The sequence below is a fragment of the Pedobacter heparinus genome (genome assembly GCF_032678725.1).
Lineage (GTDB): Bacteria > Bacteroidota > Bacteroidia > Sphingobacteriales > Sphingobacteriaceae > Pedobacter > Pedobacter heparinus_A.
This window is the reverse complement of sequence record NZ_JAVTSC010000003.1, coordinates 346,030-403,700: the sequence shown is the minus strand read 5'-3', so window position 1 is coordinate 403,700 and position 57,671 is coordinate 346,030. Positions and strand designations below refer to the sequence as shown.

Annotated in this window: 48 protein-coding genes (1 of these 48 running past the window's edge); 27 read left to right on the top strand and 21 right to left on the bottom strand. The window is 42.7% G+C overall.

The window, feature by feature from the left end:
• Nucleotides 1-665 carry the final stretch of an acyl-CoA dehydrogenase family protein gene (locus R2Q85_RS07085; protein WP_316811058.1) on the top strand. It extends 697 nt beyond the left edge of the window, so the window shows 665 of its 1,362 coding nt (coding positions 698-1,362); its start codon lies beyond the left edge, outside the window; the stop codon is at nucleotides 663-665.
• Between the two features lie 4 nt (nucleotides 666-669).
• Here R2Q85_RS07085 and R2Q85_RS07080 read toward each other — a convergent pair whose 3' ends face one another.
• From R2Q85_RS07080 to R2Q85_RS07065, 4 genes are all read right to left on the bottom strand, one after another.
• The gene (locus tag R2Q85_RS07080; protein WP_316811057.1) at nucleotides 670-1,074 is read right to left on the bottom strand and encodes a hypothetical protein; all 405 of its coding nucleotides are present in this window, start codon (nucleotides 1,072-1,074) and stop codon (nucleotides 670-672) included.
• Nucleotides 1,074-2,405, bottom strand: coding sequence for an L-lysine 6-transaminase (gene lat / locus R2Q85_RS07075; protein WP_316811056.1), 1,332 nt, complete (start codon nucleotides 2,403-2,405; stop codon nucleotides 1,074-1,076). The genes R2Q85_RS07080 and lat overlap by 1 nt, the downstream gene beginning before the upstream one ends.
• Before the next feature lie 86 nt (nucleotides 2,406-2,491).
• A complete protein-coding gene (gene gdhA / locus R2Q85_RS07070; protein ID WP_316811055.1) occupies nucleotides 2,492-3,832 on the bottom strand; it encodes an NADP-specific glutamate dehydrogenase in 1,341 nt (446 codons plus the stop codon).
• A 112-nt stretch (nucleotides 3,833-3,944) separates the two neighbouring features.
• Nucleotides 3,945-5,366 (bottom strand): serine hydrolase domain-containing protein, encoded by a 1,422-nt coding sequence (locus R2Q85_RS07065; protein WP_316811054.1) that lies wholly within the window; start codon nucleotides 5,364-5,366, stop codon nucleotides 3,945-3,947.
• A gap of 178 nt (nucleotides 5,367-5,544) precedes the next feature.
• Here R2Q85_RS07065 and R2Q85_RS07060 point away from each other — a divergent pair, with 178 nt between their 5' ends.
• Genes R2Q85_RS07060 through R2Q85_RS07040 form a run of 5 tightly spaced genes read left to right on the top strand, consistent with a single transcriptional unit; the run spans nucleotide 5,545 to nucleotide 12,718 of the window.
• Complete coding sequence (locus R2Q85_RS07060; protein WP_316811053.1) at nucleotides 5,545-6,966, top strand: C1 family peptidase; 1,422 nt, start codon at nucleotides 5,545-5,547, stop codon at nucleotides 6,964-6,966.
• Nucleotides 6,967-6,992: 26 nt separating this feature from the next.
• Nucleotides 6,993-8,567, top strand: a complete 1,575-nt coding sequence (locus R2Q85_RS07055) for a redoxin domain-containing protein (RefSeq protein WP_316811052.1) — start codon at nucleotides 6,993-6,995, stop codon at nucleotides 8,565-8,567.
• The gene (locus R2Q85_RS07050) at nucleotides 8,564-10,735 is read left to right on the top strand and encodes a tetratricopeptide repeat protein (protein WP_316811051.1); all 2,172 of its coding nucleotides are present in this window, start codon (nucleotides 8,564-8,566) and stop codon (nucleotides 10,733-10,735) included. Before R2Q85_RS07055 ends, R2Q85_RS07050 begins: the two co-directional genes overlap by 4 nt.
• Nucleotides 10,736-10,749: 14 nt before the next feature.
• Nucleotides 10,750-11,928: a CHASE2 domain-containing protein gene (locus R2Q85_RS07045; protein WP_316811050.1), complete on the top strand. Its 1,179-nt coding sequence runs from the start codon at nucleotides 10,750-10,752 to the stop codon at nucleotides 11,926-11,928.
• 1 nt (nucleotide 11,929) lies between these two features.
• Entirely contained in the window at nucleotides 11,930-12,718 is a 789-nt protein-coding gene (locus tag R2Q85_RS07040) for a hypothetical protein (RefSeq protein WP_316811049.1), read from the top strand.
• A 116-nt stretch (nucleotides 12,719-12,834) separates the two neighbouring features.
• On the opposite strand, the gene R2Q85_RS07035 is transcribed toward R2Q85_RS07040, so the two are convergent.
• Both R2Q85_RS07035 and R2Q85_RS07030 read right to left on the bottom strand, forming a co-directional pair.
• On the bottom strand, nucleotides 12,835-13,884 hold the full coding sequence (locus R2Q85_RS07035; RefSeq protein WP_316811048.1) for a hypothetical protein: 1,050 nt from the start codon (nucleotides 13,882-13,884) through the stop codon (nucleotides 12,835-12,837).
• Between the two features lie 177 nt (nucleotides 13,885-14,061).
• Nucleotides 14,062-14,949 carry a DUF2268 domain-containing putative Zn-dependent protease gene (locus tag R2Q85_RS07030; protein ID WP_316811047.1) on the bottom strand — a complete coding sequence of 296 codons (888 nt, stop codon included), beginning with the start codon at nucleotides 14,947-14,949 and terminating at the stop codon, nucleotides 14,062-14,064.
• A gap of 215 nt (nucleotides 14,950-15,164) precedes the next feature.
• Here R2Q85_RS07030 and R2Q85_RS07025 point away from each other — a divergent pair, with 215 nt between their 5' ends.
• Together R2Q85_RS07025 and R2Q85_RS07020 are read left to right on the top strand one after the other, a co-directional pair.
• On the top strand, nucleotides 15,165-15,737 hold the full coding sequence (locus R2Q85_RS07025) for a dihydrofolate reductase family protein (RefSeq protein ID WP_316811046.1): 573 nt from the start codon (nucleotides 15,165-15,167) through the stop codon (nucleotides 15,735-15,737).
• A gap of 91 nt (nucleotides 15,738-15,828) precedes the next feature.
• Nucleotides 15,829-15,951: a hypothetical protein gene (locus tag R2Q85_RS07020; RefSeq protein ID WP_316811045.1), complete on the top strand. Its 123-nt coding sequence runs from the start codon at nucleotides 15,829-15,831 to the stop codon at nucleotides 15,949-15,951.
• 29 nt (nucleotides 15,952-15,980) lie between these two features.
• On the opposite strand, the gene R2Q85_RS07015 is transcribed toward R2Q85_RS07020, so the two are convergent.
• Both R2Q85_RS07015 and R2Q85_RS07010 read right to left on the bottom strand, forming a co-directional pair.
• Nucleotides 15,981-17,111, bottom strand: coding sequence for a PAS domain S-box protein (locus R2Q85_RS07015; RefSeq protein ID WP_316811044.1), 1,131 nt, complete (start codon nucleotides 17,109-17,111; stop codon nucleotides 15,981-15,983).
• 82 nt (nucleotides 17,112-17,193) lie between these two features.
• Nucleotides 17,194-18,066 carry a 1-aminocyclopropane-1-carboxylate deaminase/D-cysteine desulfhydrase gene (locus R2Q85_RS07010; protein ID WP_316811043.1) on the bottom strand — a complete coding sequence of 291 codons (873 nt, stop codon included), beginning with the start codon at nucleotides 18,064-18,066 and terminating at the stop codon, nucleotides 17,194-17,196.
• 307 nt (nucleotides 18,067-18,373) lie between these two features.
• Here R2Q85_RS07010 and R2Q85_RS07005 point away from each other — a divergent pair, with 307 nt between their 5' ends.
• Genes R2Q85_RS07005 through R2Q85_RS06995 form a run of 3 tightly spaced genes read left to right on the top strand, consistent with a single transcriptional unit; the run spans nucleotide 18,374 to nucleotide 21,283 of the window.
• Entirely contained in the window at nucleotides 18,374-19,405 is a 1,032-nt protein-coding gene (locus R2Q85_RS07005) for an RluA family pseudouridine synthase (RefSeq protein WP_316811042.1), read from the top strand.
• A 16-nt stretch (nucleotides 19,406-19,421) separates the two neighbouring features.
• Entirely contained in the window at nucleotides 19,422-20,258 is an 837-nt protein-coding gene (locus R2Q85_RS07000; RefSeq protein WP_316811041.1) for an aminotransferase class IV, read from the top strand.
• 41 nt (nucleotides 20,259-20,299) lie between these two features.
• Nucleotides 20,300-21,283: a 2-hydroxyacid dehydrogenase gene (locus R2Q85_RS06995; RefSeq protein ID WP_316811040.1), complete on the top strand. Its 984-nt coding sequence runs from the start codon at nucleotides 20,300-20,302 to the stop codon at nucleotides 21,281-21,283.
• A 1-nt stretch (nucleotide 21,284) separates the two neighbouring features.
• On the opposite strand, the gene fmt is transcribed toward R2Q85_RS06995, so the two are convergent.
• The gene (gene fmt, locus R2Q85_RS06990) at nucleotides 21,285-22,199 is read right to left on the bottom strand and encodes a methionyl-tRNA formyltransferase (protein ID WP_316811039.1); all 915 of its coding nucleotides are present in this window, start codon (nucleotides 22,197-22,199) and stop codon (nucleotides 21,285-21,287) included.
• Between the two features lie 60 nt (nucleotides 22,200-22,259).
• Between fmt and R2Q85_RS06985 the strand changes: the two genes are divergently transcribed.
• Nucleotides 22,260-23,309, top strand: a complete 1,050-nt coding sequence (locus R2Q85_RS06985) for a DNA topoisomerase IB (protein ID WP_316811038.1) — start codon at nucleotides 22,260-22,262, stop codon at nucleotides 23,307-23,309.
• Between the two features lies 1 nt (nucleotide 23,310).
• On the opposite strand, the gene R2Q85_RS06980 is transcribed toward R2Q85_RS06985, so the two are convergent.
• Nucleotides 23,311-23,523 (bottom strand): hypothetical protein, encoded by a 213-nt coding sequence (locus R2Q85_RS06980; protein WP_316811037.1) that lies wholly within the window; start codon nucleotides 23,521-23,523, stop codon nucleotides 23,311-23,313.
• A 95-nt stretch (nucleotides 23,524-23,618) separates the two neighbouring features.
• Nucleotides 23,619-24,845 (bottom strand): DUF1343 domain-containing protein, encoded by a 1,227-nt coding sequence (locus R2Q85_RS06975; protein WP_316811035.1) that lies wholly within the window; start codon nucleotides 24,843-24,845, stop codon nucleotides 23,619-23,621.
• Between the two features lie 80 nt (nucleotides 24,846-24,925).
• On the opposite strand from R2Q85_RS06975, the gene R2Q85_RS06970 reads away from it, so the two are divergent.
• The gene (locus tag R2Q85_RS06970) at nucleotides 24,926-26,146 is read left to right on the top strand and encodes an ABC transporter permease (protein ID WP_316811034.1); all 1,221 of its coding nucleotides are present in this window, start codon (nucleotides 24,926-24,928) and stop codon (nucleotides 26,144-26,146) included.
• A gap of 11 nt (nucleotides 26,147-26,157) precedes the next feature.
• On the opposite strand, the gene R2Q85_RS06965 is transcribed toward R2Q85_RS06970, so the two are convergent.
• Nucleotides 26,158-28,521 (bottom strand): ATP-binding protein, encoded by a 2,364-nt coding sequence (locus R2Q85_RS06965; RefSeq protein WP_316811033.1) that lies wholly within the window; start codon nucleotides 28,519-28,521, stop codon nucleotides 26,158-26,160.
• A gap of 220 nt (nucleotides 28,522-28,741) precedes the next feature.
• On the opposite strand from R2Q85_RS06965, the gene R2Q85_RS06960 reads away from it, so the two are divergent.
• On the top strand, nucleotides 28,742-30,031 hold the full coding sequence (locus tag R2Q85_RS06960; protein ID WP_316811032.1) for a DEAD/DEAH box helicase: 1,290 nt from the start codon (nucleotides 28,742-28,744) through the stop codon (nucleotides 30,029-30,031).
• Here R2Q85_RS06960 and mazG read toward each other — a convergent pair.
• The 5 genes from mazG to mnmD are packed head-to-tail and all read right to left on the bottom strand — an operon-like array spanning nucleotide 30,028 to nucleotide 33,966.
• Entirely contained in the window at nucleotides 30,028-30,834 is an 807-nt protein-coding gene (gene mazG, locus R2Q85_RS06955) for a nucleoside triphosphate pyrophosphohydrolase (RefSeq protein ID WP_316811031.1), read from the bottom strand. The genes R2Q85_RS06960 and mazG overlap by 4 nt on opposite strands.
• 9 nt (nucleotides 30,835-30,843) lie before the next feature.
• Complete coding sequence (locus R2Q85_RS06950) at nucleotides 30,844-31,140, bottom strand: hypothetical protein (protein WP_316811030.1); 297 nt, start codon at nucleotides 31,138-31,140, stop codon at nucleotides 30,844-30,846.
• 6 nt (nucleotides 31,141-31,146) lie between these two features.
• Nucleotides 31,147-32,259: an AI-2E family transporter gene (locus R2Q85_RS06945; RefSeq protein ID WP_316811028.1), complete on the bottom strand. Its 1,113-nt coding sequence runs from the start codon at nucleotides 32,257-32,259 to the stop codon at nucleotides 31,147-31,149.
• Nucleotides 32,260-32,306: 47 nt separating this feature from the next.
• Complete coding sequence (locus tag R2Q85_RS06940) at nucleotides 32,307-33,260, bottom strand: aldo/keto reductase (RefSeq protein WP_316811027.1); 954 nt, start codon at nucleotides 33,258-33,260, stop codon at nucleotides 32,307-32,309.
• A 37-nt stretch (nucleotides 33,261-33,297) separates the two neighbouring features.
• Entirely contained in the window at nucleotides 33,298-33,966 is a 669-nt protein-coding gene (gene mnmD / locus R2Q85_RS06935) for a tRNA (5-methylaminomethyl-2-thiouridine)(34)-methyltransferase MnmD (protein WP_316811025.1), read from the bottom strand.
• 54 nt (nucleotides 33,967-34,020) lie between these two features.
• Between mnmD and R2Q85_RS06930 the strand changes: the two genes are divergently transcribed.
• Complete coding sequence (locus R2Q85_RS06930) at nucleotides 34,021-34,356, top strand: MmcQ/YjbR family DNA-binding protein (protein ID WP_316811024.1); 336 nt, start codon at nucleotides 34,021-34,023, stop codon at nucleotides 34,354-34,356.
• Here the strand turns inward: R2Q85_RS06930 and R2Q85_RS06925 are convergent.
• Entirely contained in the window at nucleotides 34,349-34,654 is a 306-nt protein-coding gene (locus R2Q85_RS06925; protein WP_316811023.1) for a hypothetical protein, read from the bottom strand. The two genes, R2Q85_RS06930 and R2Q85_RS06925, sit on opposite strands and share 8 nt — an antisense overlap.
• Nucleotides 34,655-34,831: 177 nt before the next feature.
• Here R2Q85_RS06925 and eat point away from each other — a divergent pair, with 177 nt between their 5' ends.
• From eat to R2Q85_RS06900, 5 genes are read left to right on the top strand one after another with little or no spacing between them, the layout of a single operon-like run.
• Nucleotides 34,832-36,148: an ethanolamine permease gene (eat, locus tag R2Q85_RS06920; protein ID WP_316811022.1), complete on the top strand. Its 1,317-nt coding sequence runs from the start codon at nucleotides 34,832-34,834 to the stop codon at nucleotides 36,146-36,148.
• On the top strand, nucleotides 36,145-37,503 hold the full coding sequence (locus R2Q85_RS06915) for a glutamine synthetase family protein (RefSeq protein WP_316811021.1): 1,359 nt from the start codon (nucleotides 36,145-36,147) through the stop codon (nucleotides 37,501-37,503). Before eat ends, R2Q85_RS06915 begins: the two co-directional genes overlap by 4 nt.
• A 29-nt stretch (nucleotides 37,504-37,532) precedes the next feature.
• Entirely contained in the window at nucleotides 37,533-38,681 is a 1,149-nt protein-coding gene (locus tag R2Q85_RS06910) for an iron-containing alcohol dehydrogenase (RefSeq protein ID WP_316811020.1), read from the top strand.
• Between the two features lie 27 nt (nucleotides 38,682-38,708).
• Entirely contained in the window at nucleotides 38,709-39,425 is a 717-nt protein-coding gene (locus R2Q85_RS06905) for a gamma-glutamyl-gamma-aminobutyrate hydrolase family protein (RefSeq protein WP_316811019.1), read from the top strand.
• On the top strand, nucleotides 39,422-40,786 hold the full coding sequence (locus tag R2Q85_RS06900; protein WP_316811018.1) for an aldehyde dehydrogenase family protein: 1,365 nt from the start codon (nucleotides 39,422-39,424) through the stop codon (nucleotides 40,784-40,786). The genes R2Q85_RS06905 and R2Q85_RS06900 overlap by 4 nt, the downstream gene beginning before the upstream one ends.
• Nucleotides 40,787-41,005: 219 nt before the next feature.
• On the opposite strand, the gene R2Q85_RS06895 is transcribed toward R2Q85_RS06900, so the two are convergent.
• Complete coding sequence (locus tag R2Q85_RS06895) at nucleotides 41,006-41,878, bottom strand: DMT family transporter (RefSeq protein ID WP_316811017.1); 873 nt, start codon at nucleotides 41,876-41,878, stop codon at nucleotides 41,006-41,008.
• 75 nt (nucleotides 41,879-41,953) lie between these two features.
• Between R2Q85_RS06895 and R2Q85_RS06890 the strand changes: the two genes are divergently transcribed.
• Nucleotides 41,954-44,110: a S9 family peptidase gene (locus R2Q85_RS06890; RefSeq protein WP_316811016.1), complete on the top strand. Its 2,157-nt coding sequence runs from the start codon at nucleotides 41,954-41,956 to the stop codon at nucleotides 44,108-44,110.
• Here the strand turns inward: R2Q85_RS06890 and R2Q85_RS06885 are convergent.
• On the bottom strand, nucleotides 44,083-44,451 hold the full coding sequence (locus R2Q85_RS06885) for a hypothetical protein (RefSeq protein WP_316811015.1): 369 nt from the start codon (nucleotides 44,449-44,451) through the stop codon (nucleotides 44,083-44,085). The two genes, R2Q85_RS06890 and R2Q85_RS06885, sit on opposite strands and share 28 nt — an antisense overlap.
• Nucleotides 44,452-44,472: 21 nt before the next feature.
• On the opposite strand from R2Q85_RS06885, the gene R2Q85_RS06880 reads away from it, so the two are divergent.
• The 3 genes from R2Q85_RS06880 (at nucleotide 44,473) to R2Q85_RS06870 (ending at nucleotide 51,046) form a co-directional block, all read left to right on the top strand.
• Nucleotides 44,473-47,136 carry a valine--tRNA ligase gene (locus tag R2Q85_RS06880; RefSeq protein ID WP_316811014.1) on the top strand — a complete coding sequence of 888 codons (2,664 nt, stop codon included), beginning with the start codon at nucleotides 44,473-44,475 and terminating at the stop codon, nucleotides 47,134-47,136.
• Between the two features lie 481 nt (nucleotides 47,137-47,617).
• The gene (locus R2Q85_RS06875) at nucleotides 47,618-49,969 is read left to right on the top strand and encodes a TonB-dependent receptor (protein WP_316811013.1); all 2,352 of its coding nucleotides are present in this window, start codon (nucleotides 47,618-47,620) and stop codon (nucleotides 49,967-49,969) included.
• A 3-nt stretch (nucleotides 49,970-49,972) separates the two neighbouring features.
• Nucleotides 49,973-51,046: a PepSY-associated TM helix domain-containing protein gene (locus R2Q85_RS06870; RefSeq protein ID WP_316811012.1), complete on the top strand. Its 1,074-nt coding sequence runs from the start codon at nucleotides 49,973-49,975 to the stop codon at nucleotides 51,044-51,046.
• A 10-nt stretch (nucleotides 51,047-51,056) separates the two neighbouring features.
• Here R2Q85_RS06870 and R2Q85_RS06865 read toward each other — a convergent pair whose 3' ends face one another.
• Complete coding sequence (locus R2Q85_RS06865; RefSeq protein WP_316811011.1) at nucleotides 51,057-51,671, bottom strand: metalloregulator ArsR/SmtB family transcription factor; 615 nt, start codon at nucleotides 51,669-51,671, stop codon at nucleotides 51,057-51,059.
• A 250-nt stretch (nucleotides 51,672-51,921) separates the two neighbouring features.
• Between R2Q85_RS06865 and R2Q85_RS06860 the strand changes: the two genes are divergently transcribed.
• Genes R2Q85_RS06860 through R2Q85_RS06850 form a run of 3 tightly spaced genes read left to right on the top strand, consistent with a single transcriptional unit; the run spans nucleotide 51,922 to nucleotide 57,631 of the window.
• On the top strand, nucleotides 51,922-53,064 hold the full coding sequence (locus R2Q85_RS06860; protein ID WP_316811010.1) for an efflux RND transporter periplasmic adaptor subunit: 1,143 nt from the start codon (nucleotides 51,922-51,924) through the stop codon (nucleotides 53,062-53,064).
• 30 nt (nucleotides 53,065-53,094) lie between these two features.
• Nucleotides 53,095-56,232, top strand: coding sequence for an efflux RND transporter permease subunit (locus R2Q85_RS06855; protein ID WP_316811009.1), 3,138 nt, complete (start codon nucleotides 53,095-53,097; stop codon nucleotides 56,230-56,232).
• Between the two features lie 13 nt (nucleotides 56,233-56,245).
• Complete coding sequence (locus R2Q85_RS06850) at nucleotides 56,246-57,631, top strand: efflux transporter outer membrane subunit (RefSeq protein WP_316811008.1); 1,386 nt, start codon at nucleotides 56,246-56,248, stop codon at nucleotides 57,629-57,631.
• Nucleotides 57,632-57,671: the final 40 nt, after the last annotated feature.

The following is a 57,671-nucleotide window of genomic DNA, read 5'->3' as shown; positions in this document are numbered from 1 at the left end:
CTACCTTTTCAGATATTACTGTCATCTGGGCAAGGGATGTAGACGATAACCAGGTTAAAGGTTTCCTGGTCAGAAAAGACAGCAAAGGCTTTGCCGTAGAAAAGATGCAGGATAAAATGGCCTTGCGCATTGTACAGAATGGCCTGATCACTTTAACAAACTGCGAAGTAGATGAGGAAGACCGCTTACAAAACGCCAACTCCTTTAAAGATACGGCCAAAGTATTAAAAATGACTCGGGCAGGAGTTGCCTGGCAGGCAGTTGGCTGTGCAAGAGGGGCTTATGAAAGTGCTTTAAATTATACCCGTACCCGGAAACAGTTTGGCCGGCCTATCGCCTCGTACCAGCTGATACAAAACCATTTGGTCGAAATGTTATCCAACCTTACGGCCATGCAAACCCTTTGTTTCCGCCTGTCCCAGCTGCAGGACCAGGGCTTGTTAACAGATGAACATGCCTCACTCGCAAAAGTATTCTGTTCTATGCGTACACGTGATGTGGTGAGCAGGGCAAGAGAGGTAATGGGCGGCAATGGTATCCTGCTGGAATATGATGTGGCCCGTTTTGTAGCCGATGCCGAGGCTATTTATTCCTATGAAGGTACCAAAGAGATCAACACCCTTATAGTAGGACGTGCCATTACCGGTTTCTCTGCTTTTGTATAAAATGCTATTGAAAAGGATTTTTTTGAACACTGGCATTGCCCATCGCGGTTTTCTCATAAAGGGCAATACAGTACTGGTCAAAATTGGGGTCAAAATTTACATTTCCGGCATTTAACTGATCCGGAACCGGGTTCCCGGCAGCAAAGAAATAGACTTTGGTATTCCCGCCTTTATGGTGCGGCATAAAATTGCCGTAAGCTTCCAGTTCGGCTATACTGGTATCTTTTACCGTTACAGCAAAAACATGCTGTATAGGTCCGGTATTGTTGTCATTTCTATAATGGGCTATTTCAGTAAAGCCGCCTTTCAGGCTGCTGATACCGGGCTGCATAAAGGTGCCCTTTAACATCCAAACCACTAAAACCAGGATCAGTATCCCTAAAAAAGTATTGAATTTTTTATTCCCCATTACAAAAGGGGCAGTATACGTTCCATAACTTCAATACCTTCGTCAATGTGCTTTTTCTCTATACATAGGGCCGGCCTGAAACGTATGGTCTGGCTGCCGCAACCTAAAAACATCACGTTGTTTTCCATTCCTTTTTGTATAAATGCATCGCGCATCCCTTTACTGGCAAAATCGAAGGCACAAAGCAGGCCCTTCCCACGTACATTGCTCATTTTATCATGTCTGGCAGCAAGCTGTTCCAGCTGTTCCTGTAAATAGCGGCCTACCACAGCTGCATTGTCACATAAATTATCTTCGGCAATGATCTGCAGGATTTGTGAAGAGCGGACCATATCGACCAGGTTACCACCCCAGGTAGAATTGATGCGGGAAGGGACCCTGAATACATTGCCCTCCACCTGGTCTACCTTATGACCAACCAATATCCCGCATACCTGCATCTTTTTGCCAAAGGCGATGATATCCGGGCGTGCTTTCTCCGTAAAATGCTGGTGGCACCAGAATTTACCGGTAAGACCAACGCCGGTTTGCACCTCATCATAGATCAGGAAGGCATCGTTTTGATCAGCCAGCGTTTTCAGCTGGATCAGAAATTCTTCACGAAGGTGATTGTCTCCCCCTTCAGACTGTACCGGCTCCACGATAATGGCGCAAATGTCATCCTTATGAGCTGCAAAAGCCTGCCTGATCTGCGCGATAGAGGTTTCTTCCGTTTCTACTGCAAGTTTCAGGTTTTCACCAGTTAGCGGAAATTTAACCGAGGGTACCGAAACCCTTGGCCAGTCGAATTTCGCAAACCATTTGGTCTTATCAGGAAGCGTATTCGTTAAGCTTAAGGTATATCCCGTACGGCCATGAAAGGCTTTTTCAAAATGCAATACCTTAAATCCTTTTTCTTCCTGATATCCTTTGGCAAAGTTCTTTTGTACTTTCCAGTCCATGGCCACCTTAATCGCATTTTCCACGGCCAGTCCACCACCTGCAATAAAAAAAGCATGCGGCAGATAATCCGGAATGCCATGTTTAGAAAAAGTATCCACAAACTGGGCATACTGCTGTGTATATACATCCGAGTTGGAAGGATTGGCCAGGGCAGCCTGCAGCAGGTTGTTTTTAAAGGCCTCATCATGGATCATTTTCGGATGGTTATAACCCAGGGGCACTGAAGCAAAACAGGTGAAAAAATCCAGCAGGCTACGCTTGTATTTAGCATCGTAAATATAGGCACCCTGGCTTTTTTCCATGTCGTAAGTCAAATCAAAACCATCGGCTAAAATATGTTTGCTTAGCGTTTCGTTTACCTTATCCGGAGCTACAGTGAGTTGATACATAATTTCTTTTCTTGGTATATTCCAAATGTAACTAAAACCACCAAATTAACAAATACAGGGAATTTACCGCATAGGGCAAACCAGGTTTAAACAATGCCCTGTGCAATCATCGCATCGGCCACTTTAACAAAGCCGGCAATGTTGGCCCCTTTGCCATAATTGATATACCCATCCGGTTCTTTACCATACTTCACACAGGCCTGGTGGATCTGTTCAATGATCAGCCTTAACTTATCATCAATTTTTTCACGTCCCCAAGAATAGCGTAAAGAATTCTGAGACATTTCCAGTCCGGAAACAGCCACACCACCAGCGTTTGCAGCTTTGCCAGGCGCATATAAAATCTTAGCCTTTTCAAATACATGGATGGCTGCAGGTGTAGTTGGCATATTAGCGCCTTCAGCTACACAAAAGCAGCCATTTTCCGTCAGTAAAATGGCATCTGCCTCTTCCAGTTCATTCTGCGTGGCATTCGGAAATGCAATGTCACATTTTACACCCCATGGTTTCTGGCCGGGGAAGAATTCACAGTTAAATTGATCCGCATATTCTTTGATACGACCCCTGCGGATATTTTTAAGGTTCATAATGAAGGCAAGTTTTTCTTTATCAATTCCTGCCGGATCATATATATAGCCCTCTGAATCTGAAATGGTAAGCACTTTGGCGCCAACTTCAATGCATTTTTCTACTGTATACTGCGCAACATTTCCTGATCCGGAAATGATTACATTTTTACCTTTCAGCGAATCGCCACGAAGCTTCAGCATTTCTTCCACAAAATAAACTACACCATATCCGGTTGCCTCAGGTCTGATCAAACTGCCGCCCCACTCAGGCCCTTTGCCGGTTAACACTCCTGTAAACTCACCCCTGATGCGTTTGTACTGCCCAAATAGATAGCCGATCTCCCTGGCACCTACACCAATATCTCCGGCTGGAACGTCCATATCAGCGCCTACATATTTATAAAGTTCGGTCATAAAGCTTTGGCAAAACTTCATGATCTCATGATCCGATTTTCCTTTTGGATCAAAGTCAGCTCCGCCTTTTCCGCCGCCCATCGGCAGTCCGGTTAAACTGTTTTTAAAAACCTGTTCAAAAGCCAGGAACTTTAACACGCTCAGGTTTACTGAAGGATGAAAACGCAGCCCCCCTTTATATGGGCCTATGGCACTATTCATCTGTACCCTAAAGCCGCGGTTCACTTCTACTTCGCCTTTATCATTTAACCAGGGCACCCTAAATATGATCACCCGTTCCGGTTCAGCAATGCGTTCTAAAATTTTATGGATCTTGTATTTTTGATTTTCTTCACTAAACGGAATAATTGATTCTGCTACCTCAAATACTGCCTGTAAAAACTCTGGTTCATGTGCATTCCTGAGTTCAAGTTTATCCATGAACTCCTTTATCAAATTATTCATTGCTCGTTTAACTGTTTAGGTTTTTTTATTATTTGTTCGCTAAAAATAGGTTTTTTTAAAAAATAATAGCGTAAAAAAGGAGGTTTTATGATAACCTGAGCGATAGCTCCTGCTATTTTAAGAATCTCTCACCTATACTGGTCACATCCTCTGCCGCATTGGACAGGATGATGATTGCGGTCTGTCTGTCAGGATCGAATCCTATAAAAGACCTGAAACCACCTGTTCCGCCCGAATGGCGCAGATAGGTGTGCTGTCCGATCCGGTTAATTCTCCAGCCCAATCCCATACTTTGTGCTTTGCCGATGAAGGTTGGCCGATGGCTAAGTGCTATCGCTTTATGTAATGGACCTTTTATTGCCATCTGGGCCTGGGCATATTTAACCATATCGTTCAGGGTAGAGCGGATGGCTCCCGAGCCTTTTAACGATGCAAGAGCCCAGGGAGCAGTCGTTTCACCAGTTTCATTGTAACCTTGTGCAAAATTCTTTTGGGCCGTATCATTAAGCGTAAGGCTGGTATGGCTCATCCCTAAAGGCTTGCAGATCCGGCTAAGGACCAGCTGTTCAAAACTGCCATGGAGTTTACGTTCCAGTATGGTGCCCAGCACGCCTGCGCCGTAATTGGAATAGGAGAATACCGTACCCGGCATAACAGACGGATGATAACGCATCAGGAAACTATACAGAGAGTCGGGAAGGTAATGCTTATAGGGATCTTTCGGATCTACTTTGCCATTAAAAATATTGGCAGGCAGCCTTGGAAAACCAGAAGTATGATTAGCCAGATTTTGTAAGGTGATAGGTGTACCCTGGACACTAAGTGCAGGTATCGAATCCGGCAGGTAAAGGTTTATCGGGTCAGTAAGTTTCATCCTGCCTGCTACAACTTCTTCGGCGAGGATCAATGAGGTGAAAGTTTTTGTTATCGAGCCAATCTCAAAAATGGTATACTCCGCATCGGGCAATTGCTTTACCTTTTTATTGACAGAACCGTAACTGTATTTACGCACATGCCCATTATGGATAAGCGCCAGGACCAATCCACAAGTATTTCCCTTCTGGATATAGGGCCTTACAGCATGCTCCACCATAAGGTCAAGAGAATCCTTCAGCGGATTATCGCCGGGCACCTGGCCAATTTTTTCCGGGATCATTATTGGAACAGCTGCAAAATTGAGCCTGTCTATCTTACCCTCTCCGTTTAACTTGATGGAAAATATCTGCCGGGAGTTTGCAAATACCACAAGATAATCCAGTCCTTTTTCATTCTCCTCCTTAAAAACGCTGCTTATCCAGTTTCCTGTTTTTGCATGGAACTTGTTCATCCCAAGTGCAAATTGTTCACCCGGCATTTTTTTCTGAAATATTACCGAGGTTAAAGCATATATTTTTTCCGGTTGATTTAGATTGAAGCTGGCCCGTACCTGTGCAACGATGTTATCGCAGTACGCTGTTCCCTGCCGGGCATAGGTTGCATTAACGCTGAGGAAAGTGAGGCATAGGCTAAGCCTAAAGATCAGGAGTTTGAGCATAAATTTTTTTCTAAGATTCCTAGTGTCAGTACATCAGGTTTGAGCCTGTAAAAGCAGATTTGTTACAGTCCTGTCACCCTAAGCTACAAATGCGTGATTTTTAACAAAAAAAATGGAATAAGAAATACCTATAAGTAGGTATTTCTTCTCAGTTGAATTATCAGTATTTTAGTTGATTATGAAAAAATTACGCCCTATTTGTTTGTTTATCGCAAGCATTTCTGTGATTTCAGTTCAGGCCCAGTATGTTAAGGGGATGGACTTTAATGATGAAGCTTATGCTGCCATTCCGCAAAAAGCAAAACTTACCCGCAGTTTAACAGCTCTGCCTTCATCAGCAAGTATTAAAACCTATGCGCCAACTCCCAGCAGCCAGGGGGCATACGGTACCTGTACTTCATGGGCCGTGGCTTATTGCGGTCGTACCATTGTTGAGGCTGTAAAGAACAATTGGACAGATCAAAAGATGATCACGGAGCATGCATACTCCCCTGCCTTTCTATTCAGAATGTTAAAACCTAATGATCAGGACTGCACAGGCGGATCTGTAATTTCCTACGCGCTTGAAATCATGAAACAGCAGGGAAGTATCCCTCATAAAAGCTTACCGGTAACCTGTACACCTTCGATTAGCGAGGATCAGTTGAGTATGGCTGCTTCTTCAAAGATCAAAGACTATATGAAACTTTTTTATGTTGATGGAACGGCGGAGTTTAAAATACAATCGGTTAAAAAATCAATAGCAGAAAAAAAACCGGTAGTATTTGGTATGCTCTGCCCCAATTCTTTCATGACTGCCAAAGAAGTATGGCAACCTACCGAGGAACCGCTAACCAGTCAGGGCGGGCATGCCATGTGTGTAGTTGGATACGATGATGAAAAGTTTGGGGGAGCTTTTGAAATTCAGAACAGCTGGGGAACAAGATGGGGTAATATGGGCTATATCTGGATTAAATATGCAGATTTCGCCCGCTTTACCCGCTATGCCTACGAATTTGTGGACCTTCCGGAGGTTAAACCCGAAATAGCCGACCTTTCTGGTCAGATAAAACTTACCCTTGCCGATGGAAGTGATATGCAGACAAACCTGCTGGTTTCTACCAGAGGTTTAAAAATAGTGCCTGCTAAAGCAGCCCCGGGCCCTTTAACACTGTATAAAACAGCAAAGCCATATGCTTCGGGTACACGTTTCAGAATATACATTTCGAATAATGAACCTGCTTTTGTTTATGCCATAAGTACAGACCTGAGCAATGAGGTCACCAAAATATTTCCGTATGAAGAAGGTATAAGCGCGGCGCTTACAGATAAAAAGAACGAGGTTCCTATACCTGATGAAGACCACTATATAGAGTTTGATGATAAACCCGGTAAGGATTTTTTATGTGTGCTTTACAGCCGGGAAGCACTGAACCTTAATGACCTGGTTAAAAAAATAGGTGCGGAGCAAGGCTCATTTAGTGAGCGGGTTTTTAAGGTAATAGGAGATAAAACGGTAGATCCTAAAAACATACAGTTTTCTGCAGATAAGATTGCTTTTACAGGTTTTAGCAAGGGGAAAAGTATTGTGCCGATGATGGTTGAACTGGAGCATAAATAACCTGGATTAATAATAATTCATAAAGGATGAAAAAACTTTTCCTGTTACTTACGATTGCTTTGCTGCCCTGGGTGGTGTTAGCTCAAAATCCATTTAATGTTGCGGCACCAATTGGTACAATGGCTGGAGATTTTACCCAAAATGATGTAAATGGCAACCCTGTTAAATTATCAGATTTTAGGGGGAAATTTGTTTTTATTGATTTCTGGGCTTCCTGGTGTGGCCCATGTCGTGCTGAAAGCGCCTATCTGGTAGCTGCCTATAACAAGTTTAAGCATAATAATTTTGCCATTATTAACGTGTCGCTGGATATGCCAGGTAAAAGGGATGATTGGCTTAGGGCCATCGAGGTGGATGGCAGGAACTGGACACAGTTATCAGATTTAAAAGGCTGGAAAAATGAGATTGCGCTACAATATGTGATAACTAGCATTCCGGCAAACTTTTTAATTGATCCTGCGGGAAAAATTGTTGCCACTAACCTGAGGGGGGACGATGTATCCAGTGTGTTGTCTAAATTTGTAAAAGCTGAGGTTAATGCAGATCATACGCCGCCGGTAATTGCCATTACAGAACCAGAGGTTACCCGCGGATTGAAGGTGGTACAAAGCGGGAGCAGGGTCCTGATTTCAGGAACAGCTACAGACGAAAGCGGCATAAAATCAGTTGAAGTAAATGGGATTGCCGCCGCAATCAGCGAAACAGGAAATTTTTTTGCCAGTGTTCCGCTTACCATGGGTGATAACCAGCTTAAGGTAAGGGCCACGGATAGAAAACTCAACTCTGCAGTACACGAATTTGTCATCAACCGCAGTTCCAATAAGCCTGATCCTTCTCCCAATCCTCAGCCGGTACCGGTTGTACCTGTAAATGCTGCTGTAACAAATACTGAGGGCAAATACTATGCGCTGATCATAGGTATTCAGGATTATAATGATGAAAGTATAACGGATCTGGACCAGCCTGTAGCAGATGCCAGGTCATTACAGGATGTTCTGCTTAGCAATTATACATTTGACAAAGAGAATATTTCACTGTTGGCAAACCCGACAAGGTCAGAGATATTCAGGTCATTGGAAACACTTTCCCGGAAAATAAAAAAGGAAGATAATGTGCTGATCTTTTATGCAGGACATGGCGTTTGGGATGCCGGACGGAAACAAGGTTATTGGTTTCCTTCAGATGCCGGCAGGGATGACCGTGCCTCATGGGTTACGAATGCAGATCTTAAAGAATACATTTCTGCCATTCCTTCTAAGCATACATTACTGATCACAGATGCCTGTTTTGCCGGGAGTATTTTTAAAAGCCGGGCCGTTTTAACTGGTGCGCCCAGGGCAATAAAAGAACTCTATGAAATGCCAAGCCGGAAAGCAATGACCAGTGGGACACTTAAAGAGGTCCCGGATAAAAGTGTATTCATCGAATATCTGGTAAAACGGTTGACGCAAAACAGCGCCAAATATTTATCCGCTGAAAGGCTGTACTCCAGCTTCAGGGATGCGGTGATCAATAACAGTTCGAATGGACAGGTACCGCAATATGGTGAGATCAGAGAAGCAGGTGATGAGGGCGGTGATTTTATATTTATTAAGAAATGATAAGAATGAATTGGTTAAAGAAAGCCTGCCTGGCTGCAGGCCTGACGATTTGCAGTATAATGTATACCCTGGCGCAGTCTGAGGGTGATAAGAAGAAAGATATTGCGGCTTATAATAAAGCTTTTGAGTTGGCCTTGAAAGCTGATAAAACCTGGAAATCGGGAGACTACGCAGCTGCAGAAAAGCAGTTCCGGCAGTCGCTGGCTACTTACCCAGTGTTGGCATTGGTAAACCAGCTTCCCTTGTACAAGATGCAGATTGGCGATGCGAATGGTGCTAATGCAGAGTGGAATGCCATATTGAAGGCCATAAATACCTATCCCAGTATCATGGTGAATTATCCGGGACTAACTATTTTTAAATCCATTTACAAATATGAGCCTGTGGATAAATTTCACCTTGAGATTTACAAGGTCCGGGCATCGGCAAATGCACTTAGCGGAGACATGAAGCAAACACTGATTGATTACTTTGCCATGGAAAAGCTGGGGGCATTAGATAAGGATGGTTACGGGGCTTTCGGGATTACCGCTGTTCAGCTTGGCGATTTTGAAACTGCGCGGCGCTGTATAGATACCTTAAATAAAATGTTTGGGGAAAAACGTGCCTTTATGGATAAACAACTGTCGCCAGTATATGTCGGCGCAAATCTGGCGCTGGCAGAAGGAAACTATGAACAGGCCATTGCACTGTGTGACAGGATGGAAAAAGAAGATAAAGGAATGAATACCACCTGGAGAGCCGCCGCCAGGATGATCACTGCCCAGGCCTATGCCAAAAGCGGAAACATTGAACAGGCCAGGGTATTCCTGGATCTGGCTATTAAACACGTAGCGCTATCAAAAACGGATCCTGAAGTTGCTTATACAGCCGGCCTTATAGACCTGGCAGCCAAGGCCTATGAATCTGCCATCGCCCAGTTTAAAGCAGCGTTTGAATATAAGCCCCCGGGCTTCACGGCAAATCCAAAATATTCCTGGGCAAAGTACAGGTACCTGACTGGTAGGGCCGAAGCTTATATGGGGCTCAAAGAATATGATAAAGCCAGGTCAGATTATGAGCTTGCCCTTTTGTATAATTCAGATCACCTGCCTGCAATAAATGGGTTGGCCCATCTGGAGAGTAAACTGATACAAGAAACGAAACTGGACAAAAACCCTCCTGAAATCATCATTACCGAGCCTGCCATCAAGAGAGGCCTTAAAATTACTGCTGCCGGAACAACCGTCATGATTAAAGGAATTGCAAAAGACCCTTCTGGCCTTAAACAGGTAACCATAAATGGCAATAAGGTATACGCACAAAATGGTGGCGATTTCTGGGGAGATGTAAAACTGGCTGACGGAGTTAATAAATTCGCTTTAGTAGCCGAAGATGTGGCAGGCAATAAGGCTGAACTGATCTTTGAAATAGAAAAAGCTGTACAGGTAGCTGGTCATGAAATCAGCCCTGTTGTGACTCAGGAAGGCAAGAATTACTGTTTGCTGATTGCAGCGCAAAATTATGATGACACCAGCATACCTTCTCTTGAAAACCCCATCGCTGATGCCATTAAACTGAAATTGATCCTTAAAAACAGCTATAACTTTGTGGAAAGCAATATTTCAACTTTGTTTAATCCGGCAAATACGGAAATTAAAAAGCATCTGCTTGAGCTTGGCAGTACTTTACAGCCGGAAGACAACCTGCTGATATTTTATGCCGGCCATGGCATTTGGGTAGAAAAAGAAAAAAAGGGATATTGGCTATTAACAGATTCCAAATATAAGGATGTGAACACCTGGTTGCCTAATAAAGATGTTCTGGACCTTATTGCCAAACTCCCCTCAAGGCATACTTTGCTGATTACTGATGCCTGTTTTTCAGGATCTGTATTTAAAACCAGGGGAATTAAAGATGCCCCTCCCGCGATCAGGGAAATGGAAAACAAAATTACCCGTGTAGCCATCACTTCTGGTAACGATACAGAAGTGCCTGATGAAAGTGTTTTTATGAAATACCTGGTAAAGGCATTGAGTGATAATAAGGACAAATACCTGACCGCACAAAAAATGTTCATCAATCAAATTCTGGAAGCCGTGATGACCGAAACCAAAACAGAACCCAGGTACGGGACGCTTGAACTAGCCGGACACGTTGGAGGAGATTTTATATTTAGTAAGAAATAAAGGAGTAGATTAAGTTGAAGACTTCGATCAAATGGCTCATCAGCTTCGCACATGCATTCTTATTACTTGGTTTTACTGCCTGGTGGATGAATACAGGTTTCACGTATGGCGACGAACAGTTGCTGATCAAATGGTCATCTATTTTAAAGCGTGTAGTTTTTCAGATCGATAAAGATCCGCCAAAAAAAGATTTCATTTTTATAAACCTTGCTTATGAAAAGGCACTGATACCCCGAGCAGACGGGCTTGGCAATGAAGTAATTACTGACCGGGAGAAACTTGCGCAGTTTTTTCAGATCGTTAAGCAGCATCAGCAGGAGGTTAAGTTTACTTTCTGTGATGTATTTCTGCAAGGTTACTCAGCAAACGACAGTTTGCTTCAGGCAGCTGTTAATGGTATTGATAAAATTGTATTTCCTACACATTCTGATGGCAACGACCATATCGAAAAACTGGACGTTGATGTACCAAGGGCAATAGCTGACTACCGCATGGCAAGCAGCGGATTTATGAAGTTTAAATTGTTCCAAAGCGATACCCTGCCTACAGTTCCGGTTTTGCTTTATGAAAAAATTAACCAAAGAAAACTTATTTATAATAAAGGCTTCTGGCTGGACCATAACAGGCCAAGCTTAAATTCAATGATCATTGATTACCAGATCCGTGCGCATGAGTTATTTGAGCAGGGTGAATATCCTGTAGTGACCTTATCAGAATTACTGCTGTTGCCTGAGGAGGTTCTGGTAAATGAATTTTTAAAAGACCGCTTTGTTATTTTGGGTGACTTCAATTCGGATGTTCACGAAACTGTATTTGGTTCAACCCCCGGTACACTGATATTAATCAACGTTTACCTGAGCCTAACAGCCGGACAACACCTGATCAGCATTTGGTGGTTATTATTTTTATTAGCCGGATACCTGGTATTTTCGAGGATCATGCTTTTTCCACTGCCTGATGACGAGGAACATCCGTCTTCCTGGTTTGGGCCTTTACTGGGAAGCGCCACTTATCTTGCCGTGTTTTCCATGATATCCTATTTACTCTTTAATCAGCACCTGCAGGTACTGATTATTACCTTGTATATCAATTTACTCCGCTTTGTTATCCAGCAACGCAATTCAAAATGGAGCAAAGGTGATTTTAAAAAATGGTTGCTGGAATTGAGAGAAACTTATTTTAATTTCAAATAGTATGTTCAGAAAATTAACATTCGCCGTATTCATCATGATCAGCCTTGCTTTTGTTCAGGCCGAACGTTATTACGTAACTTTTATCAAAGGAACAGTAATCCTTAAGAAAACAGGTAAACCGCTAAAGATTGGTGACGCACTCCTTTCAACAGATGCCCTGGTATTCAAGGAAAGTTCCGGAAAAGTGTCTTGTATCAGTCCGGGTAAAGGGCGCTTCGATATCAATGCTGCGAAGATCGTTGGGGGAGGTAAAAGCGAACTTCTTGCTGTGCTCAAGAGTAATTTGGTACCTTCAACAAGTACTTATAGATTAAGTACACGATCAATGATGTTTGAGGGAAACGATCCGGTAACATATTTCTCTTCTTTGGAAACGCAGGATCGTATTTTATTAATTGAAAACGAGCCATTTATAGTTAAACCAATTTATAAACTGGATGCATCAAACTTTTTCTTTCTGCAATATCCTGTTAATGGTAATTTAACCACACATAAGATTGAACATACAGACAGGGGGCTTCTTTTTTCAGGGAAACTTTTAGCTACACCATCAGGACCTGTTACATTATGTTATCAGTCTGATACAGATGGGAAGGCAAAATCATCAGCATTGGCCAAATTTTATCCGGTACTGGCCAATAAGGAAGAGATTACCAAACAGATTGAATTAATTAAATCTGCTTACGGTACTACAGATAAGAAGAAACTAAAAACGGAAGTTACCGGCCATTTGTTTGATAATTATGGAAAAATAGGCGGGGAAGAGCTGAGCAGGGTTTTTGGCATTTAACGTGTATCGGGCTGGTTGGAGATTTAGCAAGGCTTTCTCGGGGTTTAACGGGCAAAAGGTAACCTTAACCCCATAAATACCCCGAGAAGGCCCCAAGCAATCCTGGTCATTATGGATTAAGACTTTTTATGATGCTCGTCATACCAGGTTTTTGCTTCGCCCAGCAGGGTGACGGCTTTTAAAATACCTTTCCTGTTTTCTTCGGTAGTTGGCGCCCAGAATGTTTGCAAAAAACCAAATAAATGAGGGTCAGCAATCTTCTCCTCACAAAATTTAACGGTATTAGCTATGTTTTTTTCACCTTCGTCATTTTTTTTATAAAACCCTCCCGTCGGAATCTGGTCATATCCGTAAGCTTCCAGGTCTAAGTATGCTTTTACAGGAGTTAGTTTCTCATCAAAGTTTTCACCATAATACCAGTTGCTCTGTATCACTGATTTAGGCATTTTTTTGAAAAAATCATCAGCATGTTTCCATAAATAGTCAGACCAGATCCATGCACGGGAACCTTGTTGCTCTACCTGCCCTACTAAAAAATTAAAATCATGCCACCAGAGATCGTGTTGTCGTATTACCACATAATTGAGATATCTTTGGTCGTAAGCATTCTCTTCGTCCATGCCCAGATGAAAAAAACGAGGTTTTTCAAAAATATCAGCTACTTCTTTGATCAGCTCACTGCAAACCTCATAATATTTTTGCGTAGAGACCATTCTTGAATATTCTCCTAACCAAACATCATGACCTGCTGAAAAGTTCAGTTTGGGAATTGGCTCCAGGCCCATTTTGCGCAGCCGCACCAATTCCTTTTTTAGCCGTGTTACAGACCATGCATTGTTTACGGCAATTTCAGGATGGCTTTCATATGCAACCCCATCGCCCAAATCTATCACTACCATGTTCATACCGGCTTTGGCCATGGTTTCTGTGGCATCATTCCATAAAGATTCACTCAATTGCAGATAAGGTCGATACCCTCTGTATGGACTTGGGGAACTGTACTCCACCCAAAAATTATAACTTAAATGCAGCAGGCATCCCCATATTTTGCTGTTCACCGAAGGTTTGAAGGTGATTCCGGCTGGTTGCGATAATAAGACCCCTGGAATTGCACTCAGCAATCCCGCTGCCGATATATTTTTGATAAAGTTTCTTCTATTAGTCATATTTGATTTAGCCTGTGACTGGTATGATCACCGTAATCCTGTCATACTCCTGATACACCAGGTAGCAGTGTTTGACCGGCATGATGAGCCATCTTAAATATAAATTTTTCTTTCCAGAAAACAAACTTAACCGTTAATCATAATGTCTATCAGCTCTTTGATAGTAGGTAGAGGTTGTCATTTAAATCTTTCCTCATAAGCACTATCCTTTAGAAATTTGCGGTAGTCTTTGATGTGCAGTATATCGGCTATTGCCTTTTTCTTATCGGTTGATTTCTTGTAGTAAGCTTCAGTTATTTTGTAACCCATCCAGTAGCCCAGATCAGGCGGATATCCGTTTTTAGGTTTATAGCTATAGATCCAATCGTGATTGTTGTCTTTGTCATACATGATGGTCTTAAACTCCGTCCACAGTTTTTTTTCATTGGTATTGCCATAAGCATATGTTTTGGCGTTAGGGCCTCCACCGGAGATCAGTTCAGCTATGAAGTCGGCGCTTCCCTCGGCAATGCATGCTGATAAAAGATTGGTTTCACTTTCCTGTATGTCTTGTTGCTGGTAGTGGATTAATTCATGTGCTACCGTGTAAGGAACATTATTGGGTTCATTCATTTCTGCACCGATAACCAGTCCGTTTTTATGCGAATGCCCGCCAGAATTAAACCTGCCAATTACAAAATATACGGGTGGGAAAACTGCATCAGGATATAAATATTTTAATGCCATATAAGTAGAAATGCATTGTTTTTTATGGTTTAAAAATTGCAAACTGCTTTCCCTCTTCTCCAAATACTTAGTCTTATTGCGACTAACCCTATTGCGCAATGAATCTGCATTTATGATGCGGCTTTTCATAAAAGCAGCTATTCCGGGTGAACCTTTACTGATGTAAAAGTCATTGAAAGGATTTCCTTTGTAGCCAGCTTGAAGGCTGTCAAAGGCTATCCAGAAATTCGGAATATCCTTTGTTACAAATTCTGCTTTAAGCGGATCTGAAACGCTTTGGGCTACAGAAACATAGGGAAGAATTGAAAAATAAAGGACAACAAGCCAGGTTTTGTTCATTGCAAAAAATATATATTTTTTAAATAGACTACAAGAGACCAGCAAATGTTACAAGCCTCAGTATCGGCAAATAGCACAATTTGTCATCCAGAACGAAGTGAAGGATGCGATAAATGTTCAAGATAATGGTGAAGGTGGTAAGTGTTTCAAAAAAAATCAATAATATTGGAAAGCTATCTGGAAAAAATCAATACTATTCACCAAAACATAGAATCATGAGAAAAATAATTTCATTTATGCACCTCTCTCTTGACGGATTTGTGGCAGGACCAAATGGAGAAATGGACTGGATTTCAGTTGATGAGGAAATTTTTGATCATGTCGGCAAACGGATCAGCGAAGGAGATACCGCATTATACGGACGGGTAACCTATCAGATGATGGAAAGTTACTGGCCTACGGCAGCAGACAAGCCAACAGCAAGCAGGCATGACATTGAACATTCAAAGTGGTATAAAAATGTGCACAAGGTTGTTTTATCAACAACAATGAAAGACGCCGGTTTAACCAATACAGAAATTATAACCGGCAGCATCACTGACAAAATAAATGAAATAAAACAGCAGGACGGTGAAGATATTTTGCTTTTTGGTAGCCCCAGGGCAACACATTCACTTATTCGACTGAACCTAATTGATGGCTACTGGCTATTCGTTAATCCAGTTATTCTTGGACAAGGCATTCCATTGTTTGCAGAAATCAAAGACAAAATCAAATTAAAATTATTGACTACCACTCAATTTACTTGTGGCGTAACTGAACTGAGCTACATCGTAGACAAACCATAACATTAATGCGGGGTTATTTGAGTATTTACGGTAATTTAACGTAGGTTTAATAACAGGGCTTTAACTTTGCCGTATAACAAAAACATTACGAATGAAAGTAAATCCTGTTTTAATTGCTTTTGTGGTAATCGCATTATTAGCACCCATAGCTTCTTTGTTTAGAAATAGCCAGATAGAAAGCCGGCCTTCAGAAGAAGAGATGCTTTGGATCTGAGGGGTAAAAGTGCGGTTATAGCAACACACTTAACCCGGCTTAAAATAGATGCTAAAAGCGGTACCTTGATCCAATTCACTTTCAACGGTAACTTTTCCACCCATGGCCTCTATCTGGTTCCTGGTAATAAATAAACCGATACCCCGGGCATCCTTATTGTTATGAAAGGTTTTATACATCCCAAATATTTTATCCCTGTTTAGTTTCAGGTCAATGCCAATCCCATTGTCTTCAATGGTAAGTACAATGAGGTTGTTTTCCAACGCTGAAGATAACCGTATCACCGGTTTGCGCTCTTTAGAATGATATTTGATGGAGTTGGTTAAAAAATTAAGCAGAATGCTGTCCAGGTATGCGGGGATAGCGCTAATATTGATGTCGTCTTCTACTTCGTTGATGCAGTTTATCCCTGCTGCTTTCAGTAAGGCTTCGACATTGCCGATGGCACCATCAATGGCACTGCGCAGATTAACGACAACTAAATTTTGATGAATGACGCTATTCACTGCAACAACTTCATTAAGGTGGCCAATGGTTTCCTGCAGGTTAGTGGCTGCATGGCGAAACATTTTGAATAACTCCTGCCTGCCATTTTCGTCTGTATCGGTTTCTATAAAATTGAGCAGCATGCTGAGGTTGCCCGAGTGGGAGCGGAGGTTATGGGAAACAATATGTGCAAAATTAAGCAGGCGTCTGTTCTGATCGTTTGTTACATCCAGCACTGTTTTTATCTCGTCTTCTGCAGCTTTAACTTTGCTGATATCTGTAATTTGTGAAATGAAATGCAAAGGCTTCCCTTTGTTGTTTCTGATTACAGATACGGCAAGAATAACCCAAACCAAATGGCCACTTTTATGGAAATAACGTTTTTCCATCTGGTACGATTCTCTTTTGCCCCCGATGAGTTCGCTTAGCAGAATGAGGTCTTTGTTGAGGTCTTCCGGATAGGTTACATCCTGGAAGGTAAGCTTCATCAGCTCTGTTGAACTATAGCCCAGCATGTCGGAAAGACTCTTGTTGATCCTCAGCCATTTGCCTGTTGTACTGATAATTGCCATGCCTATGGCCGCGTGCTCAAAGGCGCGCCTAAACCTTTCTTCGCTTATCCTTAACTTTTCGTCAAGGTGTTCGCGTTTCCTGCCGTTTCCTAACGTATCCATAAATTGTGCTATCCCTATGTATTGTTTACTGGCGTAATCAATATGTTACATAAGATACGAATATAAACTTGGTTTTTCTTTTTTAACTGAATTTATCTTTCATGCCCAACAGGCCCAGTAATCCGCCGGTATGCAGCGCTACTATTTTAGCATTGGGTTTAAAATAATGGTTTTGCAGCAGGTCGGCCAGTGCATAAAACATTTTTGCGGTATAAACAGGGTCTATCATCAGGCCAGTATGGGCAACAAACTGTTTTATGAATTCAATTAAAACAGGAGTGGTTTTTGCATAACCGCCAAAATGGTATTCGGTATGCAATGTCAGCTGATCATTATTGCCGGTATACTTTAGAATTTCATCTGCAATAAAATCTCCACCTTTTAGCACAGGTATTACATGGAGTTTTGTTTTTAGCTGATGCGTTTGTATGCCTTTTAGCAGGCCTGCAGCGGTTGTTCCGGTTCCGGCAGCACAAAATAAGTGATCGATATCTGCAGGCAGTTCTGCAATGATTTCTGCGCAGCCTTTAACCGCATGTGCACCTGCTCCGCCTTCGTCCACAAAAAAAGCATCCTGGTTTTGGCCAAAATGCTGATCAAATAATAAGGTTTTGTTTTTATAGCTCAGCCGGTCGGTAAATATCAGCTGCATTCCATACAACCTGCACAGCAGGAGCATTTCGTTTTCTGCCGGTTCTCCGCGTACGAAAGCTGTACTTTTTAAGCCTGTTCTGGAGCAGGCTGCTGCTGCGGCTACTAAATGATTGGAATATGTACCTCCGAAAGTAACCAGATGTGTTTTCTGATTTTGGTTTGCTTCTGCTAAAATGTATTTCAGCTTACGCCATTTGTTCCCTGATATAAAAGGATCAATCAGATCGTCCCTTTTTACCATCACCTGGTGTCCGGAAAAGAAATTTAAGGATTGTAACGGGCTGTGTATAGCTACAAACAATACTTTACTGGATTATTGTTTGAAATAAATCTTTTTAAGCAGGTATGGGAAGAAGTTAAGTATGATCTTAACGTTTTGAGTAAAGTTTTTCATAAGCGTATATTTTTTTGTTTTTCATTTCTTATAAAGCCATTCTACTTAGCTTTATAACCATTTTTTAAAAGGTATGCGCGTAGGGTTCACAAAAAGCAGACCAATTTCTTTTTTAAATATGTAATTGTTAAAGATTAGTTTTGCAACAGGGAATCTGCAAAAGCCAGAAGGCAGCAGTAAGCTCCATTACCTAATAATAAACAAGAGAGAACAGATGGAAAACAGTTATACCGGGCCAGAATTAGAGGAGCAGGATTTATATGAACATTTTAACATTGTTGTTGATAAAGGACAGTCTTTACTGCGTATAGATAAGTTTTTGATGCACCGTATGGAAAATGCATCACGAAATCGTATACAAAATGCCATTGATGCAGGAAATGTGCTGGTAAATCAAAAAACGGTTAAGCCTAGTTATAAGGTTAAACCTGCCGACGAGATTTCTATTGTGTTCCCTCATCCGCCACGTGATACAGAAGTTTATCCGGAAGATATCCCTTTGGATATTGTGTACGAAGACAATGACCTGCTGGTGGTAAACAAACCCGCTGGTATGGTAGTACACCCGGGATTTAACAATTATACAGGTACGCTGGTGAATGCGCTTGCTTTTCACTTTGATCAGTTGCCGCAGTTGCCGGGCAATGAAGGGCGTCCGGGTTTGGTGCACCGTATTGATAAGGATACATCCGGGCTGTTGCTGATCAGTAAGAATGAAATTACGATGACGAAACTGGCCAGGCAGTTTTTTGACCATACCATTACCCGTAAGTACGTGGCATTGGCCTGGGGTGATATTGAGCAGGATGGTACAGTTACGGGCTTTATTGGCCGCAGTGCGAAGAACAGGATTGTGATGGATGTATATGATGATGAAGAAAAAGGTAAATGGTCTGTAACACATTATAGCGTGTTGGAACGTTTAGGTTATGTAACCTTAATCAGCTGCCAGCTGGAAACTGGCCGTACACATCAAATCAGAGCACATATGCAACACATTGGCCACCCTTTATTTAACGATGCCAACTATGGCGGTGATAAAATTTTAAAAGGTACTACTTTTAATAAGTACAAACAGTTTGTTCAAAATTGCTTTCAATTGTTGCCACGTCAGGCACTGCATGCGCAAACTTTAGGGTTTATTCATCCGACCACTAAAAAGTATATGGAATTTGAAGCACCTTTGCCCTCGGATTTCGATTCGGCATTGACTAAGTGGAGAAATTACATCGTACAATCAAATTAATACAGCGGGCAATCAGATGCAGGAATATATTTTACATAATGATGAGTTTGTAGCCATCAGCCAGCCCATCCTTACGGCGAATAACCGGGGCTTTAAATATGGTGATGGCCTCTTCGAGACGATGCGCATGTGTAACGGTAAACTGCAATTTGCCGCGCAGCATGCGGATCGGCTACATGCCGGAATGAAGGCCCTGAAAATAGATGGGAGTACTTTGCTGGATGAATATTTTTTAAAACAGAAAACCGCAGAGCTTTGTAAAAAAAATAAACTGAAAGAGAATGTACGCTTCAGGTTATCGGTTTTTCGTGCTGGTGATGGATTGTATACCCCTAATAGCAATAAATCGGGCTATTTGCTGGAAGCTACGCCTTTGACAGATGACCACTACGAACTGAATAAGCGGGGACTGATCATTGATGTATATGATGAAATTACCAAACCTGTAAATAAGCTTTCTAATTATAAAACCAGCAATGCTTTGCTATATGTAATGGCCGGATTGTACAAAAAACAGAACGGCCTGGATGATGCGTTGCTATTAAATCAAAGTGGTTTTTTGTGTGAGAGCATCAGTTCAAATGTTTTTGTGGTATATGACAAAAAGGTATATACACCAGCATTGTCTGAAGGTTGTGTGGCTGGGGTGATGCGTGGTGTGGTAATGAATATGGCCAGGCTAAACGATATTGATGTGATTGAAGCCCAGATTAGCCCCGAGATTTTAAAAGCCGCGGAAGAGGTATTTGTGACCAATGCCATCAACGGGATCAGTTGGGTAATGGGCTATGGCCGCAAAAGGTATTTTAATGAAATGACAAAGCAATTAAGTGTTAAACTGAATGCGTTGTAATTTAACGTGGCCCTGTTGCAATTTGTATTATATTTAGCCTTATGAAGATTGCCGTATTTAGTACCTGCCAATATGATGAAGAATTTTTAAGCCGTTTCAATACCGGGCATGAATTGTCTTTTTTTACGGTTCCGCTAACCGGGGATACGGCCAGACTGGCCGATGGGTTTGATGCCATCTGCGTTTTTGTTAATGACAGCATCAATGCTGCTGTTTTGAATCATTTGCATGAAAATGGATTGAAGTTAATTGTTTTGCGTTGCGCAGGCTTTAACAATGTGGATATGGCCACTGCAACCCGTTTAGGTATTCCGGTACTCAGGGTGCCTGCTTATTCGCCAGAGGCGGTTGCTGAACATGCGATGGCCCTGATTTTAACGCTAAACAGGAAAACCCATAAAGCTTACAACCGCGTGCGGGAAGGTAATTTTTCTTTAGAGCGGCTAATGGGATTTAATCTTCATGGACGTAAAATTGCTGTAATCGGTACGGGGAATATCGGCGCTGCTTTTTGCAGAATTTTAACCGGATTTGGCTGCCGGATCAGTGCACATGACCTTTATCCATCAGCAGCGCTGAAAGAAACCGGTGTACACTATGGCAGCCTGGAAGATACGCTGGCTGATGCTGACGTAGTTGCGTTGCATTGCCCTTTAACGGAACAGACCAATCATTTGATCAATGCCGAAAGCCTTAAATTGTTTAAGCAGGGGGCTATGCTGATCAACACCAGCAGGGGTGGCCTGATTGACACCAAAGCGGTTATTGAGGCTTTAAAAACCGGACAGCTGGGTGCACTTGGCCTTGATGTGTATGAACAGGAGGGAAAGCTCTTTTTCCACGATCGTTCGGAAGATGTGATACAGGATGATTTGATTACCAGGCTCATTTCTTTTCCCAATGTACTGATCACTTCACACCAGGGCTTTTTTACCAAAGAGGCCATGGAGGAAATTGCCCGGACTACTTTTGGAAACCTGGATGCTTTTGCCAAAGGAGAAGCGCTTATCAATCGTGTAAAGTAATTTACAGGCGCATCCCTCTTAAAAATTCATCAACCTGCATCCGTTTTTTGCCTTCATACTGCAGATAGGTCAGTTTAATGAAGCCATCCTTTGCAGCAAACTTGAGAAAGGTTTTCCCATCTGAGAGGAAGGCCCCGGCTGCCAGCCCTGTTTCTTTTTCTTCGAGTTCTGCTTTAAAAACTTTAAGGGTTTTATCGTTCAGTTTGGTAAAAGCGGTAGGGTATGGGCTTAAGCCGCGGATCAGGTTATAAATGTTTTTTGCAGGCTGATTCCAGTCGATCAAACAATGTTCCTTAAATATCTTAGGTGCATGTTTTAATTCCAGTTGTCCGGCATTTGGCTGTGGCTGTTCGGTGTAGCTGCCTGTTTCAATCGCTTTTACGGTTTTGACCAGCAGGCCGGCACCTACATTCATCAGTTTGTCGTGTAAATCTCCGGCGGTATCCGTAGCTGTAATGTCTACTTTTTCGGAAAAGATCACATCTCCGGTATCAATCTCCTGTTTCAGGAAAAAGGTAGTTACGCCACTCTCATTTTCGCCATTAATGATGGCGTGGTTAATAGGGGCGGCACCCCGGTATTGGGGCAATAATGAAGCATGCAGGTTGATGGTTCCTTTTGGGGGCATATTCCATACCACTTCGGGTAACATCCTGAAGGCAACCACCACTTGTAAGTCGGCATTTAATGCTTTTAGCGCTGCTATAAACAAAGGGTCTTTGAGCTTTAGGGGCTGCAATACTTTTAAGCCATTGGCAACAGCGTATTGTTTTACTGCACTTTCCTGTAGTTTTTGTCCGCGTCCGGCAGGTTTGTCTGCAGCAGTTACTACGCCTACTACCTCGAAACCTGCTTGTACAAGTGCATTTAATGCAGCAACAGCAAAATCGGGGGTACCCATAAAAACTAATCTCATTGTCCTTTGTTTTAGGTAACAAAATAACTAAAAATTTAACGCATATTTTAGACAAACCGTATGACAGGCACCCTTGAGGAAATTAAAGAAAGTGGTTTGGTTTACTTAACAGATAGCCAGCCAGGGATATACAGAAAGGGGAAGCCCGGAAAATTTTATTATGTTGACAGCAACGGGAACCGGATTACGGATGCCGGTAAACTCGACAGGATCAAAGCGCTTGTTTTGCCGCCGGCCTGGACGAATGTATGGATTGCGCCAAAGAAAAATGCGCATTTACAGGCTACTGGTATTGATGTTGCTGGCCGAAAGCAATATAGATACCATACTGACTGGACTTCCCGGAGGTCGGACAGTAAGTATTTTAGGTTACTGGAGTTTGGGAAAGTATTGCCCGTTGCCCGTAAAAGGATTGCTAAAGACTTAAGAAGGAAGGAGCTGGATGAACAGAAAGTGCTGGCCATTTGTTTACAGGTAATGCAAAAAACACTGATCCGAGTAGGCAATGAAGCTTATAAACAATTGTATGGAAGCTACGGATTGAGTACGCTAAAGGATAAGCATGTGCAAATTAATGGCCATGCCATGAAACTTAGTTTTGTTGGAAAAAAAGGGGTAAAGCAGGAAGTACTGCTGAATGATAAAACACTCAGCAGGCTGGTAAAAAAATGCAGAGACATTCCTGGACAGGATCTTTTTCAATATTATACCAATGGCAATGAACATAAACCTGTTGATTCTGGCAGGATTAACAATTACATTAAGGAGATTACAGACAGTGATTTTACCGCTAAAGATTTTCGCACCTGGGGCGGCACGCTGGAGGCGCTAAGGCAACTGGCGAGATGCAATAGTCTAGTTGATGAAAAGCCTAAAAAGAAAGTGATTGTTGAAGTGCTGGATTGTGTAGCCGGAAAGCTGGGTAATACGCGTGCGGTGTGTAAAAGTTCGTATGTATACCCCTTGCTGTTGCAGGCCTTTGAAGATGGCCAGCTGGGAAAATACCTGAATATGATCCATATAGATCAGCCAAATACGATTAAAGTATTAGAAAATGACGAGAAAGTGCTGATGAAATTTTTAAAAGCAGCCCAAAAGAATAAACTGTAGTTTATTCTTTTGGTGCTTTTTTTATGGGATGTACCGGCTGTTCGCTTTCTTCCCTTTTTTTAGCCGGGTTTTTAAAGTGTGCGTTATCCCGGTTATAGTCTTTGTCTTCCGGTTTTTTTACGGCTTTATCGCCGGCAGGAACTTTGTCTTTTGGAATTTCTTCCTGGTAATTGCTGCCCGGACTTTCGTTTTTCTTTTTAGCTGCGTTGTTCATAGTTGTTGTTTTAATAGTAAAGCGGTCGTCAGGGTAGAGCCGTCATCTCTCACTTTGTTCGAGATGACGATCGTATAAGCTTTTTCTTTGTCTTCCTATGGATACAACAAATATTTTTTACGCATTGTTTTGTATTTACTCAGCCCTGGTTCCCAACTGGCCCGGATCTCTTTTTCTGATTTGCCCGCAATGATCTGTTGTCTGAAATCTGCAACGCCAATCAATTTTTCGATCGTACCCATCTGTTTGCTCAGTTTGGAGTTGAAAAAATCGGCCTTATTAGGTGAATTTTTATAGAGTTCTATCATCCAGCCCAGGTTGATCTGTTTGGTTTTCCTGAAGTTATTGGTGTCATAGTTTCTCAGGTCCAGGCCATAACAAACCTGGTTCATGAACAAAGGACTTTCTGACATCCCCTTGATGCTTATTGGTGTAAAGGAAAAACTGTACTTACCTTTTAATGCCGGTGCACCTACTATGGTGAATGGAAACTGGGTTCCACGACCATAGTTTAAATAAGTACCCTCAAATAGACAGGTAGTTGGATACAGTAAAATTGACTGGGCTGTGTTGAGGTTTGGCGACGGGCTTACCGGTAATTCATACGGCGTGTCATGCGTATAATTGGCCACTTTGATGATCTTGATATTGCATTTCAGTTTGTTGTCCAGCCAGTTTTCGCCATTTAACATCTGGGCATATTCGCCAACTGTTAATCCATGTACCGCCGGGATTGGTTTTAAACCAATGCCTGATTTAAATTTCGGGTCCAGTATCGGGCCATCTATGTAAAACCCATTTGGGTTAGGTCTGTCCAGGATCAGAACTTCTTTGTTATTGGCTGCGCAGGCCTCCATTACGTGTTGTAAAGTGTTGATATAGGTGTAAAAACGCACGCCTACGTCTTGAATATCAAATACCATAACATCTATTTTTGCAAGAGATTCTTTAGAGGGGATAGCGTTTTTTCCATATAAGGAAATAACCTTGATCCCGGTTTTTTGGTCAATCTCATCATCTACATGGGTACCATTGCTGGCATTGCCTCTAAATCCATGTTCAGGCCCAAATATATTTACAATGTTTACACCAAGCTTTAGCAGGCTGTCAACTGTGGTTGCTTTGCCAATAATTGAAGTGGGGTTTACCACCATGCCTACCCGTTTACCTTTTAAATAGGGAACGTACAGATGCGTTTGTTCTGCTCCGGTAAGGAGTTTTCCTTTCCCAGGATTAAAAGCTACTGAGGTTGAGGGGCCACATGCCTGAAGTATGAATGAAATCAGGACGATGTTAAGGATGCTTGCTATGGATCGTGTCATTTAAGAACCTTTTTTATTTTATATACTTTAAATCGAAATCAAATAACCATTTTTGCTAAGTTACAATTTATTGCAAAAGATTGAATACAGAATATTTTATAGCAGGGCGGATAGCCATCAAATCGGAGCGTACTTTTTCTAAACTGATTGTTCGCATTGCCATAGCGGGGGTAATGCTCAGTCTGGCTGTGATGATGCTTTCTGTAGCCATTATAAAAGGTTTCAAAACTGAAATACAGGAAAAAGTAAGGGGTTATATTGGTGATGTAAGGGTTTTCAAGTATGATTTAAACAATTCGTTTGAGCTTTCTCCTTTTGTTCCGGCAAAGGAAACCTTAACCCAGTTGAAAAATAATCCGGAGGTGGAGTTTTATCAGCCCTATGCTACTAAGCCAGCTATTATATCAGCCAATAATGAGGTGGAGGGTATTAATTTTAAGGGAATTGACAAAACATTTAACTGGGATTACATCCGCAAGCATCTGGTTAGTGGCGCTGTAATTGATTTTACGGATAGTGTAAAGGCCAGTAAACAGATCCTGATCTCCCAGTTTACGGCAAATCGTTTAAAACTGAAGGTTAGTGACGATTTTATCATGTATTTTGTACAAAACCCTCCGCGCAAACGTCCCTTTAAGATCGTAGGAATCTATGATATCGGTGTGGAAGAGATTGATAAGAATTTTGTAATTGGTGATTTAAACATCATACGCCGGTTAAACAACTGGAAGCCTGAAGAAATAGGTGGGTTGGAGATCAGAATTAAAGATTTCTCTAAGTTGAAAGAGGTATCGGGCCATATTTATGAAAACATGGAACTGAAGCTGAAATCGGAATCAGTTTCTGAATATTTCCCGGCAATTTTTACCTGGCTGTCTTTACTGGATGTCAATACCAAGGTGTTGCTGGTATTAATGATGGTAGTTGGTGTGATCAATATGGTTACTGCTCTGCTGATCATGATATTGGAACGTACCAATATGATTGGCATTATGAAGGCTTTTGGCATGACAGATTACAGTGTAATGAAAATATTTTTGTACAATGCCATGTACCTGGTTGGCTTGGGTTTATTGTTGGGTAATTTGCTGGGTTTAGGCCTGGGCTTTTTGCAAAAATATACGCACATCTACAAACTGGACCAGTCTTCTTATTACCTGTCTTATGTACCGATAGAACTTCATTTTATGGATGTGCTGATCCTGAACCTGGCTACCATGGTGATTTGTGTTATTGTGCTGATCCTTCCTTCTATGCTGGTGAGCAGGATCAGTCCTTTAAAGGCCATCAGGTTTAAATGATCTGGTTTTTACTACAGACTGAAAATATGATGCAGTACCTTTCTGTACAATTCATCGGGCAGAAAAGGTTTGATCACCATATCATCAATGCCGGCTTCCTTTACTCTTAGTGCTATTTCATCAGGAAGATTGGCGGTAAGGGCAACTATAGGTATCTTAATTCCGTTTTCACGCATTTTTGCGGCAGCTATGTAACCATCCATTACCGGCATGTGTAAATCCATTAAAATAAGCCGGTGTTTGTTAACATCCAGTTTCTCTAGTGCTTCCTGTCCGTTTAGTGCAACATCAATTGTTGCTCCCCAGCGCTCCAGGTATTTTTGGGCTACCAGAACATTCATCAGGTTGTCTTCTACCAGTAAAATGGGGATGCCTGTAAGTGGTTTATCATTTTCATTTGGCAATTGTTCTGGATCCAGATGTTTCAGTTTTTTGGTGCTTTTCTCAAAAGTTTGTATAAAATAGAACGTAGAGCCCCTGCCTTCATCGCTAATCAGGCTTAAGGATGAATTTTGCAGTTCCAGGATCCTTTTGCAGATGGAAAGTCCCAGTCCTGTACCACCGAAACCTCTGGATGTGGAAGAATCGCCCTGGGTAAAACGATCGAAAATAACCTTCTGTTTGTCTTTTGAAATGCCGATGCCGGTATCTTTAACCTGGATATTTAAGGTGATGCTGCTTTCTGTTTGTGCGGCAACAATTAGCCTCACCTCTACAGAGCCCTTATTTGTAAATTTTATGGCATTATGTACCAGGTTGGTGATCACCTGGGAGCTGCGTGTGGGATCGCCCATTAATTTGTTTTTTAAAATGGGATCAACGTGCAATGTCAATTCTATGCCTTTATCATTTGCCGAACTTTGGAGCCCTGAAACAATATTTCCGGCGATGGCCGAAATGTCCATCTCAATATGTTCAAAAGAGACTTTACCTGCTTCAATTTTATTGTAATCCAATATGTCGTTTACGATGGAAAGCAGGTTGTTGGCCGAAAAAAGCATGACATCAAGCTGTTCTTTCTGATCCGCTCTTGGCGCATTCTTTAACAGTAGATGGCTCATCCCGATCACTGCATTTAACGGTGTCCTGATCTCATGGCTCATGGTGCTCAGGAATTCACTTTTGGCTTTTAAGCCCTGCTCGGCTTCGGCTCTGGCTGTTTTCTGTTCAAAAGATACCCGGTGTGACAGTATTAAGGATTGAAGGAAAAAGAAACTGATGTAGAAGAGGAAGGAGACCAGCTGAAACGGTGGGATGAACGTCCAGTAGTGGAGTAATGAAATGGCAAAAACGGGCATTAATGCAAAGGCACTCATTAATGTATAAATGGCACCCGGTCGCTTTCTCCTGTAAGCCAGTGTATATACATAAGGTACGTACACGAGGCAAAATATCATAACAATTAAAAAGGGGTTGATCAACTGGGTGAAATACACCGGGGTTAAACAGATCACAGCCAGAGAAAAACCAAAACAAATTACCGAGATGGTGCCTACAATGATGACATTGATTTCATTTGGATATAAGTAACGCGTATATAAGGCAAACAAGCCAATTCCTGAAAATAAGCTTAAATACTCCAGCCGGACGGTAAGATACCAGTTAAGATTGGGTATTATGGTATGCAGTACATAATTGTCTATTCCAATAACCCGGTAGCTGTAAACAATGGAGTATAAGGCGAATAATAAAATTGCTTTATCCCTGTTCCCCATCAGGTAAAGGCCCAGGAAGAAAAGCCCACCCATGATCAGACAGCCGGTTAGCAGCAGGTCAATGGCTTCTGCCTGTTTATTTTTTAAGATGACAGTTGCTTTATTTCCGATAAATAAAGGCTTTTTTATTCCGCCTTTGCTATGGCTGAAATTCGCTATCTGCAGCAAAATGTGCAGTGTATCTGTATGATGGGGGATTTCCAGGATTTTGGTTTCCCAGTAGGGTGTAAAGTCTTTTGCGGTTTTAGCTACCCTGCCGTTAACTGCTATTTCCTGGTTATTGATAAAGAGGCGATAGGCAGAATAAGTTTCTGGCATGGCAAGCCGAAGGGGAGCCGCATTTTTCGGTAACAGTACAGTTAACTGATAGGTAGCGTAGCCAAATGTGGGATAGTTTTTTTTCTCAGTTTCGTCGGTCCACCGAAAAGGGAAGTTAACCAGTTCTCCTATACCCGGACTGCGGTCTCCAGGGCCAATAAGCTGTTGCCAATAAAAGATCCATTCGCCGTTGAGCGCAATTTTGTCATCCAGTGATTGCTCACGAAGATCCATTATGCCACCTCTTGCAGCCGGAGCAGGTGCATCAGTTATTGCAAAACCATAATTTGTCCAGCAGCAAAGCAAAAGCAACGTGCTATAAAAATACTTCCTTACCCTCATTAAGAATTATTATCACGATTAATTAAAAATGTAGTGTTTTTAATTTGCGCGCAAAGATATGGTAATTAAAAAGTTAAAAACCAAGGAAATTTACAAAATTCATCTGACATTCGTCAGGAAATCTCTTTTTAGTAGCGTAATGTGGGTAAAATCAGGCAGCAGAGGTTTATATCAGTTATTTACGTAAATTTGCCAGCTCATTACGTTAATAAAGATTAAAGTGTCGTTAGATAAATTAAAACTCAGTAAGCCGCTGGTAGCAGCAATGAATGATGCAGGATATATCTCTGCAAAGGAAATTCAGGCAAAAACGATGTCCAGAATTATTGGTGGACAGGATATCATTGCCATTGGCCCGGAAGGTTGCGGTAAAACTACTACTTACGTGCTGGGTGTTTTAATGAAGCTAAAGTACAGTACTGATGAAGCTCCAAAAGTGCTGATCCTGGTGCCTGATGGCGAGCGCGTGGAGGCTGTGATTGCTGAGTTTATGCTGCTGAGCAAAAACAGGAACCTGCGGATCATTGGTTTATATGGTACGGGTGGTATGGAAGAGGAGATCAATACGCTTTTAGATGGTATTGACATTGTTGTGGCGACGCCAACAAGGGCCCGCGCAGTTTACCTTAAACTGGGATTAAACTTAAACAGACTTGAGATTTTTATTGTAGATGATGCTGAAGCGATCGTAAAGCAGGGCATGCAATTGCCTGTTGCGGAACTGGCCAGAAGTGCGGGTAAAGTACAACATCTTATATTTACTACAGTGGTTCATGATAAACTGAACCTGATGATTGATCAGTTTATGAATTTTCCTGTGACAATTGAAGTGGAAGAATTGGGGGAAAGTAAAGCAGAAACGCATGAGCTTTTGCTGTACCAGGTGCCGAACTTCAAAACAAAAGTTAATCTGTTGAACTATCTGCTAAGAGATGACGAGGTGTTTGATAAAGTAGTGGTATTTGTGAATACACGCTTAACTGCTCAAAAATTATCCAAGAACCTGCATACTGCCAGGCCAGGTGCCGTATCAGTATTGAATCCTTTGTTTTTTGATGAGGAAGGTTTTGATCATATCGATGATTTTAAAGATACCCCGGATGCACGTGTTTTAATTGTGGCTAATGAAGGTTTTTCTGGCTTCGACCTTTCCGGCATTAATTTCATGTTCCATTTTGAGGTTCCGGAAGAGAAGGAAACGTTCCTGAGCAGAGTGGTGAAAGATGGGGAAGAAGAGGTGATAGCCATTACCTTTGCGACCGACCTGGAACTTGCTGAAGTACGAAAAATTGAACATTCGATGGGTAAAAAGATCGATGTGGTGGATTTGCCTGCAGATTTGGTGATTGATAGATCTGTTAAAGCTGCTGCGGTTAAAGTTAAAAAAGAAGAGCTGAATGCTCCTAAGGGTGGTGGTGCTTTCCATGAAAAGAAAGAAAGCAATTCAAAAACCCATAATTATGGGATAGGGCAGAAGGCAAAGATGACGATGAAGAAGAAGCACGGTTAAACCTTCTTTGCTTCGTTCCAGTATACGTCCATTTCGGCCAGCGTCATATCCTGTAAAGCTTTGCCATTTTCTTTGGCCTTGCTTTCCAGGTACTGGAAACGCTTGATGAATTTCTTATTGGTTTTTTCCAGGGCATTTTCAGGGTTGATATTGATGAAACGCGCATAGTTGATCAAAGAGAAAAGCAGGTCTCCAAATTCTCCCTCTGCTTTTTCCACATCAATAGCCGTATTGTCTGCCACATTAAACTCTGCTTTAAATTCCTGCATTTCTTCTTCTACTTTTTCCCAAACCTGGGATTTATCTTCCCAGTCGAAGCCAACACCACGTGCTTTTTCCTGGATGCGGCTGGCTTTTACCAATGAGGGCAGGCCGGCAGGTACGCCTGCCAAAACCGATTTATTGCCTTCCTTGAGTTTTATCTTTTCCCAATTGCGTTTTACATCATGCTCATCCTGCACCTCCAGGTCACCGTAAATGTGTGGATGACGGTTAATGAGTTTATCGCATACGCCATTCAGCACGTCTACAATCGTGAAATCATTCGTTTCTGAGGCAATGCGTGCATAAAATACGAGGTGCATCATCACATCACCAAGCTCCTTTTTTACTTCCTCCAGATCGCCTTCGATAATGGCGTCAGACAATTCATAGGTTTCCTCAATGGTCAGGTGCCTTAAAGTTTCCATGGTTTGTTTCTTGTCCCATGGGCATTCCCTGCGTAGGGTGTCCAGCACTGTAAGTAATCTTTGAAAAGCTGATGATGAATCTGCTGCAGTTAGGGGGGCGATGTGATTAGGCATTGGGCAATATTAATTTACAATGTTAAAGGTAACCATCATTGTGGTTAAAAAAAGAACAACCAGGCCGGATAAGAATATAAAATCGGCAATTTTTTCCAAACGGTCGTTCACGCCCTTTTCTTTTCGCATAGAGAGGAAGGAAAGAATCGAACTCGTCATAAATAAAATAATGGCCAGGGCTGTGGTTTCATCAATCAGTGTACTGTCCTGCATTTTTGAAACCTTAACTGAAGTCAATACGATAAAGCACAGGCCCAGTAAAGTTGCCGAGGTATTCAGAATGTGGGGCGATTTGCTTTCTGCCATGATATATTATTCTTTTTCTTCCAGTTTGATCTTTTTGGTAATCCGGTAAACCCGTCTTTTCTTCTGTGGTTTCTCTTCTCCTCCCAGTAAAATCCCCCAGGGTTTCAACTGGTCAACTTTATCGAAAATAATTTTAAGCATAGCCAGGTAAGGAATACATAAAAACATACCTGATATGCCCCAGATCATTTCACCTACTACTATGCCGATAAAAGCGAACAAGGCGTTGATCTTTACTTTAGAGCCCACCACCAAAGGCATCAGTACATTGCCATCAAGGGCATGTATACTCACAAAAGCAATGACAACCAATAAAACCTTGGCTGCTCCTGCAGTCGCAAAAGTGATCAGTACACTGATCAGCAGTGCGGTAAATATACCCAGATAGGGCACGATATTGAAAATCCCGGAGATCAATCCAAGCAATACCGCGTACTTTACATTTAATATCCATAGCGTGAATATCATCAGGACGGTAACAATAAGCATCTGCAGGAAAAGGCCTGTAATGTACTTTTTAATGATGTATTGAATTTGTCTTACAATTTCACTCACTTTTTGCTGATGTTTTTCTTCAAAAACCGAGCTCAGAAAATTAAAAAGAATGCCCCGGTAGTTCAGGATGAAAAAGGTGAACAATAAAAGGAAGGACAAAAACAAAAGGGTAGAAGAAACCGTGAGCAAGGTTGCACCCAATACGGTGGCGCTGGTAGCTACAGCACTGCTGGCACTGTCTTTCAGGTAGTCAATCTGTTTTTGTGTATTTACCCCAAATGTTCTGGATATCCATTGCTGAACATCATGAAATGAGGTTTCGGCCTGGTGTTTCAGCAATGGCCAGTCCTTCCATAAGTCGGTTAACTGGTTGGCCAGAAAGTATAATATCGAAGAGATCACCCCAATCATCAACACTACCGATATAATGGAGGCAATGCTTCTTTTAAAGCGCCATTTCTGCTCCAGAAAATTGGCCATTGGTAATAGCAGTAAGGCTAGTAGAAATGAAGTGAGCAATGGTGCCAGAATGGTTTGCCCTAAAATGGCCAGGTAACCTGCGCAAATAATAGAAAACAGCACCATGGCCAGTTTGGTATAAAAGGGTAGAGATACTTGTGTCATGAGCAGCTGGATTAATTAAAGATGTAAATTACCAAAAAATTTAATTTTTATTGCCAATCGCTGGCTTCGTCAAGTATGGCGATGTCTTCTGTATTTAATTTTAATGAAGCGGCTTTAACCAGCTCATCCAGCTGTGTCAGGTCGGTTACGCTGGCAATAGGAGCAGTAACGGAGGGTTTTGCGATCAGCCATGCCAATGCTATGCTGGCCTGGTTTGCGTTGTACTGCTCCGAAACCTGGTCTAATGCCTTTAATATTTTAAACCCACGCTCATTCAGGTATTTTTTTATGCCCCCGCCACGCTGACTTTTATTCAGATCGGCTTCCGAACGATATTTTCCTGTTAAAAAACCGCTGGCCAGTGCATAATAGTTCATCATACCCAGCTGATGGTCAATTACTACCTGCTCCAGTTCTTTCTCATAAGCTTCGCGCTGGTATAAATTGTATTCGGGCTGCAGGGTTTGATACCTGGGCAGTTTTAATTTTTCAGCGGTTTCCAATGCTGCGGTAAGACGTGCTGCCGAAAAGTTGGATGCGCCTATCCAGCGTACTTTGCCTGCCCTGATCAGCTGATCATACACTTCAAGGGTGTCTTCTATTGGTGTTTCCGGATCATCATAATGGGATTGGTACAAGTCTATGTAATCGGTTTTTAGTCGTTTTAAAGATCCCTCTACGGATTTAATAAGGTGATCTTTAGCCAGGCTTTTTTTTGTTGAACCGGGAATAGATCCAACCTTTGTCGCAATGATCATCTGCTGACGGTTTTTTCTTTGCTCCATCCAGTTGCCTATAATGGTTTCAGATTCTCCGCCTTTATTTCCAGGTGCCCAGTGTGAATACGAATCGGCAGTATCTATAAAGTTAAAACCGGCATCAGTAAATCCGTCCAGTATTCCGAACGAGGTTTGTTCATCTATGGTCCATCCAAATACATTTCCGCCAAAGGTGATGGGATAAACCTCCAGATCTGACTGGCCTAATTGTCTTTTATTCATGAACTTGAATTTATTTGTTATCAGTTTAACAATTGAACTATCCTTTTGTTGCTCTTAGCATCTCTCTTTTTCCAGGGGCACCGGGTAACTTTTCCAGGATAAAACCGATAGCTTTCAGGGCGCGTTTCAGTTTGCCGGTAATGGCATAGGTTACAAAAACACCTCCTGGTTTTAAATAACTGCAGGCATGGGCAATGATTTCTTCTGTCCACATTTCAGGCTGATGTTGTACGGAAAAGGCATCGTAGTAGATCAGGTCAAACTGCAGGCTCGTTTCATACCGGTGCAGGTAAGTGTGTACAATTTTAAGCTGCTGATCAGGAAGAACGTTTACAGCTTGTTGCAGTGCCTTACCATAGTTGCTGATCATTCCGTTCCATATGGCTTCTGGTACGTAGTTATGGTAACCGGTCGATTCCAGTTCTTCTACTTGTAGCGGAAAAGCTTCCAGTGCCGTGTACTTCAGCAGAACCTGGTTTTCGGCGCAGTGGGCAGCGCTCAGCAAGAAGTTAAGTCCGGTGCCAAAACCCACTTCAAGTATACTGATTTCCTGTTCCGGAAAACTACTGATGGCATGCTTTAAGCCCGCATCTATAAATACGTGCTTGCTTTCCTGCAGGGCGCCATGTTTGGAATGGTAATGCTCGCCAATGCTTTCGTTATATAAGGTATTGGAACCGTCGGCAGTTAAGGTGATCTTGTTCATTAAGCAAACTTAGAGAAAATAGTTTTTAACTTTAGACCTTATTAATTAAGTGCCATGGATATTGAATCATTAAGAGACTATTGTCTGAGTTTAAAAGGAACGACAGAAGGCATGAAATGGGACCATCTGTGTTTCATGATCGGAGAAAAGATTTTTGTACTGGCCTCACTGGAAAACGGGCATTTGTGCATGAAGTGTGACCAGGAGGATTTTGATGGCTTAACCGCAAGGCCGGGAATTAAGCAGGCACCGCATTTTGCAAAGAGACAATGGGTAGTACTGGAAAATCTTAATGCCCTTCCATCTGCCGAACTGCAAAGCCGGATTACTGAATCCCGAAAGCTTGTTTTAAGTAAGTTGTCCAAAAAATTGCAGGCCGGGTTTATTTAAACTTGTATAAATCTACACCCTTCCAGGCAATGTATCCAAGCTTTGCACACTTGTTTGATACCAAACTGGTAATTGCTGCGGGTACATCATTTACAATCATCCAGCGGATGGTATAATTGCTGTTGTAACTCAGGTAAATCACCAGGTCTTCCATATCCTTAACATCCTGCAATTCCTTATCCAGGAATGCCTGCAAATCTGCAGCAAAACCTTCCAGCCTTTCATTCATCATTCGGGTAAGGGGTGCCTTGGGCCTTGCCTCAAAATCAATAATTGCCAATACAGTGATTGTGGTCATCAATTGTGTTTATGGTTTCAGATATGCAAGAACTTTGCCAAGAATGCTGACAGGTATGCTGCATTCCATCAATTAATTTTTTTATTGTTAAGGAATGAAATGTAATTGTAGAAATAGTATTTATATTATATTTATAGCAGCGTTACTTTTACAGCCATACCATCAAGATCAACCAAAATGATACAAAATAAAGGCTTAAAAAAAACATTAACTCCATTTATGCTTTGGGGGCTTGGTGTGGGGTATGTGATTTCAGGAATGTATTTTGGCTGGAACCTGGGGCTGGAAAAGGGTGGTACAGGAGGAATGGCCATTGCTACACTGGCGGTCATGCTGATGTACGTTACCTTTACTTTCAGTTATGCAGAACTTGCCTGTGCCATTCCAAAGGCTGGTGGGGTGTTTGATTATGCGAATAAGGCAATGGGGAGGAATATCGGTTTTATAGCAGGTATTGCCCAGATTGTTGAATTTATACTAGCCCCACCAGCCATTGCGTTTGCTATTGGCGCCTATTTTAATGCTTTTTTTCCGCAGGTTCCGATATTGACCAGCGCAATCACGGTTTACTTTATTTTTACGGCCTTAAATATTTACGGGATTAAAGCTGCGGCCTCTTTCGAAGTGATTATAACTGTACTGGCAGTAGCTGAGCTCTTGTTGTTTTCGGGCCTGGCCGCGCCTAAGTTTGAAATGGCAAACCTGACACACAATGCTTTTCCTAATGGTTGGGGCGGGGTATTTGCCGCCATACCTTTTGCCATCTGGTTTTTTCTCGGGATTGAGGGGATTGCCAATGTGGCCGAGGAGACCAAAAACCCACAGAAAGACATTGGTAAAGGTTTTGGCTGGGCCATATTTACACTAGCCATCCTTTGCATCATGATATTTGTTACTGCAACCGGGATTGCCGGCTGGGAAGCAATTGTGTATAAAAATGGCACAGGTGGCGAAACATCGGATTCTCCTTTACCCCTGGCACTGGCTAAAATCACCGGGAATAATCATGCCATGTATCATTTATTGATCACTGTAGGCTTATTTGGTTTGGTCGCTTCTTTTCACGGCCTGATCCTGGCCGCTGGCCGCTCTACTTATGAGATGGGGCGGGTACACAACATTCCTTCCTTTTTGGGGGAAATTTCTCCGCGCTTTCATACTCCTGCCAATGCATTGATCGGGAATATGGTAATTGGGATCCTGGCCCTGCTGTCGGGTAAAACTTCGGAGATCATTATTCTTTCTGTTTTTGGTGCATTAACACTATACATTATCGCCATGATATCGATTATGGTACTCAGAAAAAAACAACCAGAACTGCAACGCCCCTTCAGCGTCGCTTTTTACCCCGCTTTTCCAATTATTGCCTTAGTCATAGCCACTATATCTATCCTGGCTATGTTTATTTTTAACCCCCTATTGGGCTTTATTTATTTTTCCATTCTGGTGATCACCTTTTTACTGTACCGAATCTTTAAAAAAGCTGAACTATGACAACACAAGAGTTATTAGCGTATGTTAAACAACATCCATCTGGTAAGGTAAAGCTTGCGGTAACAGATATAGATGGGGTGTTAAGGGGTAAATATCTGGCTGCTGAAAAATTTGTTGCGCTTGTAGAGGGACGGCTGGGCTTTTGCGATGTAACTTTTGGCTGGGACATGGGCGATGTAGCCTACGATAATGTGAAATATACGGGCTGGCATACCGGCTATCCGGATGCACCGGTAAAAATTGACCTGGATACCTTCCGCAAAATACCATGGGAAAATGACATTCCCTTTTTTCTTGGTGATTTTGTAGATGAGGCCGGTAAGGCCGGTTATGCCTGCCCCAGGCAGTTGTTGCGTAAAGTGCTGGCCGACGCGGAACAACAGGGCTACCAGCCCTATTTTTCACAGGAATTTGAGTGGTTCAATTTTTCGGAAACACCAGATACTGCACAGCAGAAGAATTTTTCAGGACTTACGCCTTTGACACCGGGTATGTTTGGCTATTCTATTTTACGAAGCACGCTAAAGAATGCTTATATGTCTGATCTGTTTGACTTGCTGACCCGTTTTGGTGTTCCAATAGAGGGCTTACATACGGAGACCGGACCGGGTGTATACGAGGCAGCCATTAAATATGCCCCGGTTTTGCAGGCTGCAGACCAAGCGGTGCTGTTTAAAACAGCAGTGAAGGAAATTGCCTACAAGCATGGTATTATGGCTACTTTTATGGCTAAGATCAGTGAGAACCTGCCGGGCTGCAGTGGGCATGTACACCAGAGTTTATGGGATAAAGATGCACAGCATAACTTGTTTTATGAAGCGGAGGACCCGCATAAGATGAGCGGATTGATGCGGAGCTATATCGCAGGACAGCTGCATTGTCTGCCACATATATTACCGATGATTGCACCAACCATCAACAGCTACAAAAGATTGGTTGAAGGAGCATGGGCACCTACTACATTAACCTGGGGTATAGACAACCGGACAGTAGCCTTGCGAGCCCTGCCTTGCAATGCCAAGGCTACCCGACTGGAAACCCGGGTAGTGGGCTCAGACACGAATCCTTACCTGGCACTGGCAGCATGCCTGGCTGCCGGTTTATATGGGGTTAAACATGAGCTGAAACTTGAAAAAACAGCTACAACTGGCAATGGGTATAAAGATCTTTCAAACGGTATATTGCCAGGCAGTCTTCTGGAGGCCACCCAGCTGATGAAAAATTCTGCTATTGCCAAAGCGTTGTTTGGAGATCGGTTTGTAGAACATTTTACACTGACAAGAGAGTGGGAGTGCAGGCAGTATGCCAAAGCAGTTACCGACTGGGAGCTAAAGCGGTATTTTGAGATCATATAAGTTTTTCGGTGTAATTTCAACCATAGATCATGACATTTGACAAAGTATATCAATATAATTTCCCTACAACCATTCGTTTTGGGGCGGGCGCGGTAAAGGAATTGCCGGCATATCTGGCGCAAAACGGGTTAAGGCGTGCCTTGCTTGTGACTGACCAGACAATTGCCACATTGCCCTTTTTTAAAACGATTGTACAGGATTTACAGGTACACAACATTTCGGTCGAAGTGTTTCATGACATCCATAAAAATCCGGTAAAAAGTGATGTGTATAAGGGAACGGAGATCTGGGACAAGACCAACAGGGACAGCATTATTGGCATTGGGGGTGGCGCAGCTTTGGATGTGGCCAGGGCCATTGTATTGCGGGTAAACCATAGAGAAGATCTTTTTAAATACGATGACCTGATTGGGGGTGATGTATTTGTGACCAATGAGGTACCCCATTTTATCACCATTCCAACCACTTCCGGAACTGGAAGTGAAGTGGGAAGGAGTGCCATTATCGCCGATGATGAAAGCCATCAGAAGAAAATTCTTTTTTCACCTAAGCTGATGGCCAGGATCGTATTTGCAGATCCTTTGCTGACCATGGACCTGCCACCTTTTGTTACCGCGGCGACTGGCATGGATGCACTTACCCATAATATGGAGGCTTTTCTGGCTAAAAATCCACATCCGCTTTGCGATGGCATTGCACTGGAAGGTATATCACTGATTAAAGATGCGCTGGAAAGGGCCACCAATAAGCCCGACCTGGAAAGCAGGAGCAAAATGCTGATGGCGGCTATGATGGGGGCCATAGCTTTTCAAAAGGGCCTGGGTGTGGTACACTCTTTGGCGCATCCGCTTTCTTCATTGCTGGATACGCACCATGGGCTGGCGAATGCAGTGAACCTACCCTATGGCATGGAATTTAACATTGCAGGTTTTGAGGATAAATTCCGCCGCATTGCCAGGACGCTGGAACTGAAAAATGAGACTGGTGAGGCCGTGGTTCAATACCTTTTTGATTTAAATACGCAGGTGCACCTCCCGCATCATTTAAGGGATATCGGTGTTAAAGCGGAACATATAGAGACACTGGCCGATCTGGCTGCAGCCGATTTTGCACATCCAAATAATCCAAAGCCAGTATCGCGGGAAGATTTTAAAAAGTTATATTTAAAGGCGCTTTAGTCATGGTAAAATTGTTAAAAGCAGCCAATGAAGAAAAAAATAGGGATAAGTTATACGGAAGCCAATTTTCAGAACTACTGGAACTGGTTTACACCGGAGGATTTAGGGGAAGAGACAGAACTGGTGGAACTTTCTTTTGAAAGGAACAATAGGGCAGATATTGAAGATTGTGATGGTTTTGTACTTACTGGTGGTATTGATGTACTGCCTGCTATATATGGAGGTGCGGAAGAGTATCCTTACCGTCCGGATGAGTTTTTGCCGGAAAGAGATGAGTTTGAACGCTTAATTTATAGTTACGCGCAGGAAGCAAAAATCCCGGTATTGGGTATATGCAGAGGGATGCAGTACATCAATATCATGGAGGGCGGAAAAGTTTTTGAAGATAATGGGGAAAAGCTGAACCGCTTGCATAAAAAGGAGACGGACGATAAGGTACATGAGGTAATTGTAAATACCCATAGTTTATTGTATGCAATTACAGGCCAGAAAAGAGGGGAAGTAAACAGTGCGCATCACCAGTCTGTAAAGCCTGATAAGTTAGGTGATAACCTGATGGTTAGCGCTTATGCTGATACACCAAACCCAATTATAGAAGCACTCGAATTTAAAGATAAAAGCGATAAGGCTTTTATGATCGGAGTGCAATGGCATCCGGAGCGAATGAGAGAAAAGGAACTCAATCCGTTATCCCAAAAGATTAAAGAACAGTTTGTTAAGGAAGTGAAAAACCATATACGATGAACATTGTAAATCCGGCTACAGAAGAAATTATTACAACGGTAAAAGAGGACGACAGCAAATCGCTTGCGCATAAACGAAATTTGCTCAAAATGGGGCAAAAGAACTGGGCCGCCAGAAGTTTGACAGAACGCCTGGCTGTAATTGCGCAGTTTTACCATTTGCTGGATGTAGAAAAAGAACGGCTTGCCGCAATACTTACTGCTGAAGTAGGTAAACCTTTACAACAGGCCCGGAATGAAATTAACGGTGCCAGGACCAGGATCAAATGGATGCTGGACCATGCGGTCCAATACCTTTCTGAGGAGCTGGTGATGGATACACCGGAACTGAAAGAAAAGATCTCCTACGGTCCGCTGGGCATTATCTGCAACATCTCGGCCTGGAATTATCCTTACCTGGTGGGGGTAAACGTTTTTATTCCGGCACTATTGGCTGGCAACGGAGTGATGTATAAACCCTCTGAGTATGCAACTTTAACCGGGTTAGAAATAGAAAAATTATTGAAGCAGGCAGGATTACCTGATGATGTATTTAAAATTGCTATAGGTGCCAAAGAAACAGGCGAACATTTGCTGGACATGAACTTTGATGGGTATTTCTTTACCGGATCTTACCGCACGGGAAAACATATTTATGAGCGTGTGGCTCCAAAAATGGTTGCCTGCCAGCTGGAACTGGGTGGTAAAGACCCTTTGTATGTTGCGGATGATGTAAAAGATATTACTGCAGTAGCTGCCGGTACGGCCGATGGTGCTTTTTACAATAACGGACAAAGTTGCTGTGCGGTAGAACGGATCTATGTGCATGAAAAAGTCTACGATGATTATGTATCGGCTTTTGTAAAAGAAGTGGAATCCTGGAAAACAGGGCTTCCAACTGAGGATGGAGTATATATAGGGGCCTTGACCAGAAGTGAACAGCTGACGGTATTGGAACTTCAGGTTAAAGAGGCCCTGCAAAATGGCGCTGTGTTGCTAACAGGTGGTAAAAGGAAGAGTGGCACAGGCAATTATTTTGAACCTACTGTTCTGACCAATGTAACCAATCATATGAAACTGATGCAGGAAGAAAGCTTTGGTCCGATCATTGGCATTATGAAGGTGAATGATGATGCAGAAGCACTTTATCTGATGCAGGATACTGCTTACGGCCTGACTGCTGCGGTTTACTCGGAAAGCAGGGAAAGGGCTGAAAATATCCTTTCGCAGATTGATTCAGGTACTGGTTACTGGAATTGCTGCGACCGGGTAAGTGCCGGGCTGCCCTGGAGCGGCAGACGGCATTCTGGTATCGGCTACACACTTTCTCATCAGGGTTTTCGTGCTTTTACCAAGCCTAAGGCCTGGCATTTGAGGAGCTGATTGCTTCTTAAACAAGCACCTTATATCCTAAAACTATTACTTGTTAAACCAGTAGTAAAGCTTGGTGAGTCCAAGTTTCCTGAGGATGGTACCGGTAAAGGAAAATACATTTATAGATTTCATCTCTTCGCATTTTATACCTATTTAACATATTTTAACAAATATTATTGTGTAACCTTTCAAATTTTTGTTATAAAAGAGAGGGTCCGCGGTGTGATTTTAGGACATTAATTTTTTTCGCTGGCCAATATACAGCCCGATGATCACCATAAAGGTACCAAAAACTGTGTATAGCGTAATTGGCTCATTCAGTAGCCACCAGGCATAAAAAAAACCGAATAATGGACAGAGAAAAAGCCATAGGGATGCCTTTACGGTATCGATTTTTAACAGATAGAACCAGCAGATCAGCCCTACAACGGAAACGGAGAAACTAAGCCACAATACTGAATAGATGAATCTGTGGTCAAAATTTAAAGAAGAAAAATCACTAAATGTAAGCGTAAAAGGCAAGAGAAATAATCCGCCCAAGGTTACCTGCCAGCCATTGATCAGTAAATTGGGTAGCGTCCATTGTATCCTTGCGTAATAGACACTGGCAAAGGATACCGCAACCATACTTAACATCAATATGGCTACCCCGGAAATGGTGGTGTCGCTATTTTTAAGAAGTGGATAAGTGGCCAGGCCTATACCAAGCATGCCAATAATGATGCTGATGATCTCGGCCTTTGCCGGCCGGCGGCCCATTAGCCAGGAGGAGAGCAGTACAATGAGTAGCGGATTGGTAGAGGTGGACAGGCTGCCAATGCCGGCTGCGGTATATTTCATGGCATATACGTATAAGCCAAGGTATACCGTGGTGTTCAGAAAGCCAAATATAGCCAATTGCCGCCACTCTGTATAGGTGGGCAAACGGTATTGTTTGTCTTTACTGATCAGGTAACAAAAGCCAAGCAACACAAAACCTGCGATAAAGAAACGCAGGTTGCCCAGGATTAAAGGAGGTGACGACAAAATGCCGAATTTGGTTGCTACAGATGCTGAGGCCCACAGCATTGCAAAAAGTAAACCGATAAAGATGTTCTTCACACAGCAAAGGTAAGGCAAGAAAGAATGATATTTGCTACATTTTATCTAAGTTTGGCGCAACTAATTTTTTTTATAATGAAACAACTGATTTTACTGGTACAGCTGGTAGCTCTTGCTTTAGGCAGTTTTGCCCAAAAAAAGCAATTGACCATGCAGGATGCCATCAGCAACGCGCGTACAACGCTTGCGCCTGAAAACTTATCTCAAGTTCAATTTGTATATGGAACGGAGGATTATGTATATGCCAAACGTATCGGCAATTTGCCGGTATGGTTTCGCGGTAATGCAAAATCGGTTTCCGATCAGCCATTTCTTTCCCTGGCGCAGTTAAACCAGAAATTAAGAACTGCACAAATGGATACTTTAAAGATGATGCCTTTGGTACAGTTTAACCAGGGGCTGGAATGGATTTTGAACCTGAACGGTAGTAAAATCGCGTTAAACCCGGTTAGCAATAAGGTAAATGTGCTTGTTGATTCATCTGTTTTTGCTAAAAGTAATGTGGAGGAAAGTAAGGCTGGCTATGTGGCCTACCTGGATAATTTTAACCTGTTTGTAAGCAGAGGTACGGATCAGAAACAGGTAACTGCTGATGGGACTAAAGATATTGTATATGCTTCATCTGTACACAGGGAGGAGTTTGGAATCAGCAAAGGAACTTTCTGGAGCAATAACGGCAGGCAGCTTGCTTTTTACAGGATGGACCAGACTATGGTTACGGATTACCCGATCATTGACTGGACCAGCAGGCCTGCACACAATGTAAACATTAAATATCCGATGGCCGGAGATAAAAGTCATCAGGTAACAGTTGGTGTATACAACGCAGATACTAAAGCACTGGTTTACTTAAAAACCGGCGAACCGGCTGAGCAGTATTTAACCAATATTGCCTGGAGCCCGGACGATAAATATCTTTATATAGCGGTTCTGAACCGTGGACAAAACCATATGAAGCTGAACCAGTATGATGCGCTGACTGGAGAATTTATTAAAACTTTGTTTGAAGAGAAAGAGGAGAAGTATGTAGAGCCACTGGTGCCGATGCTGTTTTTAAAGAATGATCCTTCTAAATTTATCTGGCAAAGTAACAGGGATGGATGGAACCATCTTTATTTGTATGATTTAAAGGGTAGAGTACTTCAGCAATTAACCAAAGGTAACTGGGAAGTGCTGGATGTCAAGGGTTTTGATGCCAAAGGTGGTCAGCTGTTCTATGTTTCAACTGAAGAATCACCAATTACCAGGAATTTATATGTGCTGAATGTGAAATCAGGTAAATCGCGTAGAATTACCCAGGGATTTGCGGTGCACAACTCACAAGTCAGTACTTCAGGAAATTCAGTGATTGATATTTACAGTACACCGGATGAGCCAAGGGTGGTACAGCTGGTGGAAATGGCTTCGTCCAAGGCTAAAGTTTTGTTAAAGGCAGCGAATCCTTTGGCTGATTATGCAACAGAGAAGTCTGCCATATTTACCATTAAGGGCAAATCGGGGGATGAGCTGTATCTGAACTTGTATAAGCCGCTGAATTATGATACCGGTAAAAAATATCCTGTAGTAGTTTATTGGTATGGTGGCCCACATGCACAACTGATCACCAACGGCTGGAATGCAGGAGCGGGGGATTACTGGTCGCGCTATATGGCGCAAAGGGGGTATGTGGTGCTTACGGTTGATGTGAGGGGCAGTGACAACAGGGGCAAGGCTTTTGAGCAATCGATGTTTCGTCGCGCTGGTGAGGTACAAATGGAAGATATGATGGCTGCAGTTGATTATCTGAAGAGTCAGTCTTATGTGGATGCTTCAAATATGGGACTATTTGGCTGGAGCTTTGGTGGCTTTGCGACTACAGATTTTATGCTGACGCACCCAGGCGTATTTAAAGCTGCGGTAGCTGGTGGACCGGTAATCAACTGGGCTTTTTATGAGATTATGTATACCGAACGTTATATGGATACCCCACAGGAAAATCCGGAGGGATACGCGGCTACTTATCTGAGCAACCGGGTTGATCAGCTGAAGGGGAAGCTACTGCTGATCCATGGGCAACAGGATCCGGTTGTGGTGCAGCAACATTCGGTTGATTTTGTGAAACACGCTGTGGATAAAGGGATGCAGGTAGATTATATGATCTATCCGGGACATGAGCATAATGTATTGGGTAAAGACCGGGTGCATTTGTATCAGAAAGTGACAGATTATTTTGATTTGTATCTGAAAAAATAACGGGGAAAATAACCGTTCTCTTCAAGGGCTGCATAACCGCGCTGAAGAAGCGCGGAGACGCGAGGCCCTTTCAGAGAAGGTAATTTTCCTTCTAAACAGGAGTAGAAACAAACACTATGTCTCGTCTGAGAAGGTGATTTTCCTTCTAAACGATTAAGGGACGGTGCCACTAGTACTGTCCTTCTTTTTACCAAAAAATTCAGTGCTGCGAGCCGGCATTCAAAATCCGCTTCAGGATTTTGCGGAGGCGAACAGCAGCTGTATTTTTTCCCTTGCCCTTCCGCAAAATGTTTGGCGAGGCGAATAGCATCTGTATTTTTTTCACTAATTTTACGCCTCAAAATCTGATACTTTTCAAAATAATGAGCATTTCCACAAAATACGATCCGGCGGCAACAGAAGATAAATGGTACAGTTACTGGCTTTCCAAAAAGTTTTTTCATTCAGAACCGGATGAGCGCGAACCCTATACCATTGTAATTCCTCCACCAAATGTGACTGGGGTCTTGCATATGGGGCATATGCTGAACAATACCATTCAGGATGTTTTGATCCGCAAGGCCCGCATGCAAGGTAAAAATGCATGCTGGGTTCCTGGTACCGATCACGCTTCTATTGCAACAGAGGCGAAGGTAGTTGCGATGCTTAAGGAAAGAGGGATCAACAAGGCTGACATTACCCGGGAAGAATTTTTAAAGTATGCCTGGGAATGGAAAGAGAAATACGGAGGTATCATTCTTGATCAGCTCAAAAAGCTCGGAGCCAGCTGCGACTGGGACCGTACGCGTTTTACGATGGAAGATGATTTGTCTGATGCAGTGATCGATAGTTTTATCCACTTGTACAAAAAGGGCTGGATTTATCGTGGCATCCGTATGGTGAACTGGGATCCGGCAGGTAAAACTGCTGTTTCTGATGAAGAGGTAATCCGTAAGGAAGTGAACCAGAAATTGTATTACATCAGGTATACGGTTTCGGGATCGGAAGATTTCATTACCATTGCTACCACGCGCCCTGAAACCATTATGGCGGATGCGGCGATCTGTATCAACCCTAAGGATGAACGCTATACACACCTGAAAGGTAAAAAGGTATTTGTTCCTTTGATTAACCGAGAAATTCCGGTGATAGAGGATGAGTATGTAACGATGGATTTTGGCACAGGCTGTTTAAAGGTTACACCGGCGCATGATCTGAACGATTATGAACTGGGTGTTAAACACAAACTGCCTGTTATTGATATTTTAAATGATGATGGTACTTTAAACGAGCTTGCTGTGATCCTGGTTGGTGAAGACCGGTTTACTGCCAGGAAAAAGATTGCGAAGTTATTAGACGAGGCTGGTCATTTGGACAAAGTGGAAGATTACAAATCGCAGGTAGGTTTTTCTGAACGTACTGACGCGGCTATTGAGCCAAAACTATCTATGCAATGGTTCTGTAAGATGGACCAGATGGCAAAGCCTGCTTTAGAAGATGTCCTGAACGGGGATGTAAAGTTGATCCCTGAAAAGTTTGTGAACACTTACCGCCACTGGATGGAGAACGTACGTGACTGGAACATCAGCCGCCAGTTATGGTGGGGTCAGCAGATACCCGCCTGGTACGATAACCAGGGGAATTGGGTAGTAGCAAAAACCAAAGAAGGAGCTCTGGATGAATTTCTAAAACTTAAAGATCCTGATGGGTCATTTACTGTGGAGGAGAAAGCTGGTTGTAAAAATCAGCTGGCACCATTTGTAAAACAGGACCCTGACGTAATGGATACCTGGTTCTCCTCCTGGTTATGGCCGATCTCTGTATTTGATGGTTTTAAGAACCCGGATAATGCAGATATCAATTACTATTATCCAACCAACGATCTGGTTACTGCACCAGAGATATTATTTTTCTGGGTGGCCAGGATGATCATGGCCGGCCATGAATTTAGGGGCCAGAAACCTTTTACCAATGTTTACCTAACGGGTATTGTCAGAGATAAATTGGGGCGTAAGATGTCAAAATCTTTAGGTAATTCTCCTGATCCGATTGGTCTGATTGAAAAATATGGCGCAGATGGTGTCAGGGTTGGTATGCTGTTGTGCTCGCCGGCTGGTAATGACCTGATGTTTGATGAAAGCTATTGCGAGCAGGGCCGTAATTTTGCCAATAAGATCTGGAATGCATTCAGATTGGTAAAAGGCTGGGAACTTGACGCCAATCTTGAGAATCCGAATCAGCAAGCCATTCTATGGTTCGAAAACCGCTTTAATGAGGCGCTTGCTGAAATAGAAGATAACTTTAAGCAATATCGCTTATCGGAAGCCTTAATGGCTACTTACAAACTGGTATGGGACGATTTCTGTGCCTGGTACCTGGAAATGGTTAAGCCTGCTTATCAGCATCCTGTTGATGAAGAAACGTTAAAAGCAACAGTTGGTTTCTTTGAACGCATATTGACCTTGCTGCATCCTTTTATGCCGTTCATCACCGAAGAACTTTGGCATGATGAACTGTTTGGTGAAAAGACTGAAATGGATTGCTGTATTGTTGCCAGTTACCCTGTGGTAGGTGCGGTTGATCCTGTTTTGCTGAAGGATGTTGAAGTGATCAAAACATTGGTTGCGGAGATCAGGAACGTGAGAAATACAAAACAGATCTCCCCGAAGGAAGCTTTGCCGCTTGCCATTAAAGTGAATTCTACGCTGGATTACGAAAAGTGGTTAAATATTGTATTTAAGCTGGCCAACATTAGCCAGGTTGAACTGGTAAATGATAAAATTCCGGGTGCCGTAAGCTTTATGGTAGGAAACGATGAGTTCTTTATCCATTTGAATGAGGCTATTGATATTGATGTGGAAAGGGAACGCTTAAATGCTGAACTCATTTATTTACAGGGCTTTTTGAAATCGGTTAATGCCAAGCTTGGTAATGAACGTTTTGTGCAGAATGCCAAGCCGGAAATTATTCAGAATGAAAGGAATAAGCAGGCTGATGCAGAAGGGAAAATAAAGATCATTGAAGAAAGTTTAACAGCGTTAAAATAAGGGAAAATAAGCCATTCTCTTTTGAAGCTGGTATAACTGAGTTTTTTTGTCAAAAATCTCAATGAAGCCTATGCCTCTTCAGAGAAAGCATATTTTCTTTCAAACAGGGCGGCTAAGCAGAATGTTTAGCCGCCCTGTTTCTTTTATCATTACGACCTGCCAGACCTTGCATCTGCAATGCCTGACCTGTTTCTTTATACTTCCCCTAAATTTGCTATATCTTTCCCTTATCCGCTCATGTATCAAATATATATCAAACATATAGAAGGTATATAGAAACCATAGAGAAACAAGCCAGGCACACCGAAAGCAGGGGAGAGTGGTATTTGAAAGAAAAATTACCTTCTGTGAAGCAGCATAGCGATTTTTCAATTTTCTACAGGAAAAATTGGAATCATGCATCCGCAGAACATAATGGTTATTTTTTTTATTTTTATTAAATCTAAATAACCATATATTTGCGCGCAGAAAGATAAATTAAATGAAATATATACCGGTAAGTATTGTCCTCGCGTTCTTCCTATTCATCACTCCGCTGGTTATCCTTGCCCAAAATGGCAATGGCAGCATTAGCGGCACAGTTACAGACTCGTTGAAACATACGGTTCCCTTTGCAAATATTCAGCTTAAGGGGATGAAAATAAAAAGCACTTCCGATAAGTCCGGGAATTTTACGTTAACCGGAGTACCGGCAGGAAATCAAACCATCAGGGTATCTATTACCGGTTATAAAACTCAGGAGCAGCAGGTAATGGTAATTGCTGATCAGGTTTCAACAATCGATTTTACATTGGATGAGGCCAATGCCGATCTGAAGGAAGTCATTGTTTCTGCCAGCAGACGCGCTGAATCATTAGCGCAGACACCTTCATCAGTTACCGTGCTTACGGCAAAAGATATTTCAACACAGTCGGTCATCAGTCCAAATATTGCCAATATCCTTTCTTATAGCGTACCTGGGCTTGGTGCATCAACCAACCAGACGGGTAACTCCGGGCAAACTCTGCGTGGCAGAAATGTACTGGTACTGATAGATGGAATCCCGCAATCCACGCCTTTGAGAGCAGGAGGAAGGGACATCAGGAGCATAGATCCATCGGTGATTGAGCGGGTTGAGGTGATCAAAGGTGCAACGGCTATTTACGGGAACGGTGCAGAGGGCGGTTTGATCAACTACATTACCAAAAAGGCAAACACCGGGAAAAAATTTGGGGGCTACTCGCAGGTTGGCTTAACTGGTAATCTTGAAGGAGACAGTACCGTCGGTTACCGGGCAACCCAGCAATTTTATGGAAAAGCGAAAAAATTCGATTATATCCTGAGTGGTATGTTTGAAAAAACAGGTGTGTTCCGCGACGCGGAAAGTCTTGTGATCTCGCCGGAATACGGCCTTGGGGAAACCAAATCCTATAATGGTTTTGCCAAAATCGGTTACGACATCACTCCCAAACAAAGATTGGAACTGATGTACAATTACTTCAGCTCCAGGCAGGATTCCAGGTATGTTACCAAAGCAGGGGTTTACGGAGAATCTCCAGCTATAGGGGTAGCAGGAAACAGACCGGGTGTAGACGAGGGTACCCGTTTTAACCATAATGCCAACCTGCAATACAGCAGTCAGCAAATATTTGGCAGCACAGATTTAACCGCTAATCTTTATTACCAGGATTTCTACACCATTTATTCCAACTCCACATCTTTCTATGAAGGCGGACAATCGGCCATTACTTCTACTAAAAAGGGTGCCCGCGTTAGCTTAAACACCCCATTCAGGATCAGCCCTGTTGTTCCCATGCAATTGAATTATGGATTAGACCTGATGAACGATAATACTGCACAAAACCTGGTTGATGGCAGGAGTTGGGTGCCAAAAATGAACATGGTTAACTTTGCCCCTTATTTCCAGGCATCGGCAAATTTATTTACAGACCTGACCCTGAAAGCCGGGGCAAGAGTGGAGAATATTAACATTGATGTGGATGATTTTAATACCCTGGCAACCGGGGCAAATGGTGCTGGGAGCATAGCTGTGCAGGGTGGTACCTTGAACTACAATGCATTTGTATTTAATGCAGGAGCGCGCTATTCTAAATTTAAATTGTTTAACCCTTTCATCAGCTATGCACAGTCGTTCTCTGTATTTGAATTGGGCAGGGTACTCAGGGCAGCGGAAAGCAATACCTTATCGCAGCTGGAAACCAAACCGATCATTGTAAATAATTACGAAGGTGGTTTTAGCAGCAGCATTGGTAAGTTTAATTTAAGTGCGGCTTATTATTACAGTACCTCTAAATTGGGGGCTAATTTGCTGGAAGTTAACGGAAAATACATTTCACAGCGAATTCCTGAAAGGGTTTATGGTTATGAAATTCAGGCTGATTATCAGTTGCTGCAAGATCTGGCAATAGGGGGTAACTACGCTAAGGTTGAAGGTAAAGGGGATGTTGATGATGATGGTAAATTTGATGGGCCAGCTGATGTTTATTTAAATACGACCCGTATCCCGCCATCAAAAACAACAGGCTATGTTAAATATTCAGGAGTTAAAAACCTGGTTATTGATGTAAACTGGATGCGTATCGGCAGCCGGGATCGTTTTAAGACCAATGCGAGTGGTAAATACCTGATAGGCGAGGGGCCTGTTGAGGCTTTTGATTTGTTCAATCTTGCCGCTACCTATCAGTTCATCCCGGCCCTGAAAGTTAACCTGGGTATAGAAAACCTGATGAATAAAACTTATTATCCAAGCATATCGCAGTTTTATGGCAGTGGTATTAATTATGTAAGGGGCAATGGCCGCAGGTTTAACCTTTCGGTTGGTTACGCCTTTTAATTGATGTTCAAAAAATTTAAAAATATCATCAGACAAATACATTTGTGGCTGGGCCTGGGCACCGGTCTCATTGTATTTGTGGTGAGTATTACCGGCTGTCTGTACGTTTTTGAAGAAGAGATCAGGGAGGCTACACAACAAGCACGACTTTATGTTCCGCTGCAGCAAAAGCCATTTGTAGGGCTGGATAAAGTAATTGCCAGCTTTGAAAAAGCGGCTGGTAAAGAAAAGCTCACGGTGATCAGGATCAGCAACTACATCCCAAATGCAACGGTAGAGATCGCATCTAAAAACAAGATTTTTTATTTTAATCCTTATGATGGGACCCTGGTTTACAAGGGAGGGCACGACTGGCTGGATACAGTGGAAGAGATCCATATGACCTTACTGATGGGCGAAACCGGTAAATTTATTCAACGCTGGGCAGTTGTGGTATTTGTACTCATGCTGATCAGCGGATGGATATTGTGGTTTCCGCGCCAGATGAGGTTGCTGAAGCAGTCGCTCAGTATCAAATGGAAAGGCTCGTTTAAAAGGGTAAATTATGACCTGCACAATGTGCTTGGCTTTTATGCTTCCTGGATCCTCATCGTGATCTCAGTGACAGGTTTGTTTTTTGCTTTTAAGGAAGTGAAAACTGCTGCAAGTTTTTTTACCGGGTCTAAACTCAGCAATGGCAAAGCACAGCAATCGGTTAAGCCGGCTGTAATTGAGCCCTTAGCTATGCGCTACAATACAATTTACAAAAATATTTCACTTCAATACCCGGGAGCGGTTTTAACCAGTTTCTCGGTTAGAAAGGGCGGAGAACTTCGCTTAAGATTGATCTATCCCTATCGATGGGCCCGCAATCAAAATACTTTTTTCTTTGATGAAGCCAGCGGACAGCTGCTGCGGGCAAAATTGTACAAAGAATTTAATGGTGCCGACCTTATTGAAGCTACCAATTATGATCTGCATACTGGCCGTTTATTCGGTTTGTCTGGCAAGATTTTGGCTTGCCTGGCAGCGTTGATTTCGGCAAGTCTTCCCATTACGGGCTTATTGATCTGGCTGAAGAAAAAACGCAAACGCTGATTTTCTATCATCATACAGAAACAATTCTATAAGCACATCTTCTGTCGCCAGCAATAATGTGACTTACCCTGGTAATGCTGACATCTTCGCCTAATACAAATTTAAAGGTGTTGAGTTCTGAAATGCAAAAGCCCTGACAAATCTGTGCTGCGGCACAAATGGGGCAATGGTTTTCAACCAGGAGGTAACCTTCCTCATCTTTGCTGTATTCGGCCATATAGCCTTCTCTGCTTCTGATTTCCGCTAATGTGCGGACCCTGTCTTCCAAAGCGCTGTTTTGATTCATTTGCTGTTGATAGCGTTGTTTGGCTTTTTGCTCTCCGGCCGATATCACCGTTTGCAGTGCTTCCTCGCCAAGTGTTTCTTTCATCAGCTGGATCAGCTTAACGGTAAGTTCGGCATGGGTATCCGGAAATCCTTTATTGCCAAGCTCAGTTAAACCGAAGTATAGCGTTGGCCTGCCCACACCTTTGGATTCCTGACTGGATTGGATCAACCCTTCGTCCATTAGCTTAAGCAGTTGAAGTCTGGCACCTTCGGTTGTGATACCCAGTTCTTTAGAAATCTCAGTCGCCGTTAAAGCACCTCGTGTCTTCAACAACATTAAAAAACGATTTGTCTTCATAATCTAATAAAACAAGTAAAAACTTGTTTTATTAACAAAAGTACTAACTTTGTTCAACTTTTAAGCATACAAGGAATTATAATTTGTCCATGCAGCGCAATGTAATTTCCTTGGCCTACCGGAGCACGCTAATTTAACCTGGCCTAGCGGGTTTCCAGTAAACATTTTAATGAGGGCTACTGCCTGAAAACCGCGTGTTTTTAGGAGTGAAGGAAGCTTGATGGTAAATTTTAAAACAAAAATTTATACGATGAAACCAATAATACAACTGCAATTATTAATCCTGCTATTTTTTATGCAGGCCTGCGCACCGGAGCAGCAAACAGCCGGGAAAGATACTATTCAGGAATATCCTGTAACAACGATTGAACATCAGGAAGCAGTGATCAATACGGAATATCCGGCTACTCTTGAAGGGCAGCAGAACATAGAGATCCGTCCTAAAATAGACGGTTTCGTAGGGCAGATTTTTGTGGATGAAGGGGCAGCTGTAAAAAAAGGACAGTTGTTGTTCAGGATCAATGCACCACAATATGAGCAGGAAGTAAGAACCGCTGCGGCGGCTATTAAAAATGCGGAAGCTGAAGTGAATACTGCTAAAATGCAGGTAGAAAAAACGCTTCCGCTGGTAAAAGAGGGCATAATAAGTGACTATGAGCTTAAATCGGCAAACTTTAACCTGCATGCTAAAGAAGCTGTACTGGCGCAGGCCAGGGCTGGCCTGATCAATGCGCGTACCAACTTAGGATACACAGCCATTAGTAGTCCGGCCGATGGGGTAGTGGGCAGCATCCCTTACAAGACCGGCAGCCTGGTAAGCAGCACTTCAGCGCAGCCATTAACTACGGTATCCAATATTGCCCGTGTTTTTGCTTATTTCTCTTTCAATGAGAAGCAGTTTTTAGATTTTACTGAAGGCTTTGCAGGGAAAAACATGAACGATAAACTCAAACATTTTCCTGCAGTTAGCCTTTTGTTGGCAAACGGGACTGAGTATGCTGAAAAGGGGCATATGGAAAGCATTGGCGGATTGATCAATACAGAAACCGGTGCAGTGAATTTGCGTGCAGGATTTTCGAATCCGGATGGTACGATCAGGAGTGGGGCGAGTGCTACCATTCGTATCCCTGTGAAGGTAAAAAATGCCTTGCTGATTCCGGCTAAGGCAACTTATGAAATGCAGGAAAAGCTGATGGCTGTGGTAGTAAATAAGAATGGAATGGTAAAAGTTACTGAAATAGAGATCATGGATATCCCTTCCGGTGAGTTTTACGTGGTGAAGAAGGGCCTGAATGCAGGCGATTGGGTAGTAACTGAGGGCATGGGTGGCCTGACAGACGGCACCAGGATCAAGCCCGTACTTTCACAACAGCTTACAGCAGCGAAAAAATAGAAACATTTTATACAAAATATTTAAATAACAATGTTAAAGAAGTTTATAGACAATCCGGTATTATCTACGGTAATATCGATCATCATTGTCATACTGGGATTGCTGGGGCTCTTTTCCCTACCCATATCCCAGTACCCGGATATTGCGCCGCCTGCAGTTGAGGTAAGTACGGCTTACCAGGGTGCCAGTGCAGATGTGGTAATGAAAAGTGTAATTATTCCGTTGGAAGAGCAGATCAATGGGGTAGAAAACATGACTTACATGACCTCTAAGGCCAGTAATGACGGTAGCGCCAGCATCACCATTAATTTTAAACAAGGAACCGATCCTGATATGGCTGCCATTAACGTGCAGAACCGGATTACGAAGGCCACCAGTTTATTGCCTGCTGAGGTGGTTAAAATGGGGATTACTACCAGCAAAAGGCTAAATAGTGAGGTATTCAGTTTTCTGCTGTATAGCGAAGACGGAAAATACGATCAGAAGTTCCTGGACAATTACCTGAAAATTAACATCATCCCACAGATCAAAAGGATCCAGGGGATTGGAGATGCACAGGTTTATGGCGGTAAAGATTACAGCATGCGGATCTGGTTAAAACCAGATGCCATGGCTGCCTATGGCCTTATTCCGGCTGATATTGTAAATGCCCTCGCAGAGCAGAACATTGAAGCCGCGCCGGGAAAAGTTGGTGAAAACAGTAACCAGAGCTTTCAGTATACGTTAAAGTATACTGGTCGTTTTGAAAAAGCTACCGAATTTGAAAATATCATTCTGAAATCGGTAGGTAATGGACAGGTGTTGAAATTGAAGGATGTGGCTGTGATTAACCTGGGATCTTTCACTTATTCCAGTACCTTGACAGCACAGGGACAGGAATCGCCTTATGTGGCAGTTAGCCAAACCTCTGGCTCCAATGCACATGATATCATCAAGCAGTGTGAAAAGATATTGAAAGATGCAGAGAAGAGTTTTCCGAAAGGTGTAAAAATAGGGGTATTTGCCAATGCCAATGAGTTTCTGGATGCTTCCATTTCCAAACTGATCTTTACGATCATTGAAGCTTTTATCCTGGTGTTTATTGTGGTGTTCATTTTTCTTCAGGATTTTCGTTCAACATTGATACCAGCTATTGCGGTACCTGTAGCCATCATCGGAACCTTCTTTTTCCTGAAATTGTTTGGGTTTACCATTAACCTGCTTACCTTATTTGCGCTGGTACTGGCCATAGGTATTGTGGTAGATGATGCCATTGTGGTGGTAGAGGCCGTACATGCCAAACTTGACCAGGGGGCTAAATCGGCCAAGAAAGCCACGATACATGCCATGAGCGAGATCAGCTCGGCGATTATTTCCATTACCTTAATTATGGCCGCGGTATTTGTGCCGGTAACATTTGTGACGGGATCGGTTGGCGTATTTTACAAACAGTTTGGTTTAACCCTGGCCGTTGCCATTATCATATCGGCTGTAAACGCGCTCACGTTAAGCCCTGCGCTATGCGCTTTATTGCTTAAGCCACATGCTACACATGGCCAGCCTAAAAAAGGCTTTATGCAGCGGTTTTATGATGGCTTTAATGCGTCGTTTACTTCGATGACTGCCAGGTATAAGAAATCGGTTGTTTTCCTGGTTGCCAGGAAGTGGATTGCATTTGCAGGTATTGCACTGTTTTCGGTACTGTTCTGGTTTTTGGTTAAAACCACACCGACGGGTTTTGTGCCCAACGAGGATAGCGGTTCCATTTATGGTAACGTCATTCTTCCACCGGCAACTTCGCTGGAAAGGACAGAGCTGATCGCAAATCAGATTGACAGTATTGCGCGCTCGATTCCGGAAGTAGAATTGTCGTCCAGACTGGCGGGAATGGACTTAATGAGTGGTACAGGAAGTTCTTATGCAGCTATTTTTATCCGTCTGAAACCATGGAAGGAAAGGGCTAAAGAAGGTCAGGATATCAAGTCTATTGTTGGTCAGCTGTTTGCTAAAACAGCAAATATTAAAGGGGCCAATATTATCTTTTTCGCCGCACCTACTTTACAGGGTTTTGGTAATAATGATGGTTTTGAATTCCAGTTGCAGGACAAAACCGGTGGAAGTTATAAAGCTTTTGATGCGGTGATCGGTAAATTTATGGGGACATTGAATCAACGCCCGGAGATCATGTATGCAGCCACATCTTATAATACCAGCTTTCCTCAATACGAGGTAAGTATAAATGTAGCCAAATGTAAAGAGGCTGGTGTTGCCGTGAGTACCGTTTTGGGAACTTTGCAAGGATATCTTGGCGGGATTTATGCCTCCGATTTTAACCGCTTTGGTAAACAGTACCGGGTGATGATACAGGCAGAGGCGGAGCAAAGAGCTAATAAAGAAGCGATCAGCAAAATCTTTGTCAGAAATGAGCATGGTGTAATGGCGCCGATATCAGCGTTTATAACTTTAAAGAAGACCTACGGACCGGAGTTCATCAACCGCTTTAACCTGTTTACAGCCGGTGCGGTAAATGGTGCTCCTAAGCCGGGATACAGTTCTGGTGATGCGATTAAAGCAATACAGGAAGTAGCTGCACAAACTTTACCACAGGGTTACACCTTTGAATTTTCGGGTTTGACACTGGAAGAACTCTCGAGCGGAAATCAGACCTTGCTGATCTTTATACTGAGTTTGCTGTTCATTTATTTCCTGCTCAGTGCCCAGTATAAGAGTTATATCCTGCCTTTTTCGGTACTGTTGTCTTTGCCGATCGGTTTAGCCGGAGCATTTTTATTTGCCCGCTTATTTGGGCTCGATAATAACATTTTCCTGCAAATCAGTCTGATCATGCTGATTGGCTTGCTGGCGAAAAATGCGATCCTGATTGTGGAGTTTGCCCTGATGCACAGATTAAGTGGTAGGAATCTGGTGCAATCGGCCATAGCAGGGGCAACGGCCAGGTTAAGACCTATCCTTATGACATCTTTTGCCTTCATTTTTGGTTTACTCCCTTTGATGATTGCAACGGGTGCGGGAGCAATTAGTAACCGATCGATAGGTACTGCGGCCGTCGGCGGGATGCTGATCGGAACCGTGTTCGGGGTATTTGTAATCCCGGTGTTGTTTGTGGTTTTTCAATCCTTACAGGAAAAGATCAGCGGCACACCAAAAGCTACTGAAATTGAATTTTAAAAGTATACATATCATGAAATCATATACATATATAGGTTTAATGCTGGTATTGGTAACGTTTGCTTCATGCAGGATATCAAAGCCCTGTCAGCATCCTGAGCTTGACACCAATGGACTGTACAGGGACGTGGAAGGTGCTGATACCAGCAATATGGCCAGGGTACACTGGAAAAAGCTGTTTACAGACACACTTCTTGCAGGATTGATTACAGAAGGGTTGAGCCAGAATATAGACTTGAAAATTGCCTTGCAGCGAATTAATGCTGCAAGGGCAAATTTTCATCAAAGTAAATCAGCCTTTTTGCCCGATTTGAATGGGAATGCGAGCATTAGACAATCTAAACTTGCTTTTCCACAGGGATTCGGCCTTATCAACTCTTCTACCCAATACGATCTGGGTTTAACTGCAAGCTGGGAAGCAGACATTTGGGGTAAGCTGAAAAGTGCAAAACGTGGCGCATTAGCTGGTTTATTACAAACTGAAGAAGCCCGCAGGGCCGTACAAACTCAGCTGATTGCTGATATTGCCAGTCGTTACTTTACTTTGCTGGCCCTTGATCAGCAGTTGTTGATTTTGGAGCAAACGGTAGATAACCGCAAAACGGATGTACGTACCATGAAGGCTTTAAAAACAGCCAATGTGGTTAATGGTGCTGCTGAAGTGCAAAGTGAAGCCAGTCAGTATGCTGCCGAAGTCGCTATACCGCGTTTAATGAAACAGATCAGGGAAACTGAAAATGCACTGAATGTATTGCTGGCTAAACCATCAGCCGCCATCGGCCGTCTATCATTAAATGATCAAAAGCTTTTGGTGGATCTAAAGCCTGGTGTTCCGGCGCAGCTGTTACAGAACCGCCCTGATGTTAAACAGGCCGAATATGCATTTATGGCGGCTTCCGAAGCGACCAACGTTGCCCGAAAACTATTTTATCCATCTCTTAACCTTACGGCTGCAGGTGGGTTCACGAGCTTTAGTTTAAAAGACTGGTTAACACCAGATGGCTTATTTGGCAATATTGCAGCAGGAATAGTGCAGCCTATTTTTAACAAGGGTACCAACAGGGCGAGACTGACCACTGCACAAGCCACACAGCAGGAAGCGGCATTGAATTTCCAGCAATCTTTATTAAAAGCCGGGGAGGAGGTGTCAAATGCATTGTTTGCCTATCAAACGGCCAAAACGCAACAGGAAATCAGGATAAAACAATTGGCAGCACTTCAAAAATCAGTGGATTTTACCAAAAAGCTATTGCGTTACAGTTCGGCAACGAATTATACGGATGTGTTGACTTCTGAGCAGAATTTGTTGGTGGCCCAGTTAGAAGATATTGATGATAAATTGCAGCAGTGGCAGGCTGTGATCGCTTTGTACCGATCTCTTGGAGGGGCTGAAAATTAGGTGTTCTCTTCGAAGTCTGCATAATTCCCGGTGAAGAACC

Coding starts and splice junctions, on each gene's coding strand:
- R2Q85_RS06910 (WP_316811020.1), top strand. CDS start 37,533: ATGACATTTGACAAAGTATATCAATATAATTTCCCTACAACCATTCGT.
- R2Q85_RS07005 (WP_316811042.1), top strand. CDS start 18,374: ATGGAAAACAGTTATACCGGGCCAGAATTAGAGGAGCAGGATTTATAT.
- R2Q85_RS06850 (WP_316811008.1), top strand. CDS start 56,246: ATGAAATCATATACATATATAGGTTTAATGCTGGTATTGGTAACGTTT.
- R2Q85_RS06930 (WP_316811024.1), top strand. CDS start 34,021: ATGGATATTGAATCATTAAGAGACTATTGTCTGAGTTTAAAAGGAACG.
- R2Q85_RS06875 (WP_316811013.1), top strand. CDS start 47,618: ATGAAATATATACCGGTAAGTATTGTCCTCGCGTTCTTCCTATTCATC.
- R2Q85_RS06995 (WP_316811040.1), top strand. CDS start 20,300: ATGAAGATTGCCGTATTTAGTACCTGCCAATATGATGAAGAATTTTTA.
- R2Q85_RS07015 (WP_316811044.1), bottom strand. CDS start 17,111: ATGGATACGTTAGGAAACGGCAGGAAACGCGAACACCTTGACGAAAAG.
- R2Q85_RS06890 (WP_316811016.1), top strand. CDS start 41,954: ATGAAACAACTGATTTTACTGGTACAGCTGGTAGCTCTTGCTTTAGGC.
- R2Q85_RS06925 (WP_316811023.1), bottom strand. CDS start 34,654: ATGACCACAATCACTGTATTGGCAATTATTGATTTTGAGGCAAGGCCC.
- R2Q85_RS06855 (WP_316811009.1), top strand. CDS start 53,095: ATGTTAAAGAAGTTTATAGACAATCCGGTATTATCTACGGTAATATCG.
- mnmD (WP_316811025.1), bottom strand. CDS start 33,966: ATGAACAAGATCACCTTAACTGCCGACGGTTCCAATACCTTATATAAC.
- R2Q85_RS06860 (WP_316811010.1), top strand. CDS start 51,922: ATGAAACCAATAATACAACTGCAATTATTAATCCTGCTATTTTTTATG.
- R2Q85_RS06915 (WP_316811021.1), top strand. CDS start 36,145: ATGACAACACAAGAGTTATTAGCGTATGTTAAACAACATCCATCTGGT.
- gdhA (WP_316811055.1), bottom strand. CDS start 3,832: ATGAATAATTTGATAAAGGAGTTCATGGATAAACTTGAACTCAGGAAT.
- R2Q85_RS07020 (WP_316811045.1), top strand. CDS start 15,829: ATGAAAGTAAATCCTGTTTTAATTGCTTTTGTGGTAATCGCATTATTA.
- R2Q85_RS06975 (WP_316811035.1), bottom strand. CDS start 24,845: ATGACACGATCCATAGCAAGCATCCTTAACATCGTCCTGATTTCATTC.
- R2Q85_RS07080 (WP_316811057.1), bottom strand. CDS start 1,074: ATGGGGAATAAAAAATTCAATACTTTTTTAGGGATACTGATCCTGGTT.
- fmt (WP_316811039.1), bottom strand. CDS start 22,199: ATGAGATTAGTTTTTATGGGTACCCCCGATTTTGCTGTTGCTGCATTA.
- R2Q85_RS06945 (WP_316811028.1), bottom strand. CDS start 32,259: ATGACACAAGTATCTCTACCCTTTTATACCAAACTGGCCATGGTGCTG.
- R2Q85_RS06965 (WP_316811033.1), bottom strand. CDS start 28,521: ATGAGGGTAAGGAAGTATTTTTATAGCACGTTGCTTTTGCTTTGCTGC.
- mazG (WP_316811031.1), bottom strand. CDS start 30,834: ATGCCTAATCACATCGCCCCCCTAACTGCAGCAGATTCATCATCAGCT.
- R2Q85_RS06900 (WP_316811018.1), top strand. CDS start 39,422: ATGAACATTGTAAATCCGGCTACAGAAGAAATTATTACAACGGTAAAA.
- R2Q85_RS06870 (WP_316811012.1), top strand. CDS start 49,973: ATGTTCAAAAAATTTAAAAATATCATCAGACAAATACATTTGTGGCTG.
- R2Q85_RS07030 (WP_316811047.1), bottom strand. CDS start 14,949: ATGAACAAAACCTGGCTTGTTGTCCTTTATTTTTCAATTCTTCCCTAT.
- R2Q85_RS06950 (WP_316811030.1), bottom strand. CDS start 31,140: ATGGCAGAAAGCAAATCGCCCCACATTCTGAATACCTCGGCAACTTTA.
- R2Q85_RS07050 (WP_316811051.1), top strand. CDS start 8,564: ATGATAAGAATGAATTGGTTAAAGAAAGCCTGCCTGGCTGCAGGCCTG.
- R2Q85_RS06880 (WP_316811014.1), top strand. CDS start 44,473: ATGAGCATTTCCACAAAATACGATCCGGCGGCAACAGAAGATAAATGG.
- lat (WP_316811056.1), bottom strand. CDS start 2,405: ATGTATCAACTCACTGTAGCTCCGGATAAGGTAAACGAAACGCTAAGC.
- R2Q85_RS07040 (WP_316811049.1), top strand. CDS start 11,930: ATGTTCAGAAAATTAACATTCGCCGTATTCATCATGATCAGCCTTGCT.
- R2Q85_RS06940 (WP_316811027.1), bottom strand. CDS start 33,260: ATGAATAAAAGACAATTAGGCCAGTCAGATCTGGAGGTTTATCCCATC.
- R2Q85_RS07055 (WP_316811052.1), top strand. CDS start 6,993: ATGAAAAAACTTTTCCTGTTACTTACGATTGCTTTGCTGCCCTGGGTG.
- R2Q85_RS07035 (WP_316811048.1), bottom strand. CDS start 13,884: ATGACTAATAGAAGAAACTTTATCAAAAATATATCGGCAGCGGGATTG.
- R2Q85_RS06865 (WP_316811011.1), bottom strand. CDS start 51,671: ATGAAGACAAATCGTTTTTTAATGTTGTTGAAGACACGAGGTGCTTTA.
- R2Q85_RS06985 (WP_316811038.1), top strand. CDS start 22,260: ATGACAGGCACCCTTGAGGAAATTAAAGAAAGTGGTTTGGTTTACTTA.
- R2Q85_RS06980 (WP_316811037.1), bottom strand. CDS start 23,523: ATGAACAACGCAGCTAAAAAGAAAAACGAAAGTCCGGGCAGCAATTAC.
- eat (WP_316811022.1), top strand. CDS start 34,832: ATGATACAAAATAAAGGCTTAAAAAAAACATTAACTCCATTTATGCTT.
- R2Q85_RS07065 (WP_316811054.1), bottom strand. CDS start 5,366: ATGCTCAAACTCCTGATCTTTAGGCTTAGCCTATGCCTCACTTTCCTC.
- R2Q85_RS07060 (WP_316811053.1), top strand. CDS start 5,545: ATGAAAAAATTACGCCCTATTTGTTTGTTTATCGCAAGCATTTCTGTG.
- R2Q85_RS07000 (WP_316811041.1), top strand. CDS start 19,422: ATGCAGGAATATATTTTACATAATGATGAGTTTGTAGCCATCAGCCAG.
- R2Q85_RS06905 (WP_316811019.1), top strand. CDS start 38,709: ATGAAGAAAAAAATAGGGATAAGTTATACGGAAGCCAATTTTCAGAAC.
- R2Q85_RS07025 (WP_316811046.1), top strand. CDS start 15,165: ATGAGAAAAATAATTTCATTTATGCACCTCTCTCTTGACGGATTTGTG.